The organism is Enterococcus sp. DIV1067f (assembly GCF_050543505.1).
Taxonomy (GTDB): domain Bacteria; phylum Bacillota; class Bacilli; order Lactobacillales; family Enterococcaceae; genus Enterococcus_D; species Enterococcus_D entomosocium.
Genome location: NZ_CP172940.1, coordinates 2,956,446 through 3,014,116, shown reverse-complemented (window position 1 = coordinate 3,014,116; position 57,671 = coordinate 2,956,446). Strand labels below are relative to the sequence as shown.

Annotated in this window: 54 protein-coding genes and 1 other annotated feature (1 of these 55 only partly in view); of the genes, 43 read left to right on the top strand and 11 right to left on the bottom strand. The window is 43.7% G+C overall.

The window, feature by feature from the left end; translation table 11 throughout:
* From dhaK to IGJ42_RS13840, 3 genes are all read right to left on the bottom strand, one after another.
* Positions 1–92: the beginning of a dihydroxyacetone kinase subunit DhaK gene (dhaK, locus tag IGJ42_RS13850; RefSeq protein WP_061053301.1), read on the bottom strand. 892 nt of this gene lie to the left of the window's left edge; 92 of the gene's 984 nt are visible here — the first part of the coding sequence; the start codon lies at positions 90–92; its stop codon lies beyond the left edge, outside the window.
* Positions 89–493, bottom strand: coding sequence for a dihydroxyacetone kinase phosphoryl donor subunit DhaM (dhaM, locus tag IGJ42_RS13845; protein ID WP_005228160.1), 405 nt, complete (start codon positions 491–493; stop codon positions 89–91). The genes dhaK and dhaM overlap by 4 nt, the downstream gene beginning before the upstream one ends.
* Before the next feature lie 204 nt (positions 494–697).
* Positions 698–3,022, bottom strand: coding sequence for an HAD-IC family P-type ATPase (locus tag IGJ42_RS13840; protein ID WP_034872141.1), 2,325 nt, complete (start codon positions 3,020–3,022; stop codon positions 698–700).
* A gap of 259 nt (positions 3,023–3,281) precedes the next feature.
* On the opposite strand from IGJ42_RS13840, the gene queG reads away from it, so the two are divergent.
* Entirely contained in the window at positions 3,282–4,457 is a 1,176-nt protein-coding gene (gene queG / locus IGJ42_RS13835) for a tRNA epoxyqueuosine(34) reductase QueG (protein WP_087664601.1), read from the top strand.
* Between the two features lie 38 nt (positions 4,458–4,495).
* On the opposite strand, the gene IGJ42_RS13830 is transcribed toward queG, so the two are convergent.
* On the bottom strand, positions 4,496–4,852 hold the full coding sequence (locus IGJ42_RS13830) for a hypothetical protein (protein WP_087664602.1): 357 nt from the start codon (positions 4,850–4,852) through the stop codon (positions 4,496–4,498).
* Positions 4,853–5,016: 164 nt separating this feature from the next.
* On the opposite strand from IGJ42_RS13830, the gene IGJ42_RS13825 reads away from it, so the two are divergent.
* The 6 genes from IGJ42_RS13825 (at position 5,017) to IGJ42_RS13800 (ending at position 10,410) form a co-directional block, all read left to right on the top strand.
* Complete coding sequence (locus IGJ42_RS13825) at positions 5,017–5,892, top strand: SPFH domain-containing protein (protein WP_008379560.1); 876 nt, start codon at positions 5,017–5,019, stop codon at positions 5,890–5,892.
* A 3-nt stretch (positions 5,893–5,895) separates the two neighbouring features.
* Positions 5,896–6,393: an LURP-one-related/scramblase family protein gene (locus tag IGJ42_RS13820; protein WP_005233908.1), complete on the top strand. Its 498-nt coding sequence runs from the start codon at positions 5,896–5,898 to the stop codon at positions 6,391–6,393.
* Between the two features lie 19 nt (positions 6,394–6,412).
* A complete protein-coding gene (scrK, locus tag IGJ42_RS13815) occupies positions 6,413–7,285 on the top strand; it encodes a fructokinase ScrK (RefSeq protein ID WP_196043767.1) in 873 nt (290 codons plus the stop codon).
* A gap of 100 nt (positions 7,286–7,385) precedes the next feature.
* Positions 7,386–8,135: an alpha/beta fold hydrolase gene (locus tag IGJ42_RS13810; RefSeq protein ID WP_430615752.1), complete on the top strand. Its 750-nt coding sequence runs from the start codon at positions 7,386–7,388 to the stop codon at positions 8,133–8,135.
* Between the two features lie 107 nt (positions 8,136–8,242).
* Positions 8,243–9,205: a rhodanese-related sulfurtransferase gene (locus tag IGJ42_RS13805; RefSeq protein WP_201688363.1), complete on the top strand. Its 963-nt coding sequence runs from the start codon at positions 8,243–8,245 to the stop codon at positions 9,203–9,205.
* 266 nt (positions 9,206–9,471) lie between these two features.
* Positions 9,472–10,410 (top strand): 2-dehydropantoate 2-reductase, encoded by a 939-nt coding sequence (locus IGJ42_RS13800; protein WP_086316570.1) that lies wholly within the window; start codon positions 9,472–9,474, stop codon positions 10,408–10,410.
* 159 nt (positions 10,411–10,569) lie between these two features.
* Here IGJ42_RS13800 and IGJ42_RS13795 read toward each other — a convergent pair whose 3' ends face one another.
* The gene (locus IGJ42_RS13795) at positions 10,570–11,319 is read right to left on the bottom strand and encodes a MurR/RpiR family transcriptional regulator (protein WP_008380325.1); all 750 of its coding nucleotides are present in this window, start codon (positions 11,317–11,319) and stop codon (positions 10,570–10,572) included.
* Between the two features lie 154 nt (positions 11,320–11,473).
* Here IGJ42_RS13795 and pfkB point away from each other — a divergent pair, with 154 nt between their 5' ends.
* The 12 genes from pfkB (at position 11,474) to IGJ42_RS13735 (ending at position 22,276) form a co-directional block, all read left to right on the top strand.
* Positions 11,474–12,412 (top strand): 1-phosphofructokinase, encoded by a 939-nt coding sequence (pfkB, locus tag IGJ42_RS13790; protein WP_008380326.1) that lies wholly within the window; start codon positions 11,474–11,476, stop codon positions 12,410–12,412.
* Positions 12,409–13,815: a PTS fructose transporter subunit IIC gene (locus IGJ42_RS13785; RefSeq protein ID WP_429946793.1), complete on the top strand. Its 1,407-nt coding sequence runs from the start codon at positions 12,409–12,411 to the stop codon at positions 13,813–13,815. Before pfkB ends, IGJ42_RS13785 begins: the two co-directional genes overlap by 4 nt.
* Positions 13,812–14,261: a PTS sugar transporter subunit IIA gene (locus IGJ42_RS13780; protein ID WP_008380329.1), complete on the top strand. Its 450-nt coding sequence runs from the start codon at positions 13,812–13,814 to the stop codon at positions 14,259–14,261. Before IGJ42_RS13785 ends, IGJ42_RS13780 begins: the two co-directional genes overlap by 4 nt.
* A gap of 4 nt (positions 14,262–14,265) precedes the next feature.
* On the top strand, positions 14,266–15,243 hold the full coding sequence (lacD, locus tag IGJ42_RS13775) for a tagatose-bisphosphate aldolase (protein WP_008380331.1): 978 nt from the start codon (positions 14,266–14,268) through the stop codon (positions 15,241–15,243).
* A gap of 558 nt (positions 15,244–15,801) precedes the next feature.
* Positions 15,802–16,602, top strand: a complete 801-nt coding sequence (locus IGJ42_RS13770; protein ID WP_008380333.1) for an SDR family oxidoreductase — start codon at positions 15,802–15,804, stop codon at positions 16,600–16,602.
* A 15-nt stretch (positions 16,603–16,617) separates the two neighbouring features.
* Positions 16,618–18,480: a BglG family transcription antiterminator gene (locus tag IGJ42_RS13765; RefSeq protein WP_429946792.1), complete on the top strand. Its 1,863-nt coding sequence runs from the start codon at positions 16,618–16,620 to the stop codon at positions 18,478–18,480.
* Positions 18,477–18,962 (top strand): transcriptional regulator GutM, encoded by a 486-nt coding sequence (locus IGJ42_RS13760; RefSeq protein WP_008380338.1) that lies wholly within the window; start codon positions 18,477–18,479, stop codon positions 18,960–18,962. The genes IGJ42_RS13765 and IGJ42_RS13760 overlap by 4 nt, the downstream gene beginning before the upstream one ends.
* Positions 18,962–19,516 (top strand): PTS glucitol/sorbitol transporter subunit IIC, encoded by a 555-nt coding sequence (gene srlA, locus IGJ42_RS13755; protein ID WP_008380340.1) that lies wholly within the window; start codon positions 18,962–18,964, stop codon positions 19,514–19,516. Before IGJ42_RS13760 ends, srlA begins: the two co-directional genes overlap by 1 nt.
* Positions 19,517–19,528: 12 nt before the next feature.
* Positions 19,529–20,527, top strand: coding sequence for a PTS glucitol/sorbitol transporter subunit IIB (gene srlE / locus IGJ42_RS13750; RefSeq protein ID WP_016621851.1), 999 nt, complete (start codon positions 19,529–19,531; stop codon positions 20,525–20,527).
* 22 nt (positions 20,528–20,549) lie between these two features.
* Positions 20,550–20,906, top strand: coding sequence for a PTS glucitol/sorbitol transporter subunit IIA (locus IGJ42_RS13745; protein ID WP_016621850.1), 357 nt, complete (start codon positions 20,550–20,552; stop codon positions 20,904–20,906).
* Positions 20,907–20,948: 42 nt separating this feature from the next.
* Positions 20,949–21,629 (top strand): fructose-6-phosphate aldolase, encoded by a 681-nt coding sequence (locus IGJ42_RS13740; RefSeq protein WP_429946791.1) that lies wholly within the window; start codon positions 20,949–20,951, stop codon positions 21,627–21,629.
* Complete coding sequence (locus IGJ42_RS13735) at positions 21,626–22,276, top strand: HAD family hydrolase (RefSeq protein ID WP_144330891.1); 651 nt, start codon at positions 21,626–21,628, stop codon at positions 22,274–22,276. Before IGJ42_RS13740 ends, IGJ42_RS13735 begins: the two co-directional genes overlap by 4 nt.
* Before the next feature lie 111 nt (positions 22,277–22,387).
* Here IGJ42_RS13735 and IGJ42_RS13730 read toward each other — a convergent pair whose 3' ends face one another.
* Entirely contained in the window at positions 22,388–23,176 is a 789-nt protein-coding gene (locus IGJ42_RS13730; protein ID WP_429946790.1) for a PHP domain-containing protein, read from the bottom strand.
* 132 nt (positions 23,177–23,308) lie between these two features.
* Here IGJ42_RS13730 and IGJ42_RS13725 point away from each other — a divergent pair, with 132 nt between their 5' ends.
* The 10 genes from IGJ42_RS13725 to IGJ42_RS13680 all read left to right on the top strand — a co-directional run bounded on the left by IGJ42_RS13725 (position 23,309) and on the right by IGJ42_RS13680 (position 34,053).
* A complete protein-coding gene (locus IGJ42_RS13725) occupies positions 23,309–24,175 on the top strand; it encodes an AraC family transcriptional regulator (RefSeq protein WP_301389587.1) in 867 nt (288 codons plus the stop codon).
* 234 nt (positions 24,176–24,409) lie between these two features.
* Complete coding sequence (locus IGJ42_RS13720) at positions 24,410–25,483, top strand: Gfo/Idh/MocA family protein (protein WP_005228203.1); 1,074 nt, start codon at positions 24,410–24,412, stop codon at positions 25,481–25,483.
* 30 nt (positions 25,484–25,513) lie between these two features.
* Positions 25,514–26,266 (top strand): sugar phosphate isomerase/epimerase family protein, encoded by a 753-nt coding sequence (locus IGJ42_RS13715; RefSeq protein WP_008380356.1) that lies wholly within the window; start codon positions 25,514–25,516, stop codon positions 26,264–26,266.
* Positions 26,263–26,982: a ThuA domain-containing protein gene (locus tag IGJ42_RS13710; protein WP_086332689.1), complete on the top strand. Its 720-nt coding sequence runs from the start codon at positions 26,263–26,265 to the stop codon at positions 26,980–26,982. The genes IGJ42_RS13715 and IGJ42_RS13710 overlap by 4 nt, the downstream gene beginning before the upstream one ends.
* Complete coding sequence (locus IGJ42_RS13705; RefSeq protein WP_005228209.1) at positions 26,979–27,947, top strand: sugar phosphate isomerase/epimerase family protein; 969 nt, start codon at positions 26,979–26,981, stop codon at positions 27,945–27,947. The genes IGJ42_RS13710 and IGJ42_RS13705 overlap by 4 nt, the downstream gene beginning before the upstream one ends.
* A 24-nt stretch (positions 27,948–27,971) precedes the next feature.
* Positions 27,972–29,000 carry a Gfo/Idh/MocA family protein gene (locus IGJ42_RS13700; protein ID WP_010749991.1) on the top strand — a complete coding sequence of 343 codons (1,029 nt, stop codon included), beginning with the start codon at positions 27,972–27,974 and terminating at the stop codon, positions 28,998–29,000.
* Between the two features lie 513 nt (positions 29,001–29,513).
* Positions 29,514–30,440: an alpha/beta fold hydrolase gene (locus IGJ42_RS13695; protein ID WP_429946788.1), complete on the top strand. Its 927-nt coding sequence runs from the start codon at positions 29,514–29,516 to the stop codon at positions 30,438–30,440.
* Between the two features lie 125 nt (positions 30,441–30,565).
* Positions 30,566–31,645, top strand: coding sequence for a 3-phosphoserine/phosphohydroxythreonine transaminase (gene serC, locus IGJ42_RS13690; protein ID WP_005233933.1), 1,080 nt, complete (start codon positions 30,566–30,568; stop codon positions 31,643–31,645).
* Positions 31,646–32,830 (top strand): phosphoglycerate dehydrogenase, encoded by a 1,185-nt coding sequence (locus IGJ42_RS13685; RefSeq protein WP_005233935.1) that lies wholly within the window; start codon positions 31,646–31,648, stop codon positions 32,828–32,830.
* Positions 32,830–34,053, top strand: a complete 1,224-nt coding sequence (locus IGJ42_RS13680) for a DUF1015 domain-containing protein (protein WP_101699343.1) — start codon at positions 32,830–32,832, stop codon at positions 34,051–34,053. The genes IGJ42_RS13685 and IGJ42_RS13680 overlap by 1 nt, the downstream gene beginning before the upstream one ends.
* A 43-nt stretch (positions 34,054–34,096) precedes the next feature.
* Here IGJ42_RS13680 and IGJ42_RS13675 read toward each other — a convergent pair whose 3' ends face one another.
* Positions 34,097–35,446 (bottom strand): Nramp family divalent metal transporter, encoded by a 1,350-nt coding sequence (locus tag IGJ42_RS13675; protein WP_005231816.1) that lies wholly within the window; start codon positions 35,444–35,446, stop codon positions 34,097–34,099.
* A gap of 156 nt (positions 35,447–35,602) precedes the next feature.
* On the bottom strand, positions 35,603–37,945 hold the full coding sequence (locus IGJ42_RS13670) for an ATP-binding cassette domain-containing protein (protein WP_429946786.1): 2,343 nt from the start codon (positions 37,943–37,945) through the stop codon (positions 35,603–35,605).
* A gap of 138 nt (positions 37,946–38,083) precedes the next feature.
* On the opposite strand from IGJ42_RS13670, the gene IGJ42_RS13665 reads away from it, so the two are divergent.
* From IGJ42_RS13665 to IGJ42_RS13630, 8 genes are all read left to right on the top strand, one after another.
* The gene (locus tag IGJ42_RS13665) at positions 38,084–38,569 is read left to right on the top strand and encodes a MarR family winged helix-turn-helix transcriptional regulator (protein ID WP_061053279.1); all 486 of its coding nucleotides are present in this window, start codon (positions 38,084–38,086) and stop codon (positions 38,567–38,569) included.
* A gap of 160 nt (positions 38,570–38,729) precedes the next feature.
* A complete protein-coding gene (locus IGJ42_RS13660; protein WP_034872136.1) occupies positions 38,730–40,517 on the top strand; it encodes a glycoside hydrolase family 13 protein in 1,788 nt (595 codons plus the stop codon).
* Positions 40,518–40,821: 304 nt separating this feature from the next.
* On the top strand, positions 40,822–41,874 hold the full coding sequence (locus IGJ42_RS13655; protein WP_005233942.1) for an aspartate-semialdehyde dehydrogenase: 1,053 nt from the start codon (positions 40,822–40,824) through the stop codon (positions 41,872–41,874).
* A 122-nt stretch (positions 41,875–41,996) separates the two neighbouring features.
* A complete protein-coding gene (locus tag IGJ42_RS13650) occupies positions 41,997–43,679 on the top strand; it encodes a ribonuclease J (RefSeq protein ID WP_005228243.1) in 1,683 nt (560 codons plus the stop codon).
* Positions 43,680–43,921: 242 nt separating this feature from the next.
* Positions 43,922–45,361, top strand: a complete 1,440-nt coding sequence (locus IGJ42_RS13645) for an MFS transporter (protein WP_430615748.1) — start codon at positions 43,922–43,924, stop codon at positions 45,359–45,361.
* Positions 45,362–45,559: 198 nt separating this feature from the next.
* Positions 45,560–46,243 (top strand): metal-dependent hydrolase, encoded by a 684-nt coding sequence (locus tag IGJ42_RS13640; protein WP_005233945.1) that lies wholly within the window; start codon positions 45,560–45,562, stop codon positions 46,241–46,243.
* A 37-nt stretch (positions 46,244–46,280) separates the two neighbouring features.
* Positions 46,281–47,612 (top strand): DRTGG domain-containing protein, encoded by a 1,332-nt coding sequence (locus IGJ42_RS13635; RefSeq protein ID WP_005233948.1) that lies wholly within the window; start codon positions 46,281–46,283, stop codon positions 47,610–47,612.
* 54 nt (positions 47,613–47,666) lie between these two features.
* Positions 47,667–48,620: a DHH family phosphoesterase gene (locus IGJ42_RS13630; RefSeq protein WP_008380500.1), complete on the top strand. Its 954-nt coding sequence runs from the start codon at positions 47,667–47,669 to the stop codon at positions 48,618–48,620.
* Positions 48,621–48,764: 144 nt separating this feature from the next.
* Here IGJ42_RS13630 and dapD read toward each other — a convergent pair whose 3' ends face one another.
* From dapD to dapA, 3 genes are read right to left on the bottom strand one after another with little or no spacing between them, the layout of a single operon-like run.
* Complete coding sequence (gene dapD / locus IGJ42_RS13625; RefSeq protein ID WP_005233952.1) at positions 48,765–49,478, bottom strand: 2,3,4,5-tetrahydropyridine-2,6-dicarboxylate N-acetyltransferase; 714 nt, start codon at positions 49,476–49,478, stop codon at positions 48,765–48,767.
* 12 nt (positions 49,479–49,490) lie between these two features.
* Positions 49,491–50,246, bottom strand: a complete 756-nt coding sequence (gene dapB, locus IGJ42_RS13620; protein ID WP_429946783.1) for a 4-hydroxy-tetrahydrodipicolinate reductase — start codon at positions 50,244–50,246, stop codon at positions 49,491–49,493.
* A gap of 13 nt (positions 50,247–50,259) precedes the next feature.
* The gene (dapA, locus tag IGJ42_RS13615; protein ID WP_008380503.1) at positions 50,260–51,141 is read right to left on the bottom strand and encodes a 4-hydroxy-tetrahydrodipicolinate synthase; all 882 of its coding nucleotides are present in this window, start codon (positions 51,139–51,141) and stop codon (positions 50,260–50,262) included.
* Between the two features lie 222 nt (positions 51,142–51,363).
* On the opposite strand from dapA, the gene IGJ42_RS13610 reads away from it, so the two are divergent.
* The 6 genes from IGJ42_RS13610 (at position 51,364) to IGJ42_RS13585 (ending at position 57,637) form a co-directional block, all read left to right on the top strand.
* Positions 51,364–52,533, top strand: coding sequence for a M20 metallopeptidase family protein (locus IGJ42_RS13610; RefSeq protein WP_061053233.1), 1,170 nt, complete (start codon positions 51,364–51,366; stop codon positions 52,531–52,533).
* A 4-nt stretch (positions 52,534–52,537) separates the two neighbouring features.
* The gene (gene lysA, locus IGJ42_RS13605) at positions 52,538–53,854 is read left to right on the top strand and encodes a diaminopimelate decarboxylase (protein ID WP_005233959.1); all 1,317 of its coding nucleotides are present in this window, start codon (positions 52,538–52,540) and stop codon (positions 53,852–53,854) included.
* Between the two features lie 23 nt (positions 53,855–53,877).
* Positions 53,878–54,711 carry a diaminopimelate epimerase gene (dapF, locus tag IGJ42_RS13600; protein WP_086298072.1) on the top strand — a complete coding sequence of 278 codons (834 nt, stop codon included), beginning with the start codon at positions 53,878–53,880 and terminating at the stop codon, positions 54,709–54,711.
* A 93-nt stretch (positions 54,712–54,804) separates the two neighbouring features.
* Positions 54,805–55,039 (top strand) — a binding site (T-box leader).
* Positions 55,040–55,089: 50 nt separating this feature from the next.
* On the top strand, positions 55,090–55,947 hold the full coding sequence (locus tag IGJ42_RS13595) for a MetQ/NlpA family ABC transporter substrate-binding protein (RefSeq protein WP_144330897.1): 858 nt from the start codon (positions 55,090–55,092) through the stop codon (positions 55,945–55,947).
* Positions 55,948–55,959: 12 nt separating this feature from the next.
* Positions 55,960–56,985, top strand: coding sequence for a methionine ABC transporter ATP-binding protein (locus tag IGJ42_RS13590; protein WP_144330898.1), 1,026 nt, complete (start codon positions 55,960–55,962; stop codon positions 56,983–56,985).
* Positions 56,978–57,637, top strand: coding sequence for a methionine ABC transporter permease (locus tag IGJ42_RS13585; protein WP_005233963.1), 660 nt, complete (start codon positions 56,978–56,980; stop codon positions 57,635–57,637). The genes IGJ42_RS13590 and IGJ42_RS13585 overlap by 8 nt, the downstream gene beginning before the upstream one ends.
* The last annotated feature ends 34 nt before the right edge of the window (positions 57,638–57,671 follow it).

Genomic DNA, 57,671 nt, shown 5'->3' with positions numbered 1-57,671 from the left:
GCGACTTGATGGACCAGTTCAGGATAACTGCCTACGATACCAGCCAACATTTCTTCTACGATCATTGAGGGATCATTAATGATTTTTTTCATGCTTCATGCCATCCTTTCTCGGCTGCTTTTTTTGCTTCTGCAACGATTTGCGCCAAATCATCACTAAAACCAGCGGTGATTGCTGCAGCAAAGGCACCTTCCACCAGCGGCGCGTCGATCAGGTGATAGCGTTCTTGTTGCTGAGGTTCCAGCATGTCGTAAGCAAGTTCGGCATTCAAAACGGCACTGCCTAGATCGGCAAAGACTAAGATCAGTTCAGCATCTGCGGATTCGTTGACGGCATCCACGATTTTCGTGGCGTCAGAACCCAGCTCTCCTTCTGCTGTCCCGCCTAAAGAATAGATCGTGACTGACTCGCCATCAGCCATTTCTTCGATCATCTGTTTTAATCCTTCGGTGAGTTGCTGACTGTGAGAAACGAGTAAAATACTTTTTTTCATCCAATTTCACCAACACTTTCTGATTAAATTTGGCTGTTTGACAAGGGGGTTGCCTTTTCCAAAGAAACACCGTCCTTGTTGAAACCGCCTACAGGTTCAGTATACCAAATTTCTTTCTTCTTGTATGGTTGCACCTATGGAGAGGACAAAAAAACAGCATCGTCTTTCTGGACAAAGCAAGAAAGAGCGATGCTGCAAAATCAATTAGGATTGTTTAACGAGCACTTTGGCTGAAAAGCGCTTCGTTAGGAAAGAAAGCCCCACGTACAGGCAGATGTTCAATGCCATCATGCCAAGGAAGTAAGGCAATGTTACGGCGGTCAAGAAACCGACTTCCAGCAATCCGTGGAAAAGCATTGCTGCGACATAGATCCCCACGGTAGTGGTAATCGCTAAGAACAATCGCAATGGATTTAATGGCAAGCAAGCGCGAATCACAGCGATACAGCTGATCCCGATCAACAAATAGTACAACAAGGTCGTCGTATCAAATTGCGACCAACCGTAGTCGGTTTGTAAAAAGCGGATCGCAAAGTAATTGACTAACACCAACAAGGCATTTGGCAACGCATTGAGCAAGACTGTCGGCAAGTAACGACCTTTGATCGGTGCTTTGTTTTCTTCAAAGGAAAGGAAGAAAGATGGATAACCTTCAATTGCTAAGTCGATCAATGTGATTTGGATCGGCAAGAACGGAAAGGCGCTGGATGTCAGGATACAAACCAATGAGAGCAAGAAGCTGTAAATCGTCTTGATAAAGAAGATTCCCGACGCTTTGGTCACGTTATTGACGACGCGGCGTCCTTCAAATAAAACATCTGGCAACGTAGTAAAGTCAGAATCCAATAAGACAAAGTTAGCGATTTGACGAGCCGCACTGTCGCCAGCAGCCATTGCAATGCTGACGTCGGCTTCCCGTAGTGCCAACACATCGTTGACGCCATCACCCGTCATGGCAACGGTCCGTTGATTGGCTTTTAATTCTTGAACGAGTAGTTTCTTTTGTTCAGGAGTCACACGACCAAAGACCGTATAGCGTGTCGCAGCTTCTCGGACTTCTGCTTCGGTCGTTAAGGTAGAAAGATCGATGGCTTGATCGGCATTCGCTAGGCCTGCACGATGGGCGATCGCTGCGACAGCTATTGGATTATCGCCAGAGATCACTTTTAGATCGATGCCTTGATCCGCTAAGTAAGCCAAGGTTTCTTCTGCGTTTTGGCGGATGATATCGGATAAAATCAAGACAGCCACCGCTTGTGCGTTGGTTGGGTCAAAGGATGTCGGCGTTTTTGGATCAGTTTCTACGGCTAAAATCAACACCCGTAGACCAGCTTCTTGCGCTTCTATGACTTGCGGCAAGGCAGCAGAGCCGGCGACTTTTTCAGGTGCACCAAGATAGACATTTCCTAGATGTTCAAAAGCCACAGCACCCCATTTGCGCTGTGAAGAAAAGGCAGCGACGTCGATCGGCTGATGATCCGTTAGCTCAGGACAGCCTTGACGCAATGCTTGCATCGTCAAATTGTTATCCGTACTGGCTGCCAAATAATTCCCTAAGAGCATGTTAGGGTCGCTGTCGGCTTGGAGAGGAACGATCGATTCGAGAACCATATGGCCTTCCGTCAACGTCCCCGTCTTATCCAGACAAAGGGTATCGACATGCGCTAAGGTTTCAACGGCATACATGTCTTGGACCAAAATCCGTTTTTTGGCCAATTTAATGACACCTGTCGTCAAGGCGATACTGATCAGCAGGACAAGTCCTTTTGGTAACATTCCTAATAAGGCAGCGGCAGAAACGACGACGGATTCCTTGATCCCAGCATCTCGCATCATAAAGGCTTGGAAGAACAAAATCACCCCTAAAGGAACGATTACATAGCTGGTGAATTTGGATACACTACGGATCGAAGCAAGCAGCTCAGAGCGGATCGGTTTGTGGACCTTTGCCTCATTGCTTAGTTTTGCTGCGTAGTTTTCTGCACCGACATGAAGGACTGTTCCTGTCACTTCACCGCTGACGATGAAACTCCCTGAGAGTAAGGAAGCACCTGCTTCTTTGACAACCAGATCGGCTTCACCAGTCAGCATCGCTTCATTGACTTCGACTAGTCCAGAAAGCACCGTCATATCAGCGGGGATTTGGTCCCCAGCACCAAGAATAACTACGTCCTCTAAGACCAATTCTTTGGCTGAAATCTCATGGATTTGGGCATCTCGAATCACTCGTACCGTTTGCGGTGAAACAAGTGAGAGTTTTTTTACTAAATTACGCGCGTGCAATTCTTGGCTGATCCCAATGGTGATATTCACAAAAATAATCGCTAAGTAGAACATGTTGGAATAGGCGCCTACGGCAAATAAAAAAACGCCAATCAATAGATTGAGAAAATTGAATAATGTCAGTAAATTGTCTTTGATGATCGCAGCAGTTGATTTACTGGTTTTTGTTTCATAATCATTGTGCAACCCCTCTTGGGTTTTCTTGGCGACTTCTGCTGCAGTCAAGCCGGTGGGTAATTGAGTCATAAGCATCTCCATTTCATTTGTTCATTTCTTTCTAATTCCTTTATCTAGTCTAGCATTCGAAAAAGGCAATGCAATCGTTGCGAGGAAAATAACGATAAAATTAATTAAAATCTTAAACAATCAACACGTGTTCTTTTAAAGAAAGAAAAAAACTGGGGGAACAAACCGCACCATCGACTTTTTTCAGGTGCTTACGTATAATAGGGGAAGAGAAAAAGCCGAGAAGCAGATGCTTAGCGGACAAAAGAGGGTAGCGAGCATGTCTTTAAAAGAAAAAATTATTGCAGAAAGCAAGCGGCTTGGCATTGACAAAATCGGGTTTGCTTCAGCGGAGCCGTTTTTGGCATTGGAGCCTTCCTTGCGGGAACAAAAAGCCAAAGGTCATACGTCTGGTTTTGAGCATCCCGTGATCGAAGAGCGTATCTATCCTGAACGGACATTTGAAAATCCGCAAACGATCATTGCGATCGCTTTAGCTTATCCGACAAAAATCAAAGAGAAAGTCCCGCGGGATGAAAAACGCGGCATGTTTGCCCGTGCCTCGTGGGGCATCGATTACCATGATATTTTGCGAGAACGATTGGATCGCTTGATCGCCTTTATCAAAGAACAAGCGCAAACGATGGAAGAACAAGTCGAATGGCGTTTCGCACCGCAAGTCGATACAGGGGAATTGGTGGATGTGGCGGCAGCGCAGCGGGCGGGTCTTGGCTTTATCGGTCGTAATGGCTTGCTGATTACGGAAGAATTTGGTTCGTTTGTTTATCTAGGGGAGATCGTCACTAATATCTCTCTTGAACCAGATGAAGAAGTCCCGTTTGGTTGTGGTGATTGCATGCGTTGTGTGACGGCTTGCCCCACCAAAGCGTTATTGGGCGATGGTCGAATGAATGCCCAGCGCTGTTTGTCCTATCAAACCCAGACGAAGGGTATGATGCCAGAAGAGTACCGCAAAAAGATGCATAACGTGATTTACGGCTGCGATATTTGTCAGCTGGTCTGCCCTTATAATCGGGGGAAAGACTTCCATTTTCATCAAGAGATGGAGCCTGAAGTCGATACCGTTTATCCAAAACTGCAACCGATGCTGTCTTTATCAAACAAAGCCTTCAAGGCACAATTTGGCCATCTATCTGGCTCTTGGCGGGGGAAAAAACCGTTGCAGCGTAATGCCATCATCGCCTTAGCCAATGTAGGGGATCGCAGTGCCTTGCCAGCGATTTGGCGCTGTGCGACAGAAGACGTGCGCCCAGTGATTCGAGGAACGGCTTATTGGGCCATTGGCCAGTTGGGCGTCAAAGAACCAGAAATGTGGTTAGAGCGACTGCAACGGTGTGCAGAGTTAGAACCCGAAGAAGAGGCGCTACAAGAATTGCAGCCTGCCATCGAACGATTGCAAGCAGTCATTACCAAAAGGCAAGAAAAAAAGATATAAAAAAGCAAAACGAGCCCGGGGCCGTTTTGCTTTTTTGTTTAATCTAGTACGTCATCACTTTCGACGATTTCTTCTGAATCCAGTTCAAAATCAGGTGCTGGATGCACACGCTCAGGCAGTTCCATTTCTAACTCGCCGTCTTCTGTATACTGATTGTCGGTATCGGCAACGTCAATTAAAATTTCTTCAGGAAGCTCTTGTTCTAACCGATAGCCTTCTGCATGACGCGCATCGAGTAATTCCAAAAGATGTTGCCACTCGTCTTTCGAGATCACTACAACGTCAATGCCGTCTTTGTTTTGTATCTCCACAACAGAGGAAAGATCGGTGCCGACCGTTTTAATGATCGATTCCAACGACCATTTACTCGTTTCTAAGTCAATTTTTTGTGCCATAAGAATTACTCCTTTTTGTGAAAAATTTTGTCCTACCTTAATTGTAACGGGAAAGTTGCAGAAAACAAAATAGCTTGATTGGGAATCGTCGCTGATATGCGCAAGAACATTTGCACAGCGGCTTTAACCAAGGTAAGATAAGAGCAAGAAGGGAAGGAATAAAAATGACAGAAAAACAGACATTTCATGTGAATGGGTATTTAGCACTGGTTGTGCTAATCGGGTTATTAGTTGGCGGCGGTTATTTGTTTTATCATGGGTTCGTAAATGAGAGCGTTCTCGAAATCGTTCTCAGTATTCTTTTATGGATCGTTTCGTTTCTTTTCCTTAGTTCGTTAACGATCGTACAACCCAACCAAGCCAAAGCGATCCTCTTTTTTGGGCAATATTTAGGAACCATTAAAGACAACGGCTTGTTTGTGACAACCCCATTAACCCAAAAAATCAATGTTTCATTGAAAGTTCGCAACTTTAACAGTTCGCTGTTGAAGGTCAATGATTCAGACGGAAACCCGATCGAGATCTCGGCAGTGGTGGTATTTAAAGTTGTAGATACCGCTAAAGCATTGTTTGATGTCGATTATTACCAAGACTTCATTGAGATCCAAAGTGAAACAGCGATTCGTCATATTGCGACGCAATACCCTTATGACACGTTCAATGACGATGATCTGACGTTGCGAGGCAATACAAGTGAAGTCTCGGAGGAGCTGGCAAAAGAATTGCAGGAACGATTAGCTGTTGCTGGGGTCGAAGTCATAGAGACCCGCTTAAATCACCTCGCGTATGCGACTGAGATCGCTAGTGCGATGCTGCAGCGCCAACAAGCTAAAGCAATTTTATCAGCACGGCAAATCATTGTTGAAGGAGCCGTCTCCATGACACAAATGGCGTTAGAACAAATCGAAGACGGACAGGACATCAATTTCACAGATGACCGCAAAGTCCAACTGATCAATAATTTATTGGTGTCGATCATTACCGATAAAGGCACGCAGCCGGTGATCAATACGGGCGATGTCAAAGAGAAAGGAGTGTAGTATTTGAAGAAACTTTACATCAAACAGAAGGTTTTCAGCATCGGCGAAAAATTTACCGTGACCGATGACTTACAAAACCCTCGCTATTATGTCGAAGGCAGTTTTTTTAAGATCCCGAAAAGTTTTACGATCTTCAATGAGCAGCAGCGACCGATCGCGGAGATCACCAAAAAAGTGTTCAGTTTATTACCAAAATTTTTTGTGGAAGTCCACGGCCAAGAAGCGATCGTTTTAGAAAAACATTTCACATTTTTTAAAGCCCGCTATTCCATCAGTGCAGAAGGCATCGATGTGGACGGCAATTGGTGGGATATGGATTTTGTGGTCAACCGCAACGGCAAGCGGATCGCAGAGATCCACAAAAAATGGATCTCTTGGGGCGATACCTATGAAGTCGTGATCTATGAAGAAGATCTAGATGACCTGATCATTGCATTAGTGGTAGCCATCGATCGCGTCAAAGCAGATGATGCCGCAGCATCAAGTTCAGCAAGTAGTTAGAAAAAAAGGAGCGATGTGCATGTTATACGGTTCGATTGAAGCAGGCGGCACAAAATTTGTGTGTGCCATTGGCGATGAAGAAATGACGATCAAGGAAAGAATGAGCTTTCCGACAACGACACCTGAGGAAACAATGCCTTTAGTCATTGATTTCTTCAAACAATACCAAGCAGATTTAGCAGGGATTGGGATTGGCTCATTTGGGCCCATCGATATCCATCGCGATTCTGCCACTTATGGGTACATTACCTCAACCCCGAAATTGGCATGGCAAAATTTTGATTTCATCGGTACCATGAAAAAAGAATTTCCGATCCCGATTTCTTGGACAACAGATGTCAATGCGGCTGCCTATGGTGAGTATGTCTTCGGCAGTGGCAAAGGATTGAGCAGTGTCGTTTACTATACGATCGGTACAGGTGTTGGCGGCGGTGCCTTACAAGAAGGGCGCTTTATCGAAGGGTTTAGTCATCCAGAAATGGGGCATATGCTGGTCGTCCCTCATCCAGAAGATGACTTTGCTGGCAGCTGTCCATTTCATGGCAACTGTCTAGAAGGGATGGCCGCTGGACCCGCCATCGAAAAACGCTTAGGGAAAAAAGGACAAGAGGTTGCAGAAGATGATCCTTATTGGGAAATCGAAGCCTCCTATATTGCTCAATGTGCCTACAATACAACTTTGATGTTTTCTCCAGATGTGATCATTTTTGGTGGTGGTGTGATGAAGCAACGCCATATGCTGCAAAACGTCCACGACGCATTTGCAAAATTGGTCAATGGGTATGTTGAAACACCTGAGTTAAGCAAATATATCGTGACCCCAGCATTGGAAGACAACGCTGGAACCCTCGGTTGTTTGGCATTGGCTCGAGAAGCGGTCTTACATTCATAAACGAAAAAACGGATCATACTCTTCGGGTATGATCTTTTTTTACAGCGTATCAGTGGCGCTTTTGGCGACTTTTTGTATACTTAAGCTGAGGTGAAAAAGAATGAAATTAGCTGTTCGAAAAAGAAAAATCGGAAATATTCCGGTCTTAGAAGTCGTACCTGAAGAAATGATTTATGAGCCGCTGCCATTGATTATTTACTATCATGGCTGGCAGACGAGTAAAGAATTAGTTTTGACACAAGGCAGAAAGTTGGCTAGAGAAGGTTTTCGGGTGGTCTTGCCCGATGCAGCCAATCATGGGGAGCGCAAGACCCAGCTATCGGAGATTCCTTCTTTAACTTTTTGGCAAAGTATCCAAACCAATCTATTTGAGTTTTCTTACTTAGTCGATTTTTTTGAAAAACTTGGTTTGGTCAACGGGCAGATCGCAGTTGGCGGAGTCTCTATGGGAGGGATGACCACGTGCGGTTTATTGTGCCAGCATCCAGAAATCACAGCGGCAGCTTGTATCATGGGTTCTCCTTCCATGTTGAAATACCGTGACCGCATCCAAATGCACGCTGGCGCTGCTGGGTTCTTTGTACCCGAGGATTATGGTCAGCTTTTAAGCTGGATGGATGCTTACGATCTGTCTTCTCAACCAGAGAAATTAGGACAGCGTCCTCTTTTGTTTTGGCATGGTACCCAAGACGAGAAAATTCCTTATGCTGATGTGGAAGCCTTTGTGGCAGAAAATCCAGAAGCAAATCTGCAGTTTATCTCGCGAGAAGAACGCCATCTGGTGCGTGGAGAAACGATGGATCAAGTCACAGCTTTTTTCGTGGCAGAGCTCAATCAAACCAATCCATGACACTGTTTGCTCAAAGAAAAAGATTGTGTGAAAAGGTACAAGCATAAAACTCGTTTTTTGTCACGCGATAACCTATACTGTAGGGTGCAAAAAAAGGAGGAATTGGTTTGACATACCGCGTTTTATTATTTTATAAATATACAACAATTGAAGATCCGGAAAGCTTCGCCAAGGAGCATTTAGCATTTGGAAAAGAAATTGGCATCAAGGGCCGTATTTTAGTAGCCAATGAAGGGATCAATGGCACGCTTTCTGGAACGGTTGAAGCAACAAATCGCTATATGGAAAAAATGGAAGCTGATCCCCGTTTTAAAGGGATTTTTTATAAAATCGATGAAGTAGAAGAACATGCGTTTAAAAAGCTATTCGTTCGTCCGCGCAAAGAATTGGTTTCATTGAACCTGGAAGATGACATCGATCCATTAGAAATGACTGGAAAATATTTAGATCCTAAAGCGTTCAAAGAAGCTTTGTTAGATGAAGATACCGTGGTGATCGATGCCCGTAACGATTATGAATATGACTTAGGCCATTTCCGAGGAGCCGTTCGTCCCGATATCCGCAGCTTCCGTGAGTTGCCGCAATGGATCATCGATAATAAAGAAAAATTTATGGATAAAAAAGTCGTTACTTATTGTACTGGTGGTATCCGTTGTGAAAAATTCTCAGGCTGGTTGCTGCGAGAAGGCTTTGATGATGTGGCCCAACTTCATGGTGGTATCTTTGCTTATGGGAATGACCCAGAAGTTCAAGGCGAGCTTTGGGATGGCAAAATGTACGTCTTTGATGAACGCATTAGTGTGGAAATCAATCATGTGGATAAAAAAGTTATCGGTCGCGACTGGTTTGATGGCACACCTTGCGAGCGCTATGTAAACTGTGCCAACCCAGAATGCAATCGCCAATTTTTGACTTCTGAAGAAAATCAAGCTGCCCATTTAGGTGCCTGTAGCTATGATTGTGCCATCCACGAACACAACCGTTACGTGGAACAACATGGGATCACAGAAGCGGAAAAAGCTGAACGGCTAAAAAACTTTGCAACAAAAAATGAAACAGTCACTGCCTAAAACGACAACTGTTTCACAGGAAATAATTGAATAGAAGGGTCGCACGTGAGTCCGAAAACTGGTTTAGCTCAGTCAAGTTTTCAATCTTCCGTGCGACTTTTTTGAATGGACAAAATTGGAAACAACCGTTTTTTAATTATCTGAAAAATCTAACTATTCCAATTGTTCTTTTTTCTTTCCTATCGAGAAAAAACGCAAGGCTCTCGCATATTTCATGATTTTAGAGTAAACTATACCTAATTGTGGAAGAGGAAAGAGGAATTCAGATGAAAATTGTTATTGCTGGTGCAGGTGCTATGGGCAGCCGTTTTGCTATTATGCTAAAAAGAGGCGGAAATGACGTCACGTTGATCGACGGCTGGCCGGCGCATATCGAAGCGATCCGTGAACACGGATTACGAGCGAACTTAAACGGTGAAGAGATCGCAGTCCCTTTTTCGATCTATTCGCAAAATGAGATCCCAACGACTGTACAAGCAGACTTGATCCTGGTCTTTACTAAAGCGATGCAACTGGATCAAATGATGCAAACGATCAAACCGATGATCGGAGAGCAAACGAAAGTCTTATGCTTATTAAACGGGATCGGTCATGAGGACACGATTGAAAAATATGTCAGCACGGATAAAATCTTTTTAGGAAATACCATTTGGACGGCGGACTTGATTGGTCCTGGTAATGTTCGCTTGTTTGGGGATGGTTCTGTAGAACTGCAAAATATCGAACCGGGCAAAGAAGAAGATGCCCGTCAATTAGCGGCAGTCTTGGCTGATGCTGGGTTAAATGCGTCTTATTCTGAGAACATTCGCTACTCCATCTATCGCAAAGCCTGTGTCAACGGCACACTAAATGGTTTGTGTTCGATTTTAAATGTGAATATTGCCCAATTCGGACAAACCTCAACGGCGCGTGCGATGGTCCAAACGATTGTGGAAGAATTTGCGGCAGTTGCTACCCATGAATCTGTTCAACTGGATGTATCCGAAGTAGTCCACCATATTGAGGAAACCTATGATCCAGAAGGCATCGGAATGCACTATCCATCCATGTATCAAGATTTGATCAATAATCATCGCAAAACCGAGATCGATTATATCAATGGCGCAATCTCACGAAAAGGCCGCAAGTACCAAGTGCCAACGCCTTATTGTGACTTTTTGACTCAAATGATCCATGCCAAGGAAGATATTTTAGCAGCAGAGTAAACACTTCTGCGAAGGTAATAACTCTTAAAATCGCTAGCAGTCAGTAGCGATTTTAAGAGACTGCATCCAAATCATTCAGCAAAAAGTCTTTTCGCTCGCTCATAGCAGAAACACTATGAGGGCGAAAAGACTTTTTTTATTGATTTCGAGTGAGTCTGCTTATTTTTTCTTGATGCGAATCGCATAAGAATCCAACAATATTCGAGCAATGACCGATAAGGGCAGTCGTGAGCGGACTTCATAATCAGGGAAAAAGGAAATTTCTGATTTGAAGCCAATCAAAGAAAGCTCGACTAATTCCAGCAAGCGGCTTTCTTTTGAGGCGGTGATCAAAAGCGATCCGATTTCTTTGTCGTAACAATTTTGAGCCGCGATGACTAATTCTTCGGTTTCCCCATTTAATGAAACAAAAATCACGGTATCTTCTTTGCGTAAACGCTTACTGATCGTAGTGATAATATTGGGATCAGTGTACAACTCACAATATTTATCCACCAGTTGAAATTTTGTCTTCATTTCTTCCCCAATCAATTCTGAAAAGCCCCGTGCAAAAATAACGATTCGTTTCGCGTTGTATATTTTTTGGATCGCATCTTCAATAGTGCCCGTATCCAGCATATTTAAGGTACGAATGACTTCTTGTTCATTTTTAATAATGGAGCGACGGATCTCTTCATCCACCATCTCCACGTTTGAAAAATTCAAGGTCATATTCGATTGCTCTTTTAAATGATGTTTAAAAGAGGTGTAGCCCTCATAGCCCTTTTTCTTCATGGTTCGGACGATCGTTGTCGTTGAAACATTTGCCAGTTCACTTAGTTTGATAATCGAAAGGCTCGGAATTTCTGAAAGGTTTTGCGTAATGTAATTCCATAAAAATAGTTCTGCTTCACTTAATTTGTTGTCCATCTTGCCACCTCTTATCGCTATTTTAGTGTGATTGTATCTGAAAATCAAATGGAATCAAACAAGATTGAAAATGATTTCAACAGAATGGATCGTTTTAGAAAACATGTACATTCAGAAACAGTGCATACTTAAGGTACAGCAAGGAGGAACAATTATGGGAACGATTTACACATGCACGATGAATTTAGCGATTGACTTATTTATTGAAACAGAACAGCTTTTGCCTCAAGTTGTCAATCGTACACTAGATGATGATATCCAAGCCAATGGCAAAGGGGTGAACGTTTCTCTTATTTTGAAAATGCTAGGTATTCCCAGCACTGCTTTAGGATTTAGTGGTGGCTTTACAGGAAAATATATTGAAGATTTTTTAAGCGAAAAGCACATCAAGAACGATTTTGTAGCGGTTAATGGAATGACAAGGATCAATGTCTTTACACAAGTCAACGAAGAAAACAAAGAATATAAATTGGTCAATCAAGGACCAGCGATCAGTCCAGAAAATGTGGAACGATTGTTAGCAAAAATCAAGACTCTTGTTCCAGGTGATTTTCTCTGTGTTTCTGGGAGTTTGCCAAAAGGTGTTCAGCCGACGGTTTTGATTGAGATCAGTAAAATCTGTCAGGAACGAGAAGTCAAGCTGATTATTGATAGTAGTTATAAGGAAGTTCGGGAATGTTTGCAGTATCGTCCTTACTTAATCAAACCAAATGAAGAAGAGTTAGCGACACTATTTGATGTCGCCACGATCGCACCCGAAGATTATCAGAAATACGGTCAAATGTTAATTGCAGAAGGAGCGCAAAATGTGTTGCTGTCTTTAGGAAGTGAGGGGGGGATTTTTTTAAATGAAGCAACTTGTCTGATCGCTAATGCTCCAAAAGGCAAAGTGGTAAATACAGCCTGTGCGGGAGACAGCTTATTAGGGACCTTTATTGCTGGGATGGTTCGCAAGGAGAAGGTTTCTCATACATTGAAAAGAAGTATTGCAGCGGGAAGTTCAACTGCTTTTAAAAAGGGATTGACTGACTTTTTAGATATCCCTGAATTGGAAGCGCAAATACATGTTCATAGAAAGGAAGTCCATAAATGACAAAATTTCAGATAGTAGCTGCGACGGGATGTCCGACGGGGATCGCGCATACGTATATGGCACAAGAAGCATTAGAGCAAGCCGCTAAGAAGCGAGGCATTTCGATCAAAGTAGAGACTCATGGACAGATTGGGATCGAAAATGCATTGACTGCTAAAGAGATCGAAGCTGCCGACGCAGTCATTATCGCGGCTGATAAAGATGTTCAAGCCGAACGTTTTGCAGGCAAAAAAATCATTGATGTCCCGGTAGCTTCGGGCATTCGCAATGCGGATCAATTGATCGCTGATGCCTTAGAGGGTGCAGGGAAAATCAAACAGTCGAAGCAATCTGTTCCGACCGATAAAGAAGAAGTAGCCGTCAGTGGGATTGGACATACGATCTACAAAAACTTAATGAATGGTGTCTCTCATATGTTGCCGTTTGTGGTCAGTGGGGGAGTCTTGATTGCTATTTCATTTCTTTGGGGGATTTATTCGGCTGATCCAACTTACGCTCAGTACAACGAATTTGCTGCCCGACTCAATGGAATCGGTGGTTTTGCTATGAGTATGATGGTCCCGATCCTATCAGCATTTATTGCGGAGAGCATCGCGAAACGACCGGGACTAGTGGTTGGGTTTGTTGGGGGCTTGATCGCGGCAGACGGCGGCACTGGTTTCTTAGGTGGGATCGTTTCAGGTTTCTTAGCCGGTTATGTCGTGCTAGGTCTGATGAAGGCATTGATTCTTTTACCTAAATCATTAGATGGTTTGAAAGCAATTTTTCTTTATCCTGTTTTAGGAGTCTTGATTACAGGACTGATTATGGACTTTGTGTCAGGACCGATGGCAACAATCAACGAAGCAATGATGTCCTTCTTAGCTGGTTTCGAAAACTCTAGTCCCTTTGTATTAGGAATTATTGTTGGCTGTATGTGTGCATTCGATATGGGAGGACCAATCAATAAAGCAGCTTATGTAACAGGTACTGCTTTATTGGCACAAGGAAATACTAGTTTCATGGCAGGAGTTTCGGCAGCATGCATTGCCCCACCATTGATTACAGGTTTTGCCGTTTTATTCTTTGGGAAGTATTTTGATGCAAATGAAAAAAATGCTGGATTAGTCAATTTTATCTTAGGCTCAACACATATTACAGAAGGAGCGATTCCTTTTGCGGCAAAAGACCCGCTGAGAGTGTTACCGATCATGATGTTTGGTTCTTCGATTGCTGCTGTACTGACCTATCTCTTCAAAGTGCAAGTGCCTGCACCTCATGGTGGCTTCCTGGTATTACCCGTTGTTACTCATGGTCTTTTATGGGTAAGTGCGATTTTGGCAGGATCGATCGCAGGTGGTTTGTTGCTAGGATTGGTTCAAAAAAGAAAAGTTGCCAAACAGAGAATGGACGTGAAAGCATGATTACGGAAGAATATATTTTTATCGATTCCCTCTTAAAGAATAAAGCAGAAGCTTTATCATTTCTAGCAAAAGAAAGTCGGAGACAAGGCGATGCTACGAATGCTTCAGAAGTGGAAGCAGCATTTATCCTTCGAGAAGAACAAGGCTCTACAGGCATGATGGATGGTTTTGCCATTCCTCATGCGAAGAGCAGTGTTATTAGACGACCATTTATTAGTGTAATCAAACTTAGAGAAGCAATCGATTGGGACAGTTTAGACGGACAAAAAATCCATACGATCATCGCTATGTTTATACCAGAGAATGAAGCTGGGAGTACCCACCTTACGATTTTATCTCAAGTGGCAAGGATGCTGATGAAAGAAGATTTTAAAAAAGCGATCCAAACAACTACTTCTAAAACAGCTTTACTACAAGTAATGAATCAGTATCTAGAAGGGAATTGAAAAAATGACTACGACAATGAAGCAACCGATAGCAGTAACAAAACTTTGTAATTCAAAAGGAATCATCAGTGCCTTAGCGATCGATCAAAGAGGCGCATTAAAGAGGATGCTAAGTCAATATAAAAAAGAAGTGTCGGATGCAGCGATCGAGCAGTTTAAAACCATCGTCTCTGAAGAACTAACACCCTATGCATCGGCTATTTTATTAGATCCAGAATACGGACTTCCGGCAGCAAAAGAACGCGCTCAGCAAACTGGTCTATTGATGGCTTATGAAAAAACGGGGTATGACGCAACGACGCCTGGGAGACTCCCAGACTCGTTAAATTATTGGTCAGTCAAGAAGCTCAAAGAGGCAGGAGCAGATGCCTGTAAGTTTTTACTCTACTATGATGTAGACGAAAGCGATGCGATCAACGATCAAAAGAAAGCTTATATAGAACGAATCGGTTCTGAATGTCTGGCGGAAGGGCTGCCCTTTTTCTTAGAGCTAGTCTCCTATGATGCGACCATTTCGGATAACACATCGAAAGAATACGCAACGATCAAACCACATAAAGTCAATCAAATGATGAAGGTTTTTGCGGAGTCGCGCTATAACGTGGCTGTTTTGAAAGTAGAAGTTCCTGTCAATATGAAGTTTGTTGAAGGGTTCGGAAATGAAGTTGTCTATACACAAAAAGAGGCTGCAGCATTCTTTAAAGAACAAAGCCAAATGACTGCTTGTCCATTTATTTTTCTTAGCGGGGGCGTCAGTGCGGAGCTTTTTCAAGAAACCCTCCGTTTTGCCAAAGCAGCTGGTTCAACCTTCAATGGTGTATTATGCGGGCGAGCAACTTGGGCAGATGGTGTTAAGGTATTTGCCACTAAAGGAGAAGCTGCTGCAAGACAATGGATGCAAACAGACGGTAGAAAAAACATCGAAACATTGAATGAAGTGCTAATGGAAACAGCTTCTTCTTGTCAGGCAACAACTGAATGATTTCTTTCAATGGGAATATCTGAACTTGGGGAAATAAGGTGTCAACATATGCTGGCTTCCAGACGGTTAAACGGATATCTGAGATTGACTTTCGCCGAAGTCTTCATTTGAAAAAGTCAACGAGTTGGGTCATTCTTAAGGAGCGTACTAACCAATCTCCGCCTTTTTAATACACTCTAATTTCAATCGTTTCAATTAGCTTAGGGAATTTTCCTAAGCTTTTTTTGTGGAAGAAAAAGGTAGGAGTCTTTCTTTCTTTGACTGCTTGTTATTGGAGTGGCTTTGTTGTGGAAAAATCGAGAGCAATTAGTACACAAACCATCCTTTAAAAAAGAGTGGATGGCTCCATCTAAGGAGAAGATAGGATAGAATAGAAGTCGCTTCAACATGAATTCTTTCAGTTGCAAAATAAAATTGCATTGTTTTATAAGGCAAACGGTCTGAAGATTATTCAGTGAATTCGTACACTTTTTTTCCAGATCTTTGAAAAAATCCTGTCTTAATTATTATTGGTCAACGCTTATACTGAAAGCGTAATCAAATTGTAGGAGGGAACGTATGAAAGACTGGTTAAATATAGCTGGAAAAACCGTGATCGTAACAGGAGGTTCTTCAGGAATCGGAAAGAGGATTGTCGAAAGTTTATTAGAGCAAGGGGTGAATGTGGCAAATTTTGACCTTACAGAAGCTACCCAACAACATGACAATTTGTTGTTTGTTGAAACGGATATTTCAGTAAGGGAAGAGGTGGAGTCAGGTGTAGAAAAAGTCGTTGAGCGGTTTGGAACTGTCGATGGTTTAGTGAACAATGCAGGGATCAATATTCCACGTCTTTTAGTAGATAAGAAAGATCCTCATGGGAAATATGAATTATCAGATCCTATTTTTGACAAGATGAGTGCAATCAATCAAAAGGGCGTTTTCCTAATGACGCAAACAGTAGCCCGAGAATTGGTCAATAAAAAATCTGGAGTCATCATCAATATGTCATCAGAATCAGGGCTTGAAGGATCTGAAGGGCAAAGTGCATATGCTGCTACCAAAGCGGCACTCAATAGCTATACAAGATCATGGGCAAAAGAATTAGGAAAATCAAATGTTCGAGTGGTGGGTATTGCACCCGGCATCATGGAAGAAACAGGTTTGAGAACGCCTGCCTATGAGGAGGCATTGGCTTACACAAGAGGGACGACAGTTGAAAAACTGCGAGAAGGATACACAAAAACGAGTACAATTCCTCTAGGTCGGAGTGGCAAATTGACAGAAGTAGCTGACTTGGTCTGCTATTACCTGTCTGATCGATCCAGTTATATTACAGGAGTGACAACAAATGTAGCGGGAGGAAAAACTAGGGGATAGAAATAGGGGGATAAAATGGCATTCGTAAATCGATGGTATCAAATCTTAGACTTGTTAATAACCCATAAGGATATTTCAATCATTGATTTACAGAAAAAGTTGAGCAGTAGTTCAAAAACAGTAAAGAGTAGTATTGATCTGCTTAATGAAGAACTAATTGGTATTGCGAAAATCGTGCAAAGGAAAAAGAGCTATTCGATTGAGGTAGAAGACGCTGAAGAATTTGAACTCATTTTGGCTGGAAAGTTAAAAAAAGAAACCGATTTTAACTCAGCAAGTAAACGGGTGGCATTTATCCTAAAACAATTGATCGAGGAAAAGTCATTTATTTTAATTGACGATCTGTCTGAAGCGCTAGGGATCAGTAGGAGTACTGTCTATAATGATTTTCGGATGCTAAAAAAGCTACTCAAACCTTTTGATACAGAAGTAATCGGAACGCCAAACAGAGGAATTCAGATTAAAGGAAGTGAATTTAATCTGCGTTTGCTTTACATCTATTATGTACAAGATTATTTTTATGAAAATTATTTAGAAAACGATACACAAGCAATGATCCAAAAAATCATTTCTCTCTCAGGGATTCCGCAGTATTATGGTCGTTTACTGTATAAAGTGATTTCTATTTCCATGAAAAGGATCATTGAAGGGAATTATTTAGAGACGATACCGAATTGTTATACAAATTTCATCAAAGAAGAAGAACAAATCGAGCAGTTGATCTATCATCTAGAGACCAGATACCGAGTGACTTTAAGTCAAACAGAACAGGACTTTCTCTGGTTCCCGTTAAATTTATCTGCAAATTCCTTAATTGAGCGTACGGTTGTCCCGACAGCAGTCGAACAGTACTTTAAAGCGATGCTAAAGCGAATCCATCGCACGCTCGTTTTGGATATCAATGAGAAAGTTTTGTTTTTAGAAATGAAAGAACACTTAAAGTATATGATCAACCGAATCGTGGTCCAAGCAAAATTAAGCGATTTGTTTTACGGCGAAATCGAGCGACAATATCCCTTTGCCTATGAATTAGCCAAAGTCGGTCTACAAGAGATTGAAGAAGTGGTTGGTCGAACCATACCCACAGTCGAAATCAGTTATCTAGCACTTTATTTTGAACTTGCTTTGAAAAGCCAACAAAACGAACCAGCCAAAAAGCAAATTGCTGTAGTTTGTCACAGTGGCAGAGGTACGGCGATGATCATTCGTCGTCAATTGGAACGAGTCTTAGGCAATGATATTCGCATCACCCATTTATCAGAGGAAGCCTATCAGCAGGAAAATCTGACCGATTACTTCGCCATTTTTACGACGATTCCATTAAAACATTTAGAGCAAGTGAAAAGTCCAATCATTAAATTGACCAACTTATTTGACGATCATTGGTTGCGCAATGAGTGGGAAAAAGCCGAACGCTTGCAGTCAGTAGGGAAGCAGTCGATCCTCTTACATTTTAACCACTTAGATCCTGACTTGACCTATCAAGAGAATGTCCAGTCAATGATCGCCGAATTAACAAAGGAGCATATAGTAGATGAGTGCTTTTTGGAACGAATCAGACAAAGAGAGGAAAAACATGCCACGATTTTTGATTCTGAGATTGGCTTTCCCCATGCGATCAATGATCAAACAGATAAAATCGTTCTGTCGATAGGTGTATTCAAAAGGAAATTGGTTACTCCTGAGGGCAATATCAAACTGATTTTTTTGTTAGGTATTCCAAGTGAATTGACAGGGAAAAACGAACAAGACTTGTTACGCATTTATGATGAATTATTTGCGATTGCTGGCAACGCGGATTTCAGAGAAGAAATCAGTGCCCGAGAAAATCTATTGGCATTGAAAGAATGGCTTTATCAGAAGGAGTTGATTATATGAGTTTTGTTTATCTATTTGGTATTTTTGCCTTAGGCGCCTATTTGTTACAAATTCTTTTTGGGTTAAAACAGATCAAACACTTTAATCAAAACTATCAGCAACTGCGCAAAAAAGGCAAGGTAGCGATTGGACGCAGAGCTGGGAAAATAAAAGCAGGAACGATCGTTTTATTTGCGGTCGATCCAGCAGGAATCATTCTTGATGCCAGAAAGATGCAAGGGGTAACCGTGTTGGCGAAGTTTAAAGAGCTGCCGGTCTATCTAGGAGAAGATATTCATTATATCGATAAGTACCATCCCAATGTGCAAAAAGAAAACAAGTTGACGATTCAAGCGATGGAAAATGCCAGAGAAATCTATTTGCGCACAGAAGCCGGGAACTATACCGAAAGTCAAGGAGTGTCGCCTGTAACACTGTTGAAAATACAAATACAAACATGGAAAGAGAAAATATACATGAAAGAAAAAAGGAGTGCAAAATAATGGAGTATATTACAAAATTTGCTGAAGGTTTTATGAGCCTTTTTCAAACCGGAGCAGAAACCTTTATCTCATGGATGACAGGTATCGTTCCAGTGGTGCTAATGCTGATGGTCGCCATGAATACGCTGATTGCTTTCTTAGGAGAAGAACGCGTGACCAAAGTGGCACGTTTATCTTCAAAAAATCCTTTTACTCGCTATTTGCTTTTACCTTTCCTATCTGCCTTTATGTTAGGAAATCCAATGTCGTTTACTATGGCTCGCTTTTTACCTGAATACTATAAACCTAGCTATTATGCTTCACAAGCGCAATTTTGTCACACCAGTAATGGGGTATTTCCTCATATCAATCCGGGAGAACTCTTTGTATGGTTGGGTATTGCCCAAGGAATCACAACATTAGGCTTAAACTCGATGGAGCTGGCGATTCGTTATCTGTTGGTCGGTATGATCATGAACTTTATTGGTGGTTGGGTCACCGACTTTACGACTGCTTACGTGTGTAAGCAGCAAGGCATCACTTTGAGTAAAACCGTCAAACTAGTGGCAGAATAAGGAGGAATCAAGATGACGTATAAAAGTATACGAGTAGTCAAAGGCAGCGGTGGTTATGGCGGTCCCTTAGTGATCACGCCGACAGAAGAAAGACATAAATTTATTTACATTACTGGTGGTGGTGAGCGACCTGCAATCGTTGATAAAATTGTTGAATTAACGGGAATGGAAGCAGTCAATGGCTTTAAAACATCGATTCCCGATGATGAAATTGCATTGGCAATCATTGACTGTGGTGGCACACTACGTTGCGGTATTTATCCCAAAAAAGGGATTCCGACGATCAATGTCGTCGCAACGGGGAAAAGCGGGCCATTAGCACAATATATCAATGAACAGATCTATGTTTCGGCGGTTGGGGTCGACCAAATTTCATTAAGCGAAGAGCAAGAAGCAATCACTGTCACCAATGAAGCAACAGCTCCTAAGCGGGAATTTACCTACGATACTTCGAAAAAAATCACGGAGCAAAAAGCCGAGCAACAAAATTTTATTGCCAAGATCGGGATGGGCGCCGGGAAAGTCGTTGCGACCTTTAACCAATCTGCACGAGATGGGGTTCAGACGATGATCAATACCGTCATTCCCTTCATGGCATTTGTTTCCCTGTTGATTGGGATCATTCAAGGGTCAGGCGTTGGAAATTTCTTTGCGAATGTAATGGCGCCATTGGCTGGCAATATTTGGGGATTGATGATCATTGGCTTTATTTGTTCCTTGCCATTTCTCTCCCCGTTACTTGGACCAGGGGCAGTGATCAGTCAAGTGATTGGAACTCTGATTGGGGTCGAGATCGGTAAAGGAACGATTCCACCTCAACTTGCTCTACCTGCATTATTTGCGATCAATACTCAAAATGCCTGTGATTTCATTCCAGTTGGGTTAGGATTAGAAGAGGCAGAAGCGGAAACGGTTGAGGTTGGGGTACCTTCTGTTCTTTATTCTCGTTTCTTAAATGGTGTACCACGGGTCTTCGTAGCATGGCTTGCAAGTTTTGGACTTTATAGTTAAATCAGTATAGGAGGAAGCAGAAATGGCAGTTTTTACTACGACAGTTCTTTCAATCGGTGTGGAGGCAGAATTATTTCGCGAAGAAAATATGATCATTCTTTTTGGCAAAGATGCACCGGCAGCATTAGCTGACTATTGTTACAATATTGAAGTACAGCCAATGAATGGCACGATTACATCTGAACAAAAATTATGGATCGATGATCAAAGCTATCAAATTACCTCGGTAGGTGATGTGGTATCAAGGAATTTGCAAGAGTTAGGACACATCACGATTAAATTTGATGGCAGTTCGACCTCTGAATTACCAGGCACACTTTATGTAGAAGAAAAAACGATCCCTGTGATTGAAAAAGGAACAAAAATCAGTATTAAGTAAGGAAACTGTCTAGTAAAACGTAAGATTGAAGGAGTGTAAACAATGGAATTCTTTTTGGATACAGTAAATCTTGAGGAAATCACCCACTATCAAAAGGTACTCCCGCTGGCAGGAGTAACCTCGAACCCCACGATTTTGAAAGCTGCGGGGAACATCGACTTTTTTACTCATTTGCAAGCAGTGAAAGAACGAATCGGAGAAGCGTCCTTACACGTTCAAGTGGTTGGGGAAACTGTCGATGAGATGATCCTAGATGCAGAAACGATTATCAATAAGCTGGGAAACGACGTCTATATCAAAATCCCTGTCAATGAAAATGGGTTAGAAGCCATCAAACGATTAAAAGAGCGTGAATTCAATTTAACAGCTACAGCCATTTATACCGAATTACAGGGGTTCTTAGCGATTGGTGCTGGAGTCGATTATTTGGCGCCATACTATAACCGTATGGAAAATATCAATGTTGATGCACCAACAGTCATTGAATCATTGGCACAAGCGATTCATACCACTCAAGCACAAAGTAAGATCCTTGCTGCAAGCTTTAAGAACACTGCGCAAATGAATCGCGCGATTCGTGCAGGGGCACATGCGCTCACTGCTGATCCAGACATCTATCGACAGGGATTAGCCATGCCTTCCATTCAAAAAGCAATAACGGACTTTCACAATGAATGGGTCGAGACATTTGAGTCGCCTTCGATTCAGGGGTTATGCCAATGATGCCAACGGTAATTTTTGATATGGATGGGGTTATCGTAGATTCTGAGTATACGTTTTTAGAATCAAAAACAGCGATGCTTCATAGTGAAGGACACCTTGTAGATGAGTCGTATCACTATCAGTTCATGGGGACCACTGCAGAATTTATGTGGGAAAAAATGAAGGAAGAATTACAGTTACAAAAATCTGTTTCAGCGTACATTGAAGAAATGAATCTCAGAAGAAAAGCGTTGATCACACGTGATGGCGTCAAAGCGATTCCTCATGTGCAAACATTGATTCGGCAGTTAGCAGAAGCGAACTTTCAGCTTGGTGTTGCTTCCTCTTCTCCCAAAAAAGAGATTGAGGAGAACCTGGATCAATTGCAGTTGCGAAACTATTTTACTGAGATCGTCAGTAGTGAAGAGGTAGCACGCTCGAAACCTTTTCCCGACGTATTCTTGAAAGTAGCGTCTTTGTTGGGCACGAACCCTCAGCAATGTATCGTCATTGAAGATACGATCAATGGCTGTAAAGCTGCCAAAGATGCGGGTATGTACTGTATTGGTTTTGCAAATCCAGCATTCCCTGCGCAAGATCTGCCAGCGGATCAAACGATCATTGATTTTCGTGACCTGAATGTGCAAGGATTGAAAACCATTAAATAATACGCACGTCTAAAATGACCAGCCTATAAAGGATGATTGCTAATGAAGCTGGAATCATCCTTTATAGGCTGGTCATTTTTAATTTTTTTGCATGATAGTCAAAGAATAAGCTTATTCTGTCGGCAGATCCGCCATAAACCGTTCACTACCTTGAAATACCGCCAATTGATTGACACCAAAGGAACGCAGCAGATCGCTCATCGCTGCAAAATCTAACCGATAATCACTGGCTTTATGGGCATCAGAGCCGAGGGTGAACAATTTACCCCCGACACTTTGATACAGCGGGATAGCATATTGGTAAAGGTGGGCATTTTGATAGGGGCCAAAGCTCTTAGCGTTGATTTCCATCGCTAAGTCACGGGCAACGATTTTTTTGAAAATCGTCGTTAACTCTGTTTCAAAATGGGCGGCCAATTCCTCAGCTGTAAATTGGAAACGACGCAAGCCATAATCAAAGTGGGTCACGATATGCCCGTCTGGAAACGAGTCCAACACGTGGGCCATTTGGTCAAAGTATTGTTTGGCGACTGCAAATTTGTCCTTCTTCAACACGGCATCGTCCATATAATCAAAGGTACCGTTTTGATGGATACTGATCAATTTCAAGTCATAAGGATGGCTTTCAAGATAGCGCAAGATTTCTTGTTCTTGACCAGGCACGACACCAATCTCGATGCCTTTTAAGAGTTTCGTCGCTGTGGTCTCTTGCAGCTTCTGGTGGGTATTTACTAGTAATTCATAGTCAGGAATATCATCACGGAATCCCGAATAGGGGTTCTTCAAATCGAAATGATCTGTCGCAACGAAGTAGGCAGGCTGGTAAACTAGATAATTCTCAAACTGTTCATCTGAATCAAAAGACAAAAATGTATGCAGATGTTGATCATAATAATTCATAAACAAGACTCCTTTTCTTGAATACGATACCACAAAAAAGCAGAAGAAACTATGATTGGCTGAGAAAAGGTTTTCTCTTAGGCAATTTTTCGCTTATAATAAATAAGAATAGAGCGAAGGAGTCGGTCAGCCATGAGTATGTATCTTGAAATTCCTGAATTTGAAAGTGAATTTCGTTTTCGAACGTTTCTAAATGATGGTTTGACTATCGTTTATCCCCATGTCCATAAAGAAATCGAGATCATTTACGCTAAGCGCGGCACGGTGAATATTGGTGTTGACGATACGATTATTGAGTTGAAAGAAGGGGATCTATATCTTTTTTCCAGCGGGCAGCCCCACTACTTTCTTGCATCACCTGAGAGTGAACGCTATGTCTATCAATTTGATATGCAGCTTTTTGAAGAGCCGCTGCTGCGAGAAAATGAAGTATCCTTGATGACACTCTTTGAAGAAGGGGAGCCCCACAGCAAAAATTGGCCAGCGAGTTTTACGGAAAAAATAACAGGTCTCTTGATCGAGTTGTATCAGTTGGAAGAGGAAAATGTTGTTGGGAAGCGTTATTTGACTCTCGGGCTGCTTTACCAGTTGATCGGGGAGTGCTATCAAAGCTTGCCAAAGCGAAAACGAGCCGTCAATCCACTAAAACGAACGGCCGCACAATATAAAGAAACCTTGCAGCGTCTGAATGATGTCTTTGAGTACATCGAATCCCATTACCAAGAAGTCTTGACAATGGAGGACACCGCAAGACATGTAGGGTTTAGTCCCCATTATTTCACGCGTTTCTTTAAAACCAATACTGGCAAGACCTTCATGCAGTTTTTGACGGAATACCGCATCAATCAAGCCAAATTTATCTTGGCAAATGAAAAGATCCCGATGGCGGAAGTCGCTGAAAAAGCAGGCTTTGCCAGTGTCAAAACATTTCATCATGTCTTTAAGGAAGCTGTTGGTCAATCACCGTTGCAGTACCAGAAACAATTGAATCAAAATTGATAGAAACAGCCGATGAGCCTTTGCTTGTCGACTGTTTTTTTGTTGATCTGGCACTATTTTTTTCTCGATAGTGTTTTTTTAAGCGCTTTGCATAAATTGTGGAGTGGTTCTTTTTGTTAAATTTTCATAAGATAATTTTCGGGAATTTTTTCAATGGAAACTGGGAAGAACTGCTTTCGATGTTTCGCTATAATGAGGGGGTAGAAAATAATAAGCGTTTTCAGGAGGAAAGATATGACAGTTAAAGTTGGAATCATTGGGTGCGGTGGGATCGCAAACGGCAAGCACATGCCTGCCTTGTCTCAAGTAGAAGAAGTAGAAATGGTTGCCTTTTGTGATCTGCTGGTTGAACGTGCAGTTGAAGCGAAATCAGCATTTGGGACTGAAGATGCCCAAGTATTCAGCGATTATCAAGAAATGTTGGCACAAGCTGATCTAGATGTAATCCATGTGTGTACACCAAACGCCTCACATGCTGAGTTGACGATTGCTGCACTAGAAGCGGATTGTCATGTCATGTGTGAAAAACCAATGGCAAAAACAGCGGCAGAAGCCAAAGCAATGATCGAAGCAGCCAACCGAACAGGAAAAAAACTCACGATCGGCTACCAAAACCGTTTTAGAAAAGATTCTCGTTATCTTCATGAAGTGTGCGCCGAAGGACAATTAGGAAACATTTATTTTGGGAAAGCTCATGCGATCCGTCGTCGGGCTGTGCCAACTTGGGGTGTTTTCCTTGATGAAGAGGCGCAAGGCGGCGGTCCTTTGATCGATATCGGTACCCACGCATTGGATCTGACCTTATGGATGATGAACAATTACAAACCAAAATTTGTTGTCGGAAAAGCGTATCATGAGTTGTCGCAAACCAAAAATGCCGCAAATGCTTGGGGCCCTTGGGACCCAGAGAAATTCTCAGTAGAAGATTCGGCCTTTGGTTTTGTGGTCATGGAAGATGGCGCAACGATTTTCTTAGAAGCCAGCTGGGCGCTCAACAGCTTGGATGTGAAAGAAGCCAAAACGACACTGATGGGTAGCAAAGCCGGTGCGGATATGAACAACGGTTTGACCATCAATGGGGAAGACCACAGCTTGCTGTATGAAAAAAATATCGAACTTGAAACAGGCGGCGTTGATTTTTATGAAGGAAACGGGGAGACGCCAGAAATTTTAGAAGCACAATCGTGGATCCATGCGATCATCAACGATACCGAACCAGTGGTCAAACCTGAAGAAGCAATGGTCGTGACGGAGATTCTAGAAGCGATCTACAAATCATCGCAAACCGGTGAGCCAGTCTACCTATAAGAACTGCTGGAAGAAAAGGAGCGAGCACAAATGACAAAACCGAAAATCGCTTTACAGCTTTGGAGTATTCAAGAGGACTGCAAGACAAATCTTTTTGATGCGTTGAAAACAGTAAAACAAAACGGCTATGACGGTGTTGAATTTGCCGGTTATCATGGACACAGCGCTGTTCAGATCAAAGAAATGCTGGAGCAGTTGGATTTGGCGGTCGCGGCTTCCCATATCCCGTTTGAAGCATTGCAAGATCGTTTTGAAGAAACCGTCGCTTTTGAAAAAACGATTGGCAATCAACGGATCGTGATTCCGTATGCCAGCTTTGATTCTTTGGAAAAATGGCAAGCCTTTGCTGCGGAGCTGACCCAGATCACCCAAAAATTGCAGGCAGAAGGGCTGATTTGCTACTACCACAACCATGCCCATGAATTTACTGAAGTTGCTGGAAAATCCATGATCGATGAACTGATCAAAGACAATCCGCAACTGCGTTTGGAAGCCGACCTTTACTGGTTAGCCTTTGCAAACGTGGCTATTTTACCTTGGCTAAAGGAACGCGAAACGAAGGTCGGCTTGGTTCATATCAAAGATATGCAAGAGCAGCCGCAGGAAAGCACCGAGATCGGCAATGGGATTTTACCAATTAAGTCGTATGTAGAAGCAGCTAAAGCATTAGAACTACCATGGCTGATCGTCGAGCAGGAAGCGTTTCAAAAATTCGCTCCTTTAGAAGCCAGCGGGATTGATTATCTGCAATTAAAAGACATCGTAGAGGAGGTCTACCAATGATCCATGTTACGGTATGGAACGAGTTTCGTCATGAAAAAACGAATGAGACCGTCCAAAAAATGTATTCAGAAGGAATCCATGGTCAAATTGCCAAGTTTTTAGCAGAGGATGATTTTCAAGTACGAACGGCGACCCTTGATGAACCAGAACATGGGTTGACGGAGCAAGTATTGGCTGACACGGATGTGTTGGTTTGGTGGGGCCATATGGCGCATGAAGAAGTCGATGATGCTATCGTTGCTCGTGTGCAGCAGCGTGTATGGGAAGGAATGGGACTGATCGTCTTGCATTCTGGCCACTTTTCGAAAATCTTTAAAACGTTGATGGGAACGTCGTGCGATTTGAAATGGCGGGTAGACGATCAGCATGCGCGGATCTGGAATGTTAATCCAAGCCACCCAATCGCTGAAGGAGTCGGCGAATGGATCGAACTAGAGCAAGAGGAAATGTATGGCGAGCACTTTGATATTCCAGCGCCGGATGAATTGATCTTTGTCAGCTGGTTCCCTGGTGGTGAAGTTTTCCGCAGCGGCTGTACATTCCGCCGTGGGAATGGCAAAATCTTCTATTTCCAGCCTGGTCATGAGACATTCCCAAGCTATTACAATCCCAAAGTGCAAAAAGTGATCCAAAATGCGGCTCGCTGGTGTGCACCAACAGAAAATCGTTACCCAACATATGGGCATTTTCAAGCAATTGAGGAGGAAAGAAAATGAAATTAGGTGTTTTTACCCCGTTATTCAATCAACTTAGCTTTGAAGAAATGATCGATGAAGTAGCGAAAAAAGGGCTCCAAACCGTCGAGATCGGTACCGGTGGTTCTCCAGGCAATGCCCACTTAGACATTGACCGTTTACTAGCAAGTGAAGCAGAGCGAAAAGAATACTTAGCGAAATTAGCTGATAAAGGATTGGAAATCTCAGCTTTGAGCTGTCACAACAACCCAATCTCTCCATTAAAAGCAGAAGCGCAAGAAGCCGATGAACTTTTGCGCAAAACCATCAAATTAGCCAGCTTAATGAATGTACCTGTTGTGAACGGATTTTCAGGCGTTTCAGGCGGAAATGCAACAGATACACAAGTCAACTGGCCAGTATTGCCATGGCCGACGGAATACGATGACAATTATAATTATCAATGGGAACAAAAACTGATTCCTTATTGGAAAGGCATCAACACGGAAGCGGAAGCGGCTGGTGTTAAAATTGGGATCGAACTTCATGGCGGCTTTTTGGCACATACCCCTTATACGATGTTGAAACTGCGGGATGCTGCGGGTAAAGCCATCGGCTGTAACTTGGATCCAAGTCATTTATGGTGGCAAGGGATCGACCCAGTGGCAGCGGTCAAAATCTTAGGGGAAGCCGATGCGATCCATCACTTCCATGCTAAAGATACGTATTTGGACCAAGACAATATCAACATGCATGGCTTGACGGACATGCAGCCATATAGCAATGTCAAAACCCGAGCTTGGACCTTCCGTTCAGTCGGTTGCGGCCACAGCTTACAAGTCTGGTCAGATATTATTTCTGCACTTAGAATTTATGGGTATGATTATGTCTTGAGTATTGAGCATGAAGATCCAATCATGTCCATTGATGAAGGACTGACTCGTGCCATCAGTAACTTGAAGACGATTATGATCCGTGAAGAAGCTTCATCCATGTGGTGGGCATAAGAAGAAAACCGAGGAGTGTCAGACATGAGTGCAATCAATTTTGCAGTAATCGGATATGGCGGCATGGGTGCGTACCATGTCCACAATATCTTACCAAATGAAAACGAACGAATCCACATCGTAGGAACTTACGATATCAATGAAGAACGTCAAGCGATCTCCCAAGAAAAAGGCCATAAGATCTTTAAAAGCTATGATGAAGTCTTAGCCGATGAGACGATCGAAGCAGTATTGATCGCCACACCTAATGACTTGCACAAAGAGTTATCGATCGCTGCGTTGAAAGCCGGCAAACATGTTGTTTGCGAGAAGCCTGTTGCGCTGAATACTGCGGAACTAGATGAGATCGTGGCGGTTGCCCAAGAAACTGGCAATACCTTTATGGTTCACCAAAACCGCCGTTGGGATCCTGATTTTCTACTTGTACGCGAACTGTACCGTAATGGACAGATCGGTGATTTGTTCCAATTAGAGTCACGGGTCCAAGGGGCAAACGGCATCCCAGGAGACTGGCGCCATGTGAAAAAACAAGGTGGGGGAATGCTTTTAGACTGGGGCGTTCACTTGCTGGATCAAATGCTATGGCTGATCGACAGTCCAGTGAAAGATGTTAAAGCGGATCTTAGCTTTGTGTTGGGGGAAGAAGTCGATGATGGGTTCTTCGCTTTGATTACCTTTGAAAATGGGGTCAAAGCAATCGTGGAAGTTGGAACCTCCAATTACACGCAATTGCCTCGCTGGTACATCAAAGGAACAGAAGGAACAGCCACCATCACCGATTGGGATCTAAATGGGGAAATGGTGCAAGCAACAGGTCGCGAAGATGTGGCAGCACCAAAACCAGTCCAAGCAGGCGTCGGCTTGACGAAAACGATGGCACCGCCATCGGAATTGGCAGCCAAAGAAATTCCTTTCCCGAAAGCCGAAGCGGATTTTGAACCTTTCTACAAGAATTTTTACAACGTTGTACGCAACGGTGCCGAACCTATCGTTAAAAACGAAGAAGTCCGAGCAGTGATGCAGTTGATCGAACGTATTTTTGCCACAGCGTAAGAGATAGAGGAAGCAGCTCTTTATCCATGTAACCGAACGAGTGCGAGAAGCAAAAACTGGGAGAGAATGATGTTCATTCTGTCCCAGTTTTTTTATTTCTTGACATCATAAGTGACCCATAATCATGTGAAGGGGAAACAATTTTCAAAAAGAAGCTTTGGTTAAGGTACTTGATGTTCAGTTAAAGAATACTGTTTTGAATGGTTTGGGTTAGTAGGATCACTCGAGGTACCTCGATCTATACGCTTATTGGTTAGATAAGCGAGGCGATAGCTAGGCAAGTTGTCGCTAACCCACACGCTTGGAGTTGCAACAAGCGCACAATAGTCACTCTTACCGCAAATAGGGGTGGCTATTGTGCTACATATGTTTGAACTTCTCACGTTTCGCGTGGTTTTTTTATCCTTGAAAATTCCCAACTCCTACCGCCATGGCCTAAAATTCCATGTATAATAAAGAAAACGACCGTTTTATTTGGCGAAGGGAAAAGAAAAAGCAAAAGAGGTGCGAACTATGAGGATGAATCAAGAAAAGCTGACTTCATCAAATGGGAAGGATCAGCTTTTTGTCAAAACGTGGCTGCCAGAAGAACAGCCGAAAGCAGTCGTGCAAATCGTTCACGGAATGATCGAACACATTGAACGTTACCACGAGTTTGCGGAATGTTTGACTGCGCAAGGCTATGCGGTGGTCGGTCATGATCACTTAGGGCATGGGCAATCCGTGAAGGAAACACAGGCCTATGGGCATTTTGGTGAAAAAGAGGGCGCCAACTATTTAGTGGCAGATGTGGGAGTGGTCCATCAGTACGCAGCTGCTTGCTATCCAGACAGGCCATACTTTATCTTAGGTCACAGTATGGGATCGCTGGTTTTGCGGAATTATTTGTTTAGTCAGCCACATCCATTGACAGGAGCGATCATCATGGGCACCACGATGGAAAAAGCCGTGCTGATGCAAGGAGGCAAACTCGTCACGAACTTGTTGCGGCCGTTTGCCGCTCAGCAATGGCCTTATCACGTAATGGAACAGCTAGTTTTTGGCCAGCACAACCGGCGTTTTCGTCCCAATCGGACCGCCAAAGATTGGTTGACCAGTGATCCGCAGCAAGTGGATCGCTATTTGAAGGACCCTTACACCCAATTTCATTTTTCTTTAGCAGCTTACAAGGATCTCTTTACATTGACACAAGCTGCCAGTGATCCGGATCAACTGCGCAAGATTGATTCAGAATTGCCGCTGCTGCTGATTTCAGGTGGAGACGATCCTGTTGGGCACTATGGCAAAAGCGTCCGCCAATTGGCTCAGCAACTGAAGCAAAATGCTGACGTGACGATGTATTTGCTCGAACATGGCCGTCATGAGATTTTGAATGAGCGCAACCGCGAGATCGTTTACAATGAAATTTCTCGCTGGCTATTTGAAAAAATGCCGAAATGACGAACGTTAAGAAATTGGTAGTCTTTTCTGAAAATTCAAAATTATTTTCTCTTTTAAGGCTTTTTTCATTTTCGGCTATCTGTTATAATGATTTTCACATCTAACATAAAGGAGAGATTTTTTGTATGACAGTTTATAACTTTTCAGCTGGTCCTGCCGTATTGCCCCGTCCCGTATTGGAGAAAGCACAATCCGAACTTTTGAATTACCGCGGAAGTGGGATGTCCGTTATGGAGCTGAGTCATCGGTCCTCCTTGTTTGAAGCAATCATTAAAGATGCAGAAGCACTTTTACGAAAATTAATGGGAATTCCTGAAAACTATCAGGTACTGTTTTTACAAGGCGGCGCGAGTCTCCAATTCAGTATGATCCCTTTGAATCTTGCACAAAACAAAAAAGCCTTATACGTAAATACCGGTTCTTGGTCGAAGAAAGCTATTGAAGCAGCAAAAGCGCTTGGAAACGTGACGGTGGAAGTCATTGCCTCTAGTGAGGATCAAAACTTTACTTATATTCCAGAAATTTCAGAAGATGCGATCGATCAAGAAGCGGCTTATTTGCATATCACCACGAACAATACCATTGAAGGGACGGCCTTTCAAACGATTCCGCAGGCTGGCAATGTGCCGATCGTAGCAGACATGTCCTCAAATATTTTAGCCAATGACTATCGCGTAGAAGACTTCGGTGTGATTTATGCTGGGGCCCAAAAGAATATTGGTCCTGCAGGGTTGACGGTAGTGATCATCCGAGAAGATTTACTCAATGATGATGCTGTTTTCGCTCCAATGCTGGATTATCGTCTACAGGCTAAAAATGACTCATTGTACAATACACCACCAACGTATGCTATCTATATTGCTAAATTGGTGTTTGAATGGTTGGAAGAATTAGGCGGCATTCCTGCAATTTTAGAACAAGACCGCCAAAAAGCGGCGCTTTTATACGAAACGATCGAAGCCTCTGCTCTTTACAGTAGTCCTGTGGCTGTTGATAGCCGTTCACTAACGAATATTCCTTTTGTAACAGGGGATAAAGCATTAGATCAGCGCTTCAATGAAGAAGCTGTCAAAGCTGGTTTTGAGAACTTGAAAGGGCATCGTTCCGTTGGAGGAATGCGAGCAAGCTTGTACAATGCCTTTCCATTAGCTGGCGTTCAAGCGTTAGTCGACTTTATGAAATCATTTGAAGCGGAGGTCAAATAAATGTTCCAAATCAAAACATTCAATGCGATCGCACCAGAAGGATTACAGCGTTTAGAAAAAGAAAAGTATGCCATCAACGAGAGCGACCAACCGCAAGGGATTTTGCTGCGCAGCCAGAAATTGCACGATTACGCTTTTCCTGAAAGTGTCTTAGGTATTGCTCGTGCAGGGGCTGGGACCAACAACATTCCCGTCAAAGCATGTACTGAAAAAGGGATCGTCGTCTTTAATACACCCGGTGCCAATGCCAATGCGGTCAAAGAATTAGTGATTGCTAGTCTGCTCTTAAGTGTCCGCCCGATTTTACGAGGTGCCCAATGGGTCCAAACCTTGAACGGTGATAATGTGGAAGAACAAGCAGAAGCACAAAAAAGTCAATTTGCTGGAACAGAGTTAGAAGGCAAAAAGTTAGGAATCATCGGCCTTGGTTCTATTGGAGCGATGGTTGCCAACGATGCTTATCGTCTAGGGATGGAAGTAGTCGGTTATGATCCTTACGTGTCAGTGGATACTGCTTGGACGATCTCTCGTCGGGTCAAGCGTGCCAATGATATTGCGGAAGTCTTTTCAACCTGTGATTTTATTACGGTTCATGTACCGCTAATGGAAAACACCCATCATCTCGTCGGGGAAGCCGAACTTGCGAAAATGAAACCAACAACGAAACTATTCAACTTTTCCCGTAAAGAAATCGTCGATACAGATGCCGTTTTACGTGCATTAAAAGCCGACCGTTTAGCGGGCTATACGACTGATTTTGCAGATGAACAATTGCTGCACAATGAAAAAGTACTCGTCTTGCCGCATTTAGGTGCATCAACAGAAGAAGCTGAAGTCAACTGTGCCAAGATGGCAGCCCGAACATTGAAAAAATTCTTGGAATTCGGGACCATCAAGCGCTCGGTGAATTTTCCAACCGTTGAGATGGCTTTTCATTCGCCTTATCGTCTGACGATCATCAATCGCAATGTACCGAATATGTTAGGTCAGATTTCGTCGATCATTGCGGAATCTGGGATCAATATCGACAATATGCTGAATCGTGGACGGGAAGACTTTGCTTACACCCTAGCCGATGTCGCTTCTGAAGATGAGGCATTGTTGAATCAATTAGCCGATAAACTGCGGGAGAACGAAAATATCGTTCGTGTACGGGTCATCAAAAATCAGGAGGTTGGGTATTAATGGTTCAAGTATTTCCGTTTAAAGCCATTCGTCCAGAAGCCTCATTGGCAGAAAAAGTGGCCGAGCTGCCTTATGACGTGGTCAATTCACAAGAAGCCGCAGCGTTTGCGCAAGGCAATCCTTACAGCTATTTCCACATCGACCGTTCGGAGATCGACTTGCCAGGAATCGATCCTTATGATCCACAGGTGTATCAAAAAGCGGCTGAAAATCTTGCATCTTTTCAAGAAGAAGGCTGGTTGATTCAAGAAACGGCGCCCGCATATTATTTGTATGAATTGACGATGGCTGGCAGAAGTCAAACTGGGCTTGTCGCCTGTACCTCGATCGATGATTATGTCGCTGGGAAAATCAAGAAACACGAGTTTACCCGTCCAGAAAAAGAAATCGATCGGATCAATCACATTCTGGCATGTGATGCCAATACAAGTCCGATTTTCTTGAGTTATCGCCAACCAGCAGCAGTCAAAGAAGCAATCGATGCGTGGCAAGCAGAGCATGCGCCGATCTATGATTTTGTCAGCTATCATGAGGTGCAGCATCGTGTTTGGCTGATCGATGATCCAGCGCTAGTCGCCTCTTTTGCCCAGCAGTTTCAGGCTGTAGATGCCCTCTATATTGCGGATGGACATCACCGTACAGAGTCAGCAGTTAAAGTTGGCTTGCAAAAGCGAGCCGATGGCCAAAGCAGCCAAGAAAGCGACCGCTTTTTAGCAATCTTATTCCCAGAAAATGAATTAGCGATTTGGGAATACAATCGGGTCTTGCGGGTACCAGTGCCAGAAACCTTTTTTGAGCAGGCAGCCCAGCATTTTACGATTCAAGAAACTACAACGAAGAAACCAGCGCAACGTGGTTCGATTCATCTGTACCTAAACCATGCGTGGTGGGAGTTGACCATCAAACCGGAATCTGTGCCGCAAGATGCGGTAGGACAGCTGGATGTGTCGCTTTTACAACAATACGTGCTGGCTGATATTTTCGCGATCCAAGATGTGCGGACAGACAAACGCATTGATTTTGTCGGCGGAATTCGTGGTCCAGAAGAATTGGAACGTTTGGTAGATAGCGGAGAATGGACATTGGCCTTTTCCATGTATCCAACGCAAATGGCCGATCTTTTGGCAGTCGCCGATGCGGGAGAAATTATGCCGCCAAAATCAACTTGGTTTGAACCAAAACTGTTGAGCGGTCTGTTTTTACATGATTTAGAAACGAATTAACCAAAAAAAGCTTACGAGGCTAGCTCGTAAGCTTTTTTCGATATTAGAAGTTGCCGAGTGTTTCGATGATCAAGCGGACATTCAAGACCGTCAGTGCAATGGCACAGATCCAGCCTAAGGTAGAGACCCATAGCGGATTCTTGAAGCGTTCCCCCATGATTTTTTTTGAGCTGGTAAAAAGAACCAACGGAATCATCGAAACGGGTAAGGCGATGCTTAAAAAGACTTGCGAATAAATCAGCAGATCGTCCAAGGCTTGTTCGTTGCCGCCAAAGTAAATCGTACAAAGCAAGACGGGGATCACCGATAAGCCACGGGTGATCAGACGTCGCGCCCAAGTAGGGATCTTCATATGGATAAATCCTTCCATCACGACTTGCCCCGTCAGTGTCCCAGTGATCGTTGAATTTTGACCAGATGCCAAGAGCGCCACGGCAAACAGAACGCTCAAGACTGGACTGGCGACAGCACCAGCAATGGAGGAATCTTGCAAAGCATCGAACAGCGCGGAGAAGGTGCCGACTTCTTCGCTATGACCAAAGAACAAGGCGCTTCCTAAGATCAAAAGCAGGCAATTGACCAAAAAGGCAGCGGATAATTGGATATTGGAATCCCAAGTAGCGAACCGCACGGCCGTTGCCACTTCTTGGGTATCGCTGCGATCGATTTTTCGTGATTGGGAGATCGAAGAATGCAGATAGAGATTATGCGGCATCACAGTCGCACCAACGATCCCCAACGCCATTGTCAGCTGTCCATGGTTCAAGACTTGCTTTTGGGGAATAAAGCCTTGCAAGACAGCAGGCAAATTTGGTTGAGCAATAATGACTTCGTAACAAAAGACCAGCATAATGACCAAAATCAGTGTCATGACGATCGCTTCGATTTTTCGGAAACCCAATTTCATTAAAAAGAGCAGAAGCAATACATCGAAAATCGTTAAGATGACCCCAACTAATAAAGGTAAGCCGAATAGTAGATTGAGAGCGATCGCTCCTCCGATCACTTCCGCGATATCCGTTGCCATGATAGCCAATTCGGTGACGATCCACAAGACAAAGCCTAAACCTTTGCTGGTGTGTTTACGAGTTGCTTGCGCAAGGTCCATCTGGGTCACGATCCCTAGCTTGGCTGCCATGTATTGCAGCAGCATAGCGATCAAACTGGAAATCAAGATCACAGAAAGTAAGAGATAGCCATATTCAGCACCGCCACCGATCGAGGTGATCCAGTTTCCTGGGTCCATATAGCCCACGGCTACCAATGCCCCAGGACCAGAGAACGCTAAGAGATTGCGCCAAAAGCTGCCGTTTTTTGGAATGGCAACTGTATTATTTATTTCTTCCAAGCTAGGACCGTTGGCCGCTTGGATCAATTTTTTTTCATCATTCATCGTTTCACACCCTATCTTTTTAGGTATACCTAAAAACAAATCTATTGTATTCCTCATTTATGGATTTTTCAAGAGAAACCTTTTGGAAGTCAGAAGGAAGGACAAAAAAACAGCAGCCAAAGGAATGGCTGCTGTCTGCTGGGTTTTCTTATAAAATTAGTCGGCGCGTAAAGCGATCGCTGCATCTTTTTTCGCTGCCATTCGAGCTGGAATGTGGCCGCCGATCATCGTTAGGACGGTGCTGACAGCAATCAAGATCAGGCCGTGGACCGGATTTAATTGAGCAACATTTTCGAGATCAGTCATACTATACAAGATTGCGTTGATCGGGAATGTGGCTAACCAAGCAATGAGGACACCTAAAGCTCCTGAAGCGATCCCTAAAATACAGGTTTCGGCATCGAAGACGCGGGTGATGTCTTTTTTACGAGCACCTAATGCTTTTAAGACCCCAATTTCTTTCGTGCGTTCAAGTACAGAGGTATAAGTGATGATACCGATCATGATCATGCTGGTTACCAAGGAGATTCCTGCAAAAGCGATCAAGACATAGGTGATGGCATCCATCAAGCCACCAGTCAATTGAGTCATCGTACCGGCTAAATCGGAATAAACGATTTGGTCTTCTTTGTCTTTGCCTTTGTTGAAGTCATCCAAGTAATCAAGGATTTTTTCTTTGGCACTGAAATCATTTGGATAGATCATAATGCTGTTTGGTAAATCACTGCCGCCGAGATAAGCGATCAATGAATCTTTGGCACTTTCGTCAACGGGTTCATTCGTCATCACGTTGGTGTCGCTATCTTTTTGTGCTTGGACGATCGCTGAGTCTTGGTTTTCTCTGATCACTTCTTGCGCGAGGGCATCACTGTAGGCAATGCCGGTTGAAAGCAAGTTCATCGTAGAGTTTTGCTTGATACGTAAGATTCCGCTGATCGTTAATTCTTTGTTGTTGCTGTTATCGAAAACTTCATTTAAATCTTGGTTTGGAATGAAGTTTCCAGTCGGCAATTCGGTGTAAAAGGCATCATTAGACGCCAATGTGATTTTTGTTCCCACGATATCGTCGAAGGAAACCGTGTCACCATCTTCAATATCAAAACCGAGATTGATCAATGCATTGACATTCGTTACGTTGTTTTCATCGACGATCAAAACGACATCTGTGCTGGCACTTGGGTAGCTGCCTTCTAAAAGGTCATAGTTGTCTTTCAAGAAATTGCCGTTATCCTCTGATAACTGCTCAGGGAAAGTCGAAACCCCAATACCGGTTGAGGCACTCATGGCAGACATCATGGCATTGGTCTGTTCATTGTCAGGCGACGCGTTGGAGAAGCTGACTTGTTCCACATTGTCATCGATCTTGCGGAAAAGATTCAATGAAGTTGAACGAGTGTAGCCGATATTGTTACTTAACTCAGGATCAATGTCGTTGATGTAATCGAGAAACTCTTGATCGATTTTGTTGATATGGGTTGCACGATCCGTATCACTTAATTTGGCAGTGACCTCTTTATCTGAAGGGAAATCTTCAGATTTATCCCGCGTACCCATCGCTGATGGATCTTGTTCAGTGGCCACTTGTGAGATCGTGATCGGAAAACGAGCTAATGTTTCTGACTGGGTATTGTCGATTTGTTTTTGGAATCCCGTTGATAGTGACAAAACAATGGCGATTCCGATGATTCCGATACTAGAAGCAAAGGCTGTCAAGAAGGTGCGCCCTTTTTTGGTTCGGATATTGTTAAACGACAAACGTAAGGCCGTCATAAAACTCATTTTTGTGTGCTTTAATTCGAATTGGTCTTTCTTTTGGCCTTCGACATGGGGGTTCGAATCTTTAATGATTCGTCCGTCTTTGAATTCAATGATCCGTCCAGCGTATTTGTGGGCCAATTCAGGATTATGAGTAACCATGATGACCAATTTTTCTTTTGATAGTTCTTGGATCAGTTCCATGATTTGGACACTTGTCTCTGAATCTAAGGCACCTGTAGGTTCATCACAAAGGAGGATATCAGGATCATTTGCTAAGGCACGAGCGATCGCTACCCGCTGCATTTGACCACCAGAAAGCTGATTTGGTTTTTTGTGCATATGCTCAGCTAAGCCCACACGCGTCAAAGCATCGGTTGCTTTGGCGCGTTTTTCTTCTTTTGACACACCGCTCAAGGTCATCCCAAGCTCGACGTTGTCGATGATGCCTAAATGACTGATCAAATTGTAGCTTTGGAAGACAAAGCCGATCGAATTGTTCCGATAGGCATCCCAGTCGCGGTCTTTAAAGGACTTGGTTGATTTGCCATTGATGATCATATCACCAGAGTCGTAATTATCTAAGCCGCCGATCACGTTCAACATGGTTGTTTTCCCAGAGCCGCTTGGCCCTAAAATGGCAACAAACTCTTGTTTACGAAAGGCGACGGTGACGCCGTCGAGGGCTTTCGTAGTACTGGCGCCAACTGTATAATACTTCTTGATATCTTTTAATTCTAACATGGGGTCACTCTTTTCTTGCCGTTTTCACGATTATTTTCATTATGTAACCACGCTATCATAATGGTTAACAAAAATCAACGATTATCATTGTTTAAATAAATAATTTATACTAAACTAAAGACAGAAAAGAGGGAGAGTATGGAAAAAGCGTTAGGAACATTCAATATGGCAGTGTTTGCGGAGATATTTTCGCTGATGGGAAACATATTGTTTGAAGAAATCGGTCTGGAAGATTTAAAATTGACCAAAATGGAAATCTTGGAACTCGTGGTGATCTCTAGTAATGAAGGAATTACGATGTCCGAGTTGGCCCAGCAAATCGGTACGTCAAAAGTCCAAATCAGTCGTTCGATCTCGGGGTTGGAAAAGGCTGGCTTTGTGGTACGCAAAACCAACGGCGTCAATCGTCGCAACGTCAATGTTTATTTGGAAGAAGCTGGGAAGCAGTTGTTTGTCCAAAAGAAAAAACAAGTGGAAGACCGCTTGAATGCCAAAACCGCTCAAATGGCTGCGGAAGATATCCAGCAGTTGAGTCAGTCATTGACGGAGGCAGTGGGGATCTTGCGGAAATATGACATTTTACGGACTGGCAATCAATGTGAGAAGAAGACACCGTTTGATTAAAAAAGGCTGAAGCAATCGTTTGCTTTTTAATTGCTGAATTAATTTCATATTGACCTGTATTATCGATTTATCAGATAAAGCAACCGATTGCGTTTTTCTCTTGTTTTGACTTCTGATTTGTGCGACAATGGGTATATCAAACAAGTCAAAGGAGTCTGCTATGAATACTACTGCCATCTATCATCGTCCCGAAAGTGAATTTGCGTATTTGTACGAGAAGGATAAAATGCATATCCGTTTGCGTACCGCCCGTCAAGACGTCCGCCATGTCCAGCTGCTTTGCGGTGATCCTTACACACTGTATAAAGAAGCGTGGTACCAACAAAGAATTGAAATGCAAAAAATTCTTTCCACGGACTTGCATGATTATTGGCAAGTATCGGTCGGAGCAGAATTCCGCCGTTTGTCTTACGGCTTTTCCATCGAAAGTTACGATGGGTTGCATGTCTTCTATGGGGATCACGGGGTCTACCCCTTTGAACAGCAATATTTAGAAATGAACAACAATTATTTTCGGATGCCTTACTTCCAAGAAGCCGATCGTTTCAAAATTCCCGAGTGGGCGAAAGAAACGGTTTGGTATCAAATTTTCCCTGAGCGCTTTGCAAATGGGGACCCATCAAATGATCCTGAAGGTGTGTTGCCATGGGGCTCAAAAAATCCCGATCGCCAAGACTTTTTCGGTGGGGATCTACAAGGAGTCATCGATCATTTGGATTACCTTGTCGATCTAGGAATCAATGGGATCTATTTCTGTCCGATTTTTGAGGCATATTCGAATCACAAGTATGATACCATCGATTATTTGGCCATCGATCCTGCTTTTGGTGATAACGATACCTTTAAACGATTAGTGGAGGAATGCCACAAACGCGGCATCAAAGTTATGCTGGATGCTGTTTTCAACCATATGGGGGATACTTCGCATCAATGGCTAGATGTCATCAAAAACGGCAAAGATTCGCCGTTTGCTGATTGGTTCCACATCAATGAGTTTCCTGTCAACTACAAAGAAGGGGAAAACTTTGAAGATGCTTATGACATCACCTATGATGTTTTTGCCTTTACGCCGCATATGCCGAAACTCAATACGGAAAATCCCGATGTGCAAGATTATTTGTTGAAGATCGCTCGTTATTGGATCGAAGAATTTGATATCGATGCTTGGCGCTTGGACGTGGCTAATGAAGTTAGTCACTTCTTCTGGAAAAAATTCCGCCAAGTGTGTGATGAGGCCAAAGATGATTTTTATATCCTTGGGGAAATTTGGCATTCTTCTCAACGCTGGTTACAAGGCGACGAGTTTCATGCAGTGATGAACTACGCCTTTACAGATGCAATTATTGAATATTTTGTCAAAGACGAGATCTCCATGACGAAAATGGTCTCGGAATTAAATAACCAGCTGATGTTGTATCGGGAGCAAACCAACCAAGTGCAGTTCAATATTTTGGATTCTCATGATACCCCGCGTTTGTTAACTTTGGCTCGGGGAGACAAAGACTTGATGCGCCAAGTGATGGCCTTTACGTATCTGCAACAAGGAGTTCCTTGCCTGTATTACGGCGATGAGATTGGTTTGACCGGTGATATGGATCCGGATTGTCGTAAATGTATGATTTGGGATGAGGAAAAGCAAGATCGTGATTTGCTGCATTTCACCCAGTCATTGATCAAACTACGCAAAGACAACCAAAAAGTCTTATCTGAAGGTTCCTTGAGTTGGAACTGGGTTTCGGAAGAAGATGGCCTGATCATTTTCGAACGAGAGTTGGGGGCACAGCGGATCATCGGTATTTTCAACACTGGCGAGGACCAACTTACACTCTCTCGTCCTGATTCAATTTTGATGGAACAGTTTGTCCAACTGGAAGATGAGACGATGATCATCGATAACAAAGGCTTTGCTATCGTGAAAGTAAATAACGAAGAATCGAATGAAGCATAAAAATGAGGCAAGAATTGCATATGCAATTCTTGCCTCATTCAATGTTTTGGGTATTTTTAATTTCCCCATGCACGTTGGAAAGAATCTTCCCCAAAATTCCTTCTGTCGGTATTATATCCTATAACACCTAAATGTGACAAATGATAACCCTTAAATATAGGTAGTTTTTTCCTGAAACGGGGAAAACGATTGAAAATTTAGATAGTTCTGCCTTCTTTTTGCGCTTCTTTCCACGAAAGGCCTTTTCTTTTTTACAAGATATGATAAACTAGTAAAAATGTATTTTTATTCGAGGAGTGATTTGATGAGTACAGGGTATCACATAGCAGTTGTCGGAGCTACCGGCGCAGTAGGAACAAAAATGATTGAGATGTTGGAGAAGACCACGTTGCCGATCAAAAAAATAACGTTGTTGGCATCCAAACGTTCTGCTGGGAAGACCCTTGTGTTCAAAAATGAGCCGCTCGTTATTCAAGAGCTGACCGCAGATTCCTTTGCGGGAGTCGATATTGCATTGTTCAGTGCCGGTGGTGGCATTTCAAAACAATTTGCTCCAGAAGCAGTCAAACACGGTGCAGTCGTAATCGACAATACCAGTCATTTTCGGATGGATCCGAATGTTCCTCTAGTCGTTCCTGAGGTGAATCCTCATGCATTAGCGCAACATAAAGGAATCATTGCCAATCCGAATTGTTCAACGATTCAAATGATGGTGGCATTAGAACCGATTCGTCAAAAAGTCGGTTTATCGAGGGTCTTGGTTTCAACGTATCAAGCAGTTTCAGGTGCTGGCGCACAAGCCTTGGCTGAATTGACTCGTGAATCTCAAGAACTATTAGCCGGCAAAGCCGCTGATGAACTAAACCCTGAGATTTTACCAGCAGGCAGCGATAAAAAGCACTACCCAATCGCGTTTAACGCCTTGCCACAAATCGATGTCTTTGCTGAAGACGATTATACTTACGAAGAGTGGAAAATGATCAATGAAACGAAGAAGATCATGGAAGATGCGCAGATCAAAGTAGCAGCTACGTGTGTGCGAATCCCTGTGTTTAGCGGTCATTCGGAGTCGATTTATATCGAGACCAAAGACCATGCCAGTGTTGAGGAAGTTAGGCAGTGGATCAGCGAAGCCCCAGGAGCTGTCTTGCAAGATGATCCGAGTCAACAAGTGTACCCGCAAGCTTTGACCAGTGTGGACAAAACGGAAACCTTTGTTGGTCGGATTCGCAAAGATTTGGATGTCGAAAACGGCTTGCATTTATGGGTCGTTTCTGATAATTTGCTGAAAGGTGCGGCATGGAACTCTGTTCAAATCGCCGAAAGCCTGCATCAGCAAGGATTAGTTCATGTGTAAACCATAAGTTTTTCAGAAAAGTGTGGTGAATGCCACGCTTTTCTTTTTTTTGTTGTATAATAATAGGGACGGCTTATGCTTGGGAAATAATACAGTAGAAAAAAATTAAGAGGTGAATAAAAGTGGAAACGATAAAAATCATTCCTCTTGGCGGTGTACGCGAAAACGGAAAGAACATGTACATTGCTGAAGTTGGCGAGGATATATTTGTGCTGGATTGCGGTGTCCGTTATCCAGAAAATGAATTATTAGGGATCGATACAGTGATTCCAGACTTCACATATTTAGAAGAAAATGCCGACCGTGTGGCTGGTGTCTTCTTGACCCACGGGCATGCAGATGCGATTGGTGCATTGCCTTATTTCTTGGAGAATATCCAAGTACCGGTCTTTGGGACCGAGTTAACGATCGAACTAGCAAAATTGACCGTGAATAAAAATGAAGCTACCAAGCGCTTCAAAGATTTTCATGTGATCGATGAACATTCGGAGATCGACTTTGGCCATGCGACCATCAGTTTTTTCCGTACGACCCACTCTATCCCTGATTCTGTTGGAATCAGCGTAAAAACAGAAGCTGGCAATATCGTTTATACAGGAGATTTCAAGTTTGACCAAACAGCGATCCCTATGTATCAAACCGATTTTGGCCGCTTAGCGGAAATTGGAAAAGAAGGAGTCTTAGCATTGCTAAGTACGTCCTCAAATGCCGAAAATCCAACGCCGATTGCTTCTGAATTGACGATCCAAGATGAAGTTTATGACAATATCCGTTACTGGGAAGGTCGGATCATCGTCGCTAGCGTTGCTAGCAATTTGCAACGGGTGCAACAAGTATTAGATGCGGCGTTTCGTTCTGACCGCAAAGTCGTTTTGACTGGTCAAGATTTTGGTCGGATCATCAAAACGGCCATGAAGTTAGGGAAATTAAAATTACCTGCCGAAGACTTGCTGATCACCCAAAAAGAAATGAAAAAATACTCAGACGAACAGTTGTTGATTTTAGAAACAGGACGCATGGGGGAACCAATCAAAGCGTTGCAAAAAATGGCCAACGGCTCTCACCGGACGCTGCGTATCAAAGAAGGAGATCTTGTTTACATCACGACGACGCCGACAACGGCAATGGAAACGGTGGTTGCGAAAACGGAAGATATCATCTATCGCGCTGGCGGTACCGTGAAACAGATCTCGGATAATTTCCGTGTTTCTGGTCATGCCAACCCGAATGATCTGCAGCTGATGTTGAATATGATGAAACCGAAGTACTTTATCCCTATTCAAGGCGAGTACCGCCAATTAGCCGCCCATGTGGACTTGGCGCAAGAAGTCGGGATTCCGATGAAAAATATCTTCATTACTGCACGCGGGGATGTTTTAGAATACAAAAAAGGCGAAATGATCGCCGCAGGTGCGGTTCCAGCTGAGAACGTCATGATCGACGGGATCGGTGTCGGAGATATTGGGAATATCGTCCTGCGAGACCGCAAAGTCTTATCTGAAGATGGAATTTTCGTTGCAGTAGTGACGATCAATCGTCGCGAAAAGAAAATTATTTCTGCCCCTCAAATCACTTCTCGCGGGTTTGTCTACGTGAAAGCCAGCCGTGACCTGATTCGTGAAAGTGGCGAGATCGTAGAAGAAATCGTAGAAAAACACCTTCATGATGAAGAGTTTGAATGGAGCAAATTGAAACAAGATATTCGTGATCGTTTGAGTCGTTTCTTGTTTGAACAAACCAAACGCCGTCCAGTTATCTTGCCGGTCATCATGGAATCAAGCCAAAGAAATCGCAACCGTAAATAATTCGTTTTGACCTACTGACAAAAGCAGGTGAAAGAATAGCCGTTTGACGGCCGATTTCTTTTCACCGAAGCTTTTGTCTTTTTTTGTGAAGAAAACAAGCGGCGTTTTTTTTCAATAAATACCCCTTATTTTGATCGTGAATGGCAGATAAGGATTGACGGCGAATGGATTTCGATCAATAATACAAAGTTGTCCCCCTAAGACTAGAGGAACAAAATAAGCAAAGAGAGGATGGTCGATTTGTGAATAGTTATCAAGAAAACCCCGTAGTACAACAGAGAAAGTTGTGGATTCTCATTGCTGTTTCGATGTTTACCTTTATGTCAACACTGGATGGGAGTATCGTAAATATCGCATTGCCGACGATCTCGGCAGATATGGGTGTACCTATGAATCAAGCGGAATGGGTCGTGTCCGTTTACTTGATGATCGTTTGTGCCTGCCTTTTATTATTCGGTAAGGTAGGGGACAGTTGGGGCAAAATCAAAGTTTTCCGCTTGGGAATGCTAATTTTTATTATCGGTTCGCTGTTATGCGGGTTTAATCACTCCTTAGCTTTTCTTTTATTTGCCCGAGTGGTGCAAGCGATCGGTGCTAGCATGACGATGGCGACGAATACCGGAATCATTACTGAAGTTTTTCCTATGAGTGAACGAGGACGCGCCTTAGGGATGATTGGTGCCTTTGTTTCGTTAGGCTCCATCGCCGGTCCTGGATTAGGCGGAGTGATTTTGGCGCATTTTTCTTGGCCGTTTATTTTTTGGATCAATGTTCCTGTCGGTATTCTGACGATGATTGCTGGAGAAAAGGTGTTACCAAAAGATATTACCATGAGTCACGATTCCATCGATAAAACCGGGTTTGTGCTGTTTTCAATTGCAATTATCAGCTTCTTCGGCGGCATTTTTCTTGGACAAGAGCGTGGCTTTCTAACGTGGCTGCCGCTGCTGTTGGGTGGGATCGCTTTAGTGGCATTCATCGTCTTTTTGCGAGTAGAAGCGCGTCTGAGCAAACCGCTGATTACCTTTGGGATCTTTCGTAATAAAATTTTCACCATGAGCCTGATCACGGCGTTGCTGATCTTTTCTGCAAACTTTTTTGTCAATGTCGTGATTCCCTTTTACTTGCAAAGTGCCCGAGGCTTAACGCCGAGCGTGGCAGGAATGCTGATGATGGTCTTTCCTTTGATGATGGTCATTGGTTCACCACTTAGCGGGTATTTGACGGACCGTGTAGGACCGGAGATTTTGGTCTTAGCTGGCTTAGCGTTGCTGTCGATCACTCAGCTGATGTATATGTTTATGAATCAGGATACGCCGATTTGGTATTATATCGTTGCCACTGCCATCATGGGACTTGGCAATTCGTTGTTCCAATCCCCAAACAATACGATGGTAATGAGCAGTGTCACCAAAGAAAATCTTGGGGTGGCAGGTAGTCTAAATTCCTTTGCCCGCAATTTGGGCATGGTGTTAGGGATATCCTTAGCAACGACGATTCTCTATGCAGCAATGAGTCAAGCGTATGGAAAGCATGTGACGACCTATATCGCAGGTCGGGCAGATATTTTTGCCTATGGCATGAAAATCACCTTCTTTGGGGCGTTCCTTCTTTGCATCACGGCGTTATTCTTAACAGTCTGGCGCATCTATAAACAAGGCGGACGTAAGAAAACGCTATGATCGCTTGAAGTCATCAGGTCGAACTGTTCTATTCCTTATTCAGAAAGGGTAGAACAGTTTCTTTATTTTTCTTGACAAGAACCAGAAAAAGGACGGATGTAATAAAGCTGCCAGAATTTGTGCTTTTGGATTTCTGGCGTTATCTGTTATAATGAAAAATATTAGACTGTATTACTTAGATGGAAAGGGGAATGTTGTATGAAACTCACGTATCACGGACACTCAGTGCTTGCTATCCAATTAGCGGATGGCCAAAAATTGTTGTTTGACCCTTTTATTACTGGAAATGCTCTGACTGATTTAGATGCAGAGACAGTGGAAACCGATTGGCTTTTGATCACGCATGGTCATAGTGATCATATTGGGGATATGGTGCCGATCGCCAAAAGAAATGAAGCGCCAGTGATCAGTGTCGTTGAAATTTGCCGCTATGCAGCCCGCAAAGGCGTTGCTGAGACGCATGGCATGAATATGGGAGGTTCTTTTGAGTTTCCGTTTGGCAAAATCTCAATGGTGGAAGCGAAACACAGCTCTGGCCTTGAAGAAGACGGAACGATGATCTATATGGGCAATCCTGTTGGAATCATTTTAGAAGCAGAAGGCAAAACCATCTACCACGCTGGAGATACTGCACTCTTTAGCGATATGGCGATGATCGGTGAACGTTTCGACATCGATGTGGCATTTTTACCGATCGGGGATAATTTTACGATGGGCGTTCAAGATGCCGCAACAGCAGCGGCCCTTTTAAACGCGAGCAAAGTAGTACCGATCCATTACAATACGTTTCCAATGATCAAGCAAGATCCGCAAACCTTCGTGAATTTATTGCCGGCAGGTGTGGGCCAGATCCTTGCAGTCGGTGAGACATTAGAAGTTTAAGCAACAGGAAGATTCGTAGTAGGAATAGGGGATAATTATGGCGACAAAACACGACTTGATTTTAGCGCATATCGAGAATCTGCCTGTAGGCGATCGCATCTCGGTGCGGGGAATCGCAAAAGACTTGAATGTCAGTGAAGGAACAGCCTATCGGGCAATCAAAGATGCGGAAAATATCGGCTTGGTTTCAACGATCCAGCGTGTCGGAACCATCCGTATCGAACGAAAACTAAAAAAACACATTGAAAAACTAACTTTCGGCGAAGTCGTCCAAATCATTGAAGGTGATGTTTTGGGCGGCGCTGCCGGTTTGGACAAAGACTTGAACAAATTTGTTATCGGCGCTATGAAAGAATCAGCAATGGAACGCTACATCACGCCTGGCTCCTTAGTGATCGTCGGAAACCGCAACGAAGTCCACAAGTTGGCACTGGAGGATGGCGCAGCCGTCTTGATCACGGGAGGCTTTGAAACAACAGAGGAAATCTGTCGTTTAGCAGACGAATTGGAGTTGCCGATTTTACAAACGACCTATGACACCTTTACCGTGGCAACGATGATCAACCGTGCCTTAAGCGACCAGCTGATCAAAAAGGACATTATGCTGGTGAGTGACATTTATATGCCATTGGAAAAAACCAAGTATCTGCACACCTTTGATACGGTCAAGGATTACAAACTACTCTCGGAGTCTACCAATCACTCCCGCTATCCAGTCGTCAACAAGAATATGCGGGTCGTTGGGATCATCACAGCCAAAGATGTCTTAGAAAAGCCTGATACGCAGATCATCGAACGAATCATGACCCGGGAACCACGGGTCGTAAAAAAAGAGATGAGTGTGGCCTCTGCCAGCCATCAGATGATTTGGGATGGCTTAGAAGTGATGCCCGTCGTAGCTGATGACCTTTCTTTGATTGGGATTGTCACACGCCAAGACATTATGAAAGCGATGCAGATGGTCCAACGACAAACGCAAATTTCAGATACGATTTCTGACCAAATCTCGGGACAGATGCAAGTTATCGAACAAGATTTTGAAGGGAACAAATTGCCGCAGCCGTATTTCAGCTTTGCGGTGACGCCCCAAATGGTTAATGAAGTCGGAACGATCTCTTTTGGTGTCTTGAGTGAAGTAATCGCTAATACGGCGAAACGTACGATGCAGTTGAATCAACGACGCAATAGCTGGATCGAGCAAGTCAATCTGCATTACTTCCGTTTGATCCAATTAGAAAGCGAGATCATCATTCAACCGAAGATTCTAGAACTGGGGCGACGTTCGGCGAAAATCGATATCGAAGTATCGATCGAAAATTCCTTAGTGGCAAAAGCGATCGTGGTATGCCAAGTAATGGAACGCCCATAAATCATCGAAAACGGCACTTATGGAAAAATTTTAGAGAGAAAGTTGAGACCATTCATGAAGGTACAAGAAGAAATACTTGCAACAATCAAAGCATTCGACCGGATCATTATCCATCGGCACCAGCGCCCTGATCCAGATGCATTAGGATCACAAGTGGGGTTGGCAGAAATTTTACGAGCTAGTTTTCCCAAAAAAGAAATCTATCAAGTTGGCGGACCCGTTGAAGGATTGGATTACTTGGCGCTGATGCAGACGATCCCTGATGATTTGTATAAAGGGGCGCTGGTGATCGTTACAGATACGGCCAATGCACCACGGATCAGTGACCAACGCTATGATCAAGGGGCGAAATTGATCAAAATCGATCATCACCCTAATGATGAACCTTACGGAGAACTGGTTTGGGTCAATACGAAAGCCAGCAGCTGTAGTGAGATGATCGTTTCGTTTTGGCAAATGTTTCAAAACGAGCTGACGATGACGCAAGAAGCGGCTCGTCTGTTATATGCGGGCATTGTTGGTGATACTGGACGGTTTTTATATCCGGCAACGACAGCGACAACCCTGCGCTTAGCGGCTGAACTATTGGATTACGGCTTTGATGCTCCGAAGATCAATCGTCAATTGGATCAAGTCTCTCGCAGTGTTGCTCGCCTTTCAGGGTATGTCTACGAAAACATCGAGATTGATGAGATTGGTGCTGGTAAAGTGATCCTATCGCAAGAATTGCAGCAGCGTTTTGGCGTAGTAGATTCGGAAACCTCAGCAGTCGTTTCCTTACCAGGGAAAATCGACGAAGTGATGGCTTGGGCGATCTTTGTCGAACAACCAGAAGGCTATTACCGTGTGCGGATGCGTTCGAAAGGTCCAGTGATCAATGAGATCGCCAAACGCCATCATGGTGGTGGACATCCGCTTGCCAGTGGAGCAAATGCAAAAGACCTTGAAGAAGTTGCAGTGATCTATCAAGAGATCCAAGCAGCGATCAAAGAATTTCAAGCAGAATAAACACTTTTACAAGCACATTTGCCAATAGAAAAAGGGCGTGCCAAAAGCTTTCGGCACGCCCTTTTTTAGACAAAACGCAGCGCAGGCTCATCACTGAACCGGTACTGCGTTTTTTTGTTGCGTATTTACGAGAAAATAAGAAGTTTACCCCCGTAGATCGTCTAAAAATTCGGTTTTGCTTTTCGTTTTCTCGTCTTTCATTTTGATGACTTTAGCTGGTGAGCCAGCAACGACTGCTCCAGCAGGGACATCTTCCGTCACCACAGAACCGGCAGCAACGACTGCACCTTCGCCGACACGGACGCCTTCAAGGACGACGGCATTTGCGCCGATCAAAACATTGTCTTCAATGATGACTGGGCTTGCTGAAGGTGGCTCAAGAACGCCAGCCAAGACAGCACCAGCGCCAATATGGGCTTTTTTCCCAACGGTTGCCCGGGCACCTAAAATCGCCCCCATATCGATCATGGTTTCTTCACCAACCACAGCACCAATGTTGATCACTGCCCCCATCATGATAACGGCATTTTTTTCAATGATGGCTTGGTCACGGATAAAGGCACCTGGTTCGATACGGGCATCGACTTTCGTCAAGTCCAACAAAGGAATCGCTGAGTTGCGGCGATCATTTTCCAGATAGTGATCGGTGATTTTGTCTTGGTGCGCGGTTAAAAACTCAGCTACTTTTTGACTGTCACCAACCACGAAATAGAAGGTGCCGTTACCAAACAATTGGATGCCATCTGCTTGGACGTCGCCAAGATCTCCATTGATATAGACTTTTACAGGTGTTTGTTTATTTGCTTCTTTGATATATTTTGCTAATTGATAAGGATCGGAAAATTGTAATTCTGTCATGAGAGACCACCTTTACTTGTCGATTAGATTTTGCATGGAATAAAAACCGGCTGGTTGATCGGCTAAAAATTCCGCTGCTTTTAGCGCACCATTGGCGAAGATTTCGCGGGAGAGCGCAGTGTGTTTTAATTCAATGATTTCATCCTGCCCAGCATAGATGACAATGTGTTCCCCAGGGATCGTTCCGCCGCGAACGGCATGGATGCCCATCTGCTTGCGGTCATTTACTAGATCACTGCCTTCACGCCCGTAGAGATACTCTTTTTTCGTTTCGCAGCTGTCATTGATACTATCTGCCAACAGCAAAGCTGTACCACTTGGTGCATCGAGTTTTTGATTATGATGCTTTTCGATGATCTCAATGTCAAAGTCAGCTTCTAATGCGGGGGTGATACTTTGTAGTGCTTTGATCAGTACATTGATCCCCAACGACATATTGGCAGAATAGAAAACTGGGATCACTTTAGCAGCCAACGGCAGCATCATCTGCGTGTCTTCCGTCAAACCAGTTGTAGCAACCACGATAGGCAGCTGCTGTTCGACACAATAGTTCAATAAGGAAGGGACATTGCTATAATGAGAAAAATCAATCACCAAATCGATCGGCTGCGTGATTTTTTCTGGACGATCATAGATTGGAAAGGGACCATCTAATTGCTCGGTACGATCCAATCCGGCGGCCACTTCTAACTGAGGGTGCTTTGCGATCAGGCTTTGCAACACTTTGCCCATACGACCGTTTGCACCGCTTAATAAAATCTGTTTCACCAAAAACTCCTCCTTACAGCAATCCGTAATTGGTCATTTCTTCTTCTAAATGAACGAGGGTCGCATCTTCTGGGACACCCAAAGGCAAACGATAATGCAATTCGCATTTGCCTAGCAAGGAGACCGCTGCTTTGATCGGCACAGGATTTACTTCACTGAAAATCGCATCGATCAACGGTTTTTGTCGCAATTGCTCTTTGATGGCGGCTTTTACATCACCATTTAAGAAATCAGCAACGAGTTGTGCCGTTTGTTTCGGAGCGATATTGCCGATCGTTGAAATCACGCCAGAGCCACCTAAAGCTAGAATTGGGGTTACTTGATCGTCATTTCCTGAATAGATCGCAAAGTCATCATCCGCAAGACGAGCGATTTCTGCGATTTGAGAAATGTCGCCGCTGGCTTCTTTGATGCCTTTGATATTAGGGATTTTTTTCAGTTCTGCCACAGCTTCAGGTGTTAAATTTAAGCCGGTTCTTGAGCTGACGGAGTATAAGATCACTGGCAGCTCAACGCTTTGACAGATTGCTTCATAGTGAGCGACTAAACTTTTCTTGGTCGCTTTGTTGTAGTAGGGTGTTACAACCAATAATGCGTCAGCACCAACGCGCTGTGCTTCTTTTGAAAGATGGATCCCATGTTGGGTGTTGTTGGAGCCTGTTCCGCCGATGACGGGGATTCGACCAGCAACTTGTTTTACCACCGCTTCGATCACCGCGATATGTTCTTCATCGTCTAACGTGGATGCTTCACCGGTCGTACCGCATGCAATGATTGCATTCGTTCCTTGCTGCACATGCCACTCCGCTAACTCCTTCAGCTTATCGAAATCCACCGAACCATCTTGAAGCATAGGGGTAATCAACGCAACGCCAGAACCTTTGAATATTGTCAAACTACGACACATCCTTTCAACCAATTTATTTTTCGTTACTCTACGTATAAGTGTACCAAAACGAGGGGTGAAATTTTCAATAAAAATCGAAACATTTCGACAATTTATACTATAGATTATTCGAATTATATACTATAATATTAAACAATATCAATGAAAAACTGAATATTCGCTGGTTTTTATGGATATTTTTAAAAGGAATGTATAGAAAGGTGTTTTAACATGCAAGTATCGCAAACAGTCACAGAATTAACCGAAGACGTGGTTCGTTTTCGTCGTGAATTACATACAATCCCTGAATTAGGGTTAACTGAGTTCAAAACAAAGGAATACTTGCTGCGTCAGTTGCAATCCTTTGGGATCAAAGAAATCTATCCAGTGATTGAAACCGGCTTGATTGCTGTCTTTCGCAGTGAGCGCCCAGGAAAGACGCTGGCCTTTCGAACGGATATCGATGCACTACCGATCAAAGAAGAGACCGGTGTTTCCTTTGTTTCCAAACATGAAGGAAAAATGCACGCCTGCGGGCATGATGGCCATATGGCAACGATGCTGGGGTTTGCCAAATACTTAGCGACGCATCCTGAAGTGATTCGTGGAACGATCGTTTTGATTTTCCAACCAGCCGAGGAAAGCCCCGGTGGTGCTCAATTGATGATCGATGAAGGCATCTTACGAGATTTTGGCGTGGAAAAAATCGTGGGGCTGCATGTCTTCCCAGATTTTCCCGAAGGAGTCATTGCGAGTCGGAAAGGTCCGATGATGGCCCGTAACGGCGAGATCAATCTAACGATCAACGGCACGAGTGCCCATGGTGCCCAGCCTCATCAAGGACATGATGCCATTTTAGCTGCGGCTGCGATCATTCAAGGATTGCATTCGATCATTTCACGCAATATCAGCCCGCTTTCTGCTGGGGTCATCACTTTTGGGAAGATCCATGGGGGAGATGCGGAAAATATCATTCCCGGCAAGGTCGTTTTAAAAGGAACGATGCGGGCGTTTGAAGATGAAGTCTATGAAACGATGACGCGCAGAATCACCACTGTCGCACAAGAAATCGCCAAAGGATATGATTGCACGGCGGATGTTGAATTCGAACATCTTTATCGTGTCGTGGACAATGATCCTGAGATGGTGGAAGTATTGGAAAAAGTGGTCGGGGAGAGCTACCGAGAAACACCGCCATATATGTTGGCAGAGGATTTTTCGATGTACCAAAAGGAAATCCCCGGCGTCTTTTTCTTTGTCGGTACCCGAAATGAAGAAAAAGGTTATGTCCACCCTTTACACAGCAGCAAAATGAATTTTGACGAAAAAAATCTATTGCAAGGCATCGAATGCTACGTTCGTTTGATCGAGGCGTTGAACGAGCCGACAGACAAGGAGTAAAGCGATGGCAAAAGAAATCAAGAACAATCACTTATACATTGACGGTTGCGATACCGTTGAGCTGGCAAAAACCTTTGGAACCCCCCTTTACGTGTATTCCGTTTCGGAGATTCGCGAAGAATGCCAAAAGATTCAGGCGCAGTTTTTGACGCGCTACAGCAAGACACGAGCAGCATATGCCGCCAAAGCTTTCTGTACTACAGCGATGCTGCAAGTGATCAAGTCAGAAGGACTTTCATTAGACGTGGTTAGCGGTGGGGAGCTGTATACAGCGATCCAAGCTGATTTTCCAGCAGAACACATCGAGTTTAACGGCAATAACAAATCCATTGAAGAATTAGCAGCCGCCCTTGATTATGGCGTGGGACGGATCATCGTTGATGGCATTCAAGAAGTCGGCTTGATCCGCGCGTTATGTCAAGAAAAGCAAGTCGTTGCTAAAATCTTGTTGCGCATCACACCCGAGGTTTCGGTCAGCACCCATCAATTTATCTCGACCGGACAAAAAGATTCAAAATTCGGGATTCCTTTAGATGAAGAAATCTTATTTCCGTTAGTGGAAGAAGTGATTCAAGCACCTGAATTGGATTTCTATGGCCTGCATTTTCATGTCGGCAGTCAATTGTCGGACAATCGCTCACATCTAGCGGCAGTTGATGCGGCTTTGGCCCTTGTCCAAACCATTCATGAACGTTTTGATTATTGGATCAAAGAACTAAATGTTGGCGGCGGCTTTGGCGTTCGATACACAGATGCAGATATTCGCCAACCCTACAGCTACTTTTTAGATCCTGTGATGGAAAAAATCGACGCCTTTTATGCGCAGCACCAGAGCGAACGTCCGACCATCGTTATTGAACCCGGTCGCAGTATCGTCGCAGAAGCAGGCATTAGTTTGCACACCATCGGCAGTATCAAGACATTGCCGGGAATCAGAACATACGCCAGCATTGACGGTGGCATGACAGACAATATTCGTCCTGGTCTTTATCAAGCAACTTATACTGGGATCTTAGCCAACCGCGCTTCCGAAGCAGCGACACAGAAGATCACCATTTCTGGTAAAGCTTGTGAGAGCACAGACATCTTAGTAAAAGATCTTGCATTACCGCCCGTTGAAACTGGGGATCTGTTTGCTACGTTCGCAACAGGAGCTTACGGCTATTCGATGGCCAGCAGCTACAATAATTTACAGATACCCGCAGTCGTCTTTGTGGAAAATGGCCAAGCGGAATTAGCCGTTAAACGCCAGTCCTACGAGCAAATGCTGCAAAATGAAGTGGTTCCTTCGTTTCTAAAAGAAGAAGCTTCCAGCAAGTAAAATTTTGAAAAGCAGGTGACAACATGACGATTCCTTATACAAAAATGCAAGGTGCGGGGAATGATTTTATCGTAATCGATAACCGCACATTGAAATTCTCCCATGAACAACTGTCGCAATTTGCTGCTCAAGTTTGCCATCGGAAATTTTCTGTCGGCGCGGATGCAGTCATGGCAGTGGATTTTCCCACAGGAACCGCTGATTTTCGGATGCGGTTTTACAATGCTGATGGGACCGAAGCAGAAATGTGCGGCAACGGCGCTCGCTGTATTGCCCGTTATGCCTTTGAGAAGGGAATTGCTGGCGAGCAGATGACCATCGAAACAGTTGCTGGCGATGTCCCCGCATGGCGCTTGTCGGCAAAACACTACAAAGTAACCTTGAATCCACCGACCGTGACTACATTTGATCAAGCGTACCCGAATCCAATGGTTTCTTTCGTGGACTATGTGGAATTGGGTGATCCAGGAATCCCTCATGCGGTGGTTCACTATCCTGGTCTGGCAGAAACTGAGTTGGAACAGCTAGCTGAACTTGCCAAAGAAATTCGCTATTGGGAAGTTTTCCCAAAAGGGGCCAATGTCAATTTCTATGAAGAAGACGAGAAAGGTGAGCTGATCGTTCGCACGTATGAACGAGGGGTGGAAGGTTTTACCTATGCGTGCGGCACAGGTTCTGGTGCCACTGCGTATGTCGTGACCAAACGTCACCAGCAAGCGGCAGCGAATGTCTTGCTGCACGTGTTAGGTGGCGAGTTAACGGTAGAAGTTGATGTTGATCAGGGCGCATTAGAATTGATCGGTGATGCGGTTATGGTCTCTGAAGGCTTGATTCTAGATGAGAATTTGACTCTGTAAACACTGTGAAAGTTATTGCAAAAAGATGATATTTTCGTGAAAAAAAGAATTGACATTCATTTGAGGCTATCGTATAGTTAAACACAAATTAAAAAACACGCGATGATAAGAAGAGTAAGTCAGTTTCGATTGGATCAGAGAGCTCGGATTGGTGAGAAAGAGCACAGCCGTTTGACTGAAGATGGCCTTGGAGCGTTTGGACGTGAGCAAAAGCAAGCGTGCAGCGGGATTGCCCGTTATAGCAAAGCAGTTGATAAACTGATAAGGTTGGCTGATTGTGCCAATGAATCAAAGGTGGTACCACGAACAAGGTTGTTTCGTCCTTTCTCTATGATGGAGAAAGGACGTTTTTTTATTATAAAAAGGGGGAACTAAAAAATGAAACAGTTGAAAAAGGGAGTCGTTGGATTAGTTGCTGCTGCTGTCTTACTTACATTGGCAGCTTGTGGCAATACTAGCAGCACAGGGGATACACAGTCCGGTGAAAACAGTGTAAATGCAGTGGAAGAAAAAGTCGTTGGAGTGGCGCCGGGACCATACGGGGACATGGTGACAGAGGTGATTTCTCCATTACTGGAAGAAAAAGGGTATCAACTTACGACCAAAGTGTTTAATGATTATATTCAGCCGAACAATGCCTTGGCGAATGGCCAAATCGATGCCAATTTGTTTCAGCATACGGCCTATCTAGAAAAATTTTCGGCAGATAACCAGTTATCTCTTACGGCATTACAAAAAGTGCCCACACTGGGAATGGGCATCTATTCGAAGCAACTGTCCAGCTTGGATGAGTTAGCAGACGGGGCGACTGTTTCGATTGCCAATGATGCCTCAAATTTAGCTCGGACCTTGCAACTGTTAGCTGCCAATGAGTTGATCACCATCGCAGACAATATCGACGAAACGAAGGCAACGGTGAATGATATCGAAGAAAATCCGAAGAATCTGACATTTAAAGAATTAGACGCAGCCCAATTGGCTCGTTCGTTAGATACAGTTGATTTAGCTTTAGTACCAGGAAACTTCGCTTGGGCGGCTTCTCTTGATCCTGCAGATGCTTTGGCGTTGGAGTCATTGAAAGAAGAATATAAAAATGTCTTTGTGGTGTCCTCCGAAGAAGAAGACAGTGATTTTGCTAAGGCAGTTACGGAAGTATTAGAAAGTGACGCATTTAAAGAAGCGATTGCCGAATCACCGTTCAGCAACTTTGATCAACCGAAATTTTGGACTGAGTAAGAAGGGGATCCTATGGCAAAAATAGAAGTGAAACAAGTATCAGTGGCCTTCACTCATAAAAAAGAAATCAAAAAAGCAGTGGATTCCGTTGATTTTTCCGTTCAAGCTGGAGAAGTATATGGGATCGTCGGATTGAGCGGGGCGGGGAAAAGTACCTTGGTTCGTACGTTGAATCTACTGCAGGTGCCTTCTAGCGGTCAAATTCTGATTGATGGTCAAGACATCACGCAAGCTAAAGGCAAACACTTGCGTGAAGTACGACAAAAAATCGGGATGATCTTTCAGCATTTCAATCTGATCCATAATCGAACCATCAAGGAAAATTTAGCCTTTGCTTTGCGTGCTGGACATTATCCGCAAGAAAAGCAAGAAGCGAGGATCAAGGAACTGTTGGAAATGGTGGATCTGCCTCACAAAATTCACGAGTATCCGAATAATTTGTCTGGGGGAGAAAAGCAGCGGATCGGCATTGCACGAGCGATTGCCAATGAACCTGAGATTTTGTTATGTGACGAAGCTACCAGTGCGTTAGATGTTGAAACGACTGAAGAAATTTTGAAATTATTGATCCGAATCAAGGAACAGACAGGCATCACCATCGTCTTTATCACCCATGAATTGGATGTTGCCCGCAAGTTTTTTGATCGGGTGGCAGTGATGGAGAAGGGTCGGATCGTTGAAGAACAAACGACCTACGGCTTGTTCAGTCAGCCTAAACAGCCTATTACGAAAAAACTGGTAGGTCGTTACTTGGATCTGACGCTTCCCGAGGAAATTCTAGCATCCTTCACGGAAGGCGACTTGCTGGAATTGCGCTATCAAGGGGAGTATACGTTAGAACCACTGATTTCGACTGTAGCCAAAGCCTATGATGTGTCGATCAATATTATCCACGGAAAAATTGAGTATATCAAAAAAGATGTGATCGGTATTTTGTATATCTATTTGACCGGATCCGCCGAAGAAGCAGCAAAAGCCCGAGAACACCTAGCTGCGAACGTCTTTTCTCTAAGAAAGATAGGTGAGAAAAATGGCTGATACGCTTGAGATTTTAAAAACAAACCTGCCCCAAGCACTATGGGAAACATTCTTCATGGTGGGAACTTCAGCAATTATAGGAGTAGTTTTCGGCTTATTGATTGGATTAGTCCTGTTTTTAGTCGGCAGTAACCTTTTTCATAAAAATGTTTTCTTGCATCATCTGGCCGATTTTGTCGTCAATGCAATCCGTTCGCTACCATTTTTGATCTTATTGATTACGTTGATTCCGTTATCAGCGGTGCTGATCGGTGATCCTTATACCCCGGCGGGCGGAGCGATTGCTTTATCGATTGCCGCGATTCCTTTTTACGCCCGAATCGCTGAATCCGCATTTGCCGAAATCGACTATGGCGTCCTTGAAGCTAGTGTCGCTTCCGGAGCATCGACGGGGCAAGTTATTCGCGAAGTGATTTTACCAGAAAGTCTGCCAGCTTTGATTCGCGGATTTGTGTTAACTTTGATCAGTCTTTTAGGCTACTCGGCGATGGTGGGAACGATTGGCGCAGGCGGCATTGGCGATTTAGCGATTCAGTATGGTTATTATCGCTATGAAACGGCGATTTTGATTGTGGTGATTCTCTTGTTGATCCTTTTGGTACAACTCATCCAATGGATCGGCGATGCTTGTGCAAATTATTTCTCGAAATAAAAATGAATTCTGTGTAGTTCCTTTTCGGATACAC

Excerpts from the sequence above, each read along its gene's own strand:
- IGJ42_RS13725 (WP_301389587.1), top strand. The coding sequence starts at position 23,309 with ATGAGTATGTATCTTGAAATTCCTGAATTTGAAAGTGAATTTCGTTTT.
- IGJ42_RS13680 (WP_101699343.1), top strand. The coding sequence starts at position 32,830 with ATGGTTCAAGTATTTCCGTTTAAAGCCATTCGTCCAGAAGCCTCATTG.
- IGJ42_RS13840 (WP_034872141.1), bottom strand. The coding sequence starts at position 3,022 with ATGACTCAATTACCCACCGGCTTGACTGCAGCAGAAGTCGCCAAGAAA.
- IGJ42_RS13745 (WP_016621850.1), top strand. The coding sequence starts at position 20,550 with ATGGCAGTTTTTACTACGACAGTTCTTTCAATCGGTGTGGAGGCAGAA.
- IGJ42_RS13660 (WP_034872136.1), top strand. The coding sequence starts at position 38,730 with ATGAATACTACTGCCATCTATCATCGTCCCGAAAGTGAATTTGCGTAT.
- IGJ42_RS13715 (WP_008380356.1), top strand. The coding sequence starts at position 25,514 with ATGACAAAACCGAAAATCGCTTTACAGCTTTGGAGTATTCAAGAGGAC.
- dapF (WP_086298072.1), top strand. The coding sequence starts at position 53,878 with ATGACGATTCCTTATACAAAAATGCAAGGTGCGGGGAATGATTTTATC.
- srlE (WP_016621851.1), top strand. The coding sequence starts at position 19,529 with ATGACGTATAAAAGTATACGAGTAGTCAAAGGCAGCGGTGGTTATGGC.
- IGJ42_RS13735 (WP_144330891.1), top strand. The coding sequence starts at position 21,626 with ATGATGCCAACGGTAATTTTTGATATGGATGGGGTTATCGTAGATTCT.
- IGJ42_RS13795 (WP_008380325.1), bottom strand. The coding sequence starts at position 11,319 with ATGGACAACAAATTAAGTGAAGCAGAACTATTTTTATGGAATTACATT.
- IGJ42_RS13630 (WP_008380500.1), top strand. The coding sequence starts at position 47,667 with ATGAAGGTACAAGAAGAAATACTTGCAACAATCAAAGCATTCGACCGG.
- IGJ42_RS13730 (WP_429946790.1), bottom strand. The coding sequence starts at position 23,176 with ATGAATTATTATGATCAACATCTGCATACATTTTTGTCTTTTGATTCA.
- IGJ42_RS13695 (WP_429946788.1), top strand. The coding sequence starts at position 29,514 with ATGAGGATGAATCAAGAAAAGCTGACTTCATCAAATGGGAAGGATCAG.
- queG (WP_087664601.1), top strand. The coding sequence starts at position 3,282 with ATGTCTTTAAAAGAAAAAATTATTGCAGAAAGCAAGCGGCTTGGCATT.
- serC (WP_005233933.1), top strand. The coding sequence starts at position 30,566 with ATGACAGTTTATAACTTTTCAGCTGGTCCTGCCGTATTGCCCCGTCCC.
- IGJ42_RS13610 (WP_061053233.1), top strand. The coding sequence starts at position 51,364 with ATGCAAGTATCGCAAACAGTCACAGAATTAACCGAAGACGTGGTTCGT.
- IGJ42_RS13595 (WP_144330897.1), top strand. The coding sequence starts at position 55,090 with ATGAAACAGTTGAAAAAGGGAGTCGTTGGATTAGTTGCTGCTGCTGTC.
- IGJ42_RS13740 (WP_429946791.1), top strand. The coding sequence starts at position 20,949 with ATGGAATTCTTTTTGGATACAGTAAATCTTGAGGAAATCACCCACTAT.
- IGJ42_RS13655 (WP_005233942.1), top strand. The coding sequence starts at position 40,822 with ATGAGTACAGGGTATCACATAGCAGTTGTCGGAGCTACCGGCGCAGTA.
- IGJ42_RS13635 (WP_005233948.1), top strand. The coding sequence starts at position 46,281 with ATGGCGACAAAACACGACTTGATTTTAGCGCATATCGAGAATCTGCCT.
- IGJ42_RS13675 (WP_005231816.1), bottom strand. The coding sequence starts at position 35,446 with ATGAATGATGAAAAAAAATTGATCCAAGCGGCCAACGGTCCTAGCTTG.
- dapD (WP_005233952.1), bottom strand. The coding sequence starts at position 49,478 with ATGACAGAATTACAATTTTCCGATCCTTATCAATTAGCAAAATATATC.
- IGJ42_RS13830 (WP_087664602.1), bottom strand. The coding sequence starts at position 4,852 with ATGGCACAAAAAATTGACTTAGAAACGAGTAAATGGTCGTTGGAATCG.
- IGJ42_RS13665 (WP_061053279.1), top strand. The coding sequence starts at position 38,084 with ATGGAAAAAGCGTTAGGAACATTCAATATGGCAGTGTTTGCGGAGATA.
- IGJ42_RS13720 (WP_005228203.1), top strand. The coding sequence starts at position 24,410 with ATGACAGTTAAAGTTGGAATCATTGGGTGCGGTGGGATCGCAAACGGC.
- IGJ42_RS13810 (WP_430615752.1), top strand. The coding sequence starts at position 7,386 with ATGAAATTAGCTGTTCGAAAAAGAAAAATCGGAAATATTCCGGTCTTA.
- IGJ42_RS13590 (WP_144330898.1), top strand. The coding sequence starts at position 55,960 with ATGGCAAAAATAGAAGTGAAACAAGTATCAGTGGCCTTCACTCATAAA.
- IGJ42_RS13710 (WP_086332689.1), top strand. The coding sequence starts at position 26,263 with ATGATCCATGTTACGGTATGGAACGAGTTTCGTCATGAAAAAACGAAT.
- IGJ42_RS13700 (WP_010749991.1), top strand. The coding sequence starts at position 27,972 with ATGAGTGCAATCAATTTTGCAGTAATCGGATATGGCGGCATGGGTGCG.
- IGJ42_RS13825 (WP_008379560.1), top strand. The coding sequence starts at position 5,017 with ATGACAGAAAAACAGACATTTCATGTGAATGGGTATTTAGCACTGGTT.
- IGJ42_RS13785 (WP_429946793.1), top strand. The coding sequence starts at position 12,409 with ATGACAAAATTTCAGATAGTAGCTGCGACGGGATGTCCGACGGGGATC.
- IGJ42_RS13760 (WP_008380338.1), top strand. The coding sequence starts at position 18,477 with ATGAGTTTTGTTTATCTATTTGGTATTTTTGCCTTAGGCGCCTATTTG.
- IGJ42_RS13780 (WP_008380329.1), top strand. The coding sequence starts at position 13,812 with ATGATTACGGAAGAATATATTTTTATCGATTCCCTCTTAAAGAATAAA.
- IGJ42_RS13705 (WP_005228209.1), top strand. The coding sequence starts at position 26,979 with ATGAAATTAGGTGTTTTTACCCCGTTATTCAATCAACTTAGCTTTGAA.
- scrK (WP_196043767.1), top strand. The coding sequence starts at position 6,413 with ATGTTATACGGTTCGATTGAAGCAGGCGGCACAAAATTTGTGTGTGCC.
- IGJ42_RS13685 (WP_005233935.1), top strand. The coding sequence starts at position 31,646 with ATGTTCCAAATCAAAACATTCAATGCGATCGCACCAGAAGGATTACAG.
- IGJ42_RS13640 (WP_005233945.1), top strand. The coding sequence starts at position 45,560 with ATGAAACTCACGTATCACGGACACTCAGTGCTTGCTATCCAATTAGCG.
- IGJ42_RS13670 (WP_429946786.1), bottom strand. The coding sequence starts at position 37,945 with ATGTTAGAATTAAAAGATATCAAGAAGTATTATACAGTTGGCGCCAGT.
- IGJ42_RS13770 (WP_008380333.1), top strand. The coding sequence starts at position 15,802 with ATGAAAGACTGGTTAAATATAGCTGGAAAAACCGTGATCGTAACAGGA.
- dhaM (WP_005228160.1), bottom strand. The coding sequence starts at position 493 with ATGAAAAAAAGTATTTTACTCGTTTCTCACAGTCAGCAACTCACCGAA.
- IGJ42_RS13585 (WP_005233963.1), top strand. The coding sequence starts at position 56,978 with ATGGCTGATACGCTTGAGATTTTAAAAACAAACCTGCCCCAAGCACTA.
- lysA (WP_005233959.1), top strand. The coding sequence starts at position 52,538 with ATGGCAAAAGAAATCAAGAACAATCACTTATACATTGACGGTTGCGAT.
- srlA (WP_008380340.1), top strand. The coding sequence starts at position 18,962 with ATGGAGTATATTACAAAATTTGCTGAAGGTTTTATGAGCCTTTTTCAA.
- pfkB (WP_008380326.1), top strand. The coding sequence starts at position 11,474 with ATGGGAACGATTTACACATGCACGATGAATTTAGCGATTGACTTATTT.
- IGJ42_RS13765 (WP_429946792.1), top strand. The coding sequence starts at position 16,618 with ATGGCATTCGTAAATCGATGGTATCAAATCTTAGACTTGTTAATAACC.
- lacD (WP_008380331.1), top strand. The coding sequence starts at position 14,266 with ATGACTACGACAATGAAGCAACCGATAGCAGTAACAAAACTTTGTAAT.
- IGJ42_RS13800 (WP_086316570.1), top strand. The coding sequence starts at position 9,472 with ATGAAAATTGTTATTGCTGGTGCAGGTGCTATGGGCAGCCGTTTTGCT.